A 55691-nucleotide genomic window follows, 5' to 3' on the forward strand; every position below is an offset into this window, starting at 1 on the left:
TGAGGTATCGCTTCATGACCGTGTCGGTGCGCGCACCGCTGGTCGGAATGCGGTTGTTGCGTGCGGCCGGATTGAACGGGTCGGCGGTCTGCAGAAGCATGTTGTGCTTCTGCGTGTCGCCGGTCGCCAGCGTCACCGTGTCGTAGCGGTTGAGATAGTCGGCGCAGCCCGAGAGCAGCCCGGCGATGGCAATCAGGGACAGGGTGCTACTTCTTGGCATAGATCATCTTGTCCTTGGATTTGACGTCCAGCATGTGGCCATAGGGGCCGGTCACGCCGCTGCCGAGTTCGTAGGCGCGCACCATATCCTTCGACACTTCGAGCTGGCCCATGAGGAAGAATTCCGGATCGTTGGTCGGTTTCGTCTTGTCGAGCGGCGTCGCCAACTGCTGGCCGGGCTTCACCGGGCGCACCAGCCGCGGTGTCACGATGATGACCAGGTCAGTCTCGTTCTTGATGTAGCTCGACGAGCGGAACAGCGCGCCGATGATCGGCACCTGGCCGATCCAGGGGACCTGGCTCTGGACCTTGCGGTTGCTCGATTGCAGCAGGCCGGCGATGGCGAAGCTCTGGCCGTCGCGCAGTTCGACCACGGTCGAGGCCTTGCGCGTGCTGAAGGCGGGAATGTCGAGGTCGTTGACGCGGATCGAGACGGTCGGGTCGACCTCGCTGACCTCCGGCGCAAGCCTGAGGTTGATCTTGCTGTCCTCGAGCACGATGGGGGTGAAGCGCAGCTTGACGCCGAATTCCTTGAACTCGACCGAGATCTTGTTGTCGTCCTGCTGTACCGGGATCGGCACCTCGCCGCCGGCAAGGAAGCTCGCCTCCTCGCCAGACAGGGCCGTCAGGTTCGGTTCCGCCAGGCGCCTGGCGAGCCGCTTGTCCTCCAGCGCGCGGATCATGACGTCGACGTTGACGCCGGCATCGATGACGCGCGCGATCAGCGAGGCGAAAGGGGCATTGCCGGTGGCGAAAAGGGCTGCGGCGGATGCCGGCCCCGAAGCAAAACCGTTTCCGGTGTCCGACCCGTCGCTTTTTGCCCGCAGCGATACGCCCAGCTCCCGCCCGGCGTTGCGCGACACCTCCAGCACGCGGACCTCCAGATTCACCTGCTGGCTGTCGTCGACCTGGATGGCGTTGATGATCGGCTCCGCACTGTATTGCTGGGCGACCTGCAGGATCTCCGCGAGCTGGGCGCCGTCCTTGACGCGGCCGCCGAGGCGCACCTTGCCGTTGACCGAGCCGATGGTCACGCGCGAGCGCGGCGCCACCTGGCGGACGGCGGCGGCCATGTCGTCGATGTCGACGCCGACCTCGACCTCGATGACGCCGAGCGAACGGCGGTCTTCCGAAAACAGGTTGATCGAGGTAGTGCCTGCGCCCTTGCCGATGACATAAAGCGTGCGGTCGGTCATCGGCTGGGCGTCGGCGATCTTGTTGTCGGCCACGACCATGTCGCCAAGATTCTGGTTCACCTGGATGGTCACCGACTGAGACATCGGCAGGAAGATGCGGTGAACGCGCGGGCTGGAAACGTCTATGTTCCGGTCGGCCGCGCCGGCCATGGCCGGGGTCAGAGCAGGTGGAGCGGCGATCGCCAGTGCCGCTGCAAGCAACGCCGCACAAAATCCTCGCATGTACTCCATCCCCTCTGGCTATGCGTCAGTCGATCAAGCTTACATCATTGCCGCGGCGAAATCTCTTCCCCTCAATTCGTCCGCGGCACGTCATAAGTCACGCGTTCGGTGCCTCTGAACACACCCACTGTCGCATAGGAGGGTGATTCGGGCTGCACGTATTTTACTACTTCCTTAACGAGCTCTTTCGCATCTGTGGAGGGCTTTGCCTTGCCGATTTCATCGAGGCGGCTGCCGACGTTCTCAACGGCCTTTTGCAATCCGTCGAGACGTTCGTCGCTGCGTTTGCGGTCGGCTTCGAGCGCGGCCTGGCGTTCGAGATCCGCCTGGCGGGCGGCGACATCCTGCGGCGTGTCGCCGGTGAGATCGGAAATGGTGATGCGAGCCGTGTCTTCGCCCTGGCTTGCCGCCACCTGGCGCAGCGCCAGCGACAGCTGCCCGGCGCCGGCGGCAAGGGTGAGTTTCTGCGCGTCCTTGGTGCTGACTTCGAGCGTAACCGCCTTGACCACGGTCGGGTTCTCCTTGGTCTCGTCGGCCACCTGGTCGACGGCGAGCACCTTGATGCTCTGCAAAAGCACGTCGACGAAGCTCTGGTCGCTGCCGTCGGCGTTGCGCACGTTGCGGGTCAGCAGCACGTCGACGCGGTCGCCCGGGAAGACGAAGCCGGCGACGCCCAGCACGTCGTTGACGCGGATGGAGACGGCCTTCATGCCGTCGGCAAGCACGGCCGACAGCGTCGCGCGCTGGCCCGGGCCGGTGATCTTGCTGGAAAGGATGGGTTCGTTGACGCCGATCGCCTGCAGCGCCTGGCGGCCGCCTTCCTTAGCGAGAACCTCTTCGGCGGTCTTGAAGGCACCGGCGGGGATCGACCCCGCTGGCCAGGGGATGCGGCGCATCTTGTCGGCGGTGATCTGGTCGCCGAACTTGAGCGCCACGGTGGCGACGACGATGGTCGATTCCGGACCTTCGCTGGCGCTGGCCATCTGGTTGCGCTGGTTGGCCAGCCACATGTTGGCGAGCACGACGGCGAGGACGCCGAAGATGCCGGCCAGAACAATCATGATGATCGAATTCGCACGCATGTTCGTCCCGCCCGTCAAATTCGATCAGGCGATGCTGCCCGATCGATGCCGTTTCGTCGAGGGAGCCTGGTCCGGGCCCCGACGGTCCGGACCAGGCTTCGTTTCGTCAGGAGCCGGTGCCTGCGCCTGCATTGCAGGTACCAAGCGGCGAGTTTTCCAAGGCGGTGCAGAGGCCGGTAAAGCGACCCGTGACCCAGCCGCCGATTGCCAGGATCGCCAGGATCGCGGCCGCGGCGATGATGCCGATCAGAATGGAATATTCGACCATGGCAGCGCCGTCTTCATCGTCGCGGAACTGCCGGGCCATCGTCATGAGCTTGTTCATGCCAATTTCTCCCCACTGGAGTTTCAACCCGACGAGACGAGCAAAGGATGAAATCCATACCCAAGCATCCCCCGTCACATACGATGCTAGGTGCCGCCGTTTCGGCAAGTCAAACCATTTTAACGTTTCCTTAACCCAGCAATACATGGAAGGCCGCAAAAGCGCCTCATTCCGGCACGCCTAACCTTATGAATCGATGATGTTTTGACCCATCCTTAACCATATAGGGGTATTGTCGGCGGGCGACCTGATCATATTAGGTGTGTTGCATAAACCGTTATATAGCCTTGTTTTGCAGGGGTTTATGCACATGGTGGCGGGATACGTGGACCTTTCGTATGCATTCGTATGGAATACTCATACAAAAGCATGTTGTTCTATGACAAGTAAATGGTTCGGCGTAATGCGGTTCTTAACTATAGACCAAGTAAAGCATGCCGTATCCGGCTGCTGCGCTTGCGCGGAGGTCGGTTAGCAAATAATTTACCACGAGCTAAAGGACACGGGCGGTGGGGAAATCGCAGGGTTCGGAAGCGAGACAGATGCCGGGTGGCGCTGCCCTTCACGGGGGACGCAGTCACCGTCGCATTCTCGCGATTGGCCTCCTCATCGGCCGCCGCGCAAGGCGGAGATTGGCTTGGACCGCGATCCACGCGGGTCGCAGGTGCCGGGCACAAGGAGTGAGGCGTAGTCATGCTCGGACGCTTTACCAGATCGAACGGCACGGCCGTTCCCCAGGTCGTGACACCTGTTCCTGAAATTGCAGCCAATTTCGTTCCGGCCCCTGAAGACGCGGACAGCGAGGCGGACCGCCTGCTGGCGCTCAAGGTCGATATCCACAGCCACCTGATCGAGCGGTTCAACCTGGCCGCGCTCGACACCGCCTCGAAGGACGAGATCCTCAACGAGATCCGGCCGATCGTGCGCGAGTTCGTGCGCAACCGGAACCTGCCCTTCAACGCCCGCGAACTCGACCAGCTGACGAGCGACACGGCCGACGAGATGCTGGGCCTCGGCCCGATCGAGCCGCTGCTCAAGGACGATTCCATCGCCGACATCCTGATCAACACGCACAGGCGCGTGTTCATCGAGCGCCGCGGCGTGCTCGAGGAGACGCCGATCCGCTTCCGCGACGAGGCGCATCTGTTGCGCGTCATCAACAAGATCGTGTCGGCGATCGGCCGCCGGGTCGACGAATCCTATCCGATGGTGGATGCCCGTCTCGAGGACGGGTCGCGCGTCAACGTGGCCGTGCGTCCGATCTCTGTCGACGGGCCGCTGGTGTCGATCCGCAAGTTCTCCAAGCATCCCTATTCTCTGGAGCGCCTGATCGAGTTCAACTCCATCCGTCCGCCGATGATCGACATGCTCAAGATCGCGGTGCGGTCGCGCAAATCGATCCTGGTCTCGGGCGGCACCGGCAGCGGCAAGACCACGCTGCTCAACGCGCTGTCGAGCTACATCTCGCACCGCGAGCGACTGATCACCATCGAGGACGCGGCCGAGTTGCAATTGCAGCAGCCGCATGTCGGCCGGCTGGAGACGCGGCCCCCCAACGTCGAGGGCAAGGGCGAGGTGCGCCAGCGCGAGCTGGTCAAGAACGCGCTGCGCATGCGCCCCGACCGCATCATCGTCGGCGAGGTTCGCGGCGAGGAAGCCTTCGACATGCTGCAGGCGATGAACACCGGCCACGAGGGATCGATGACCACGATCCACGCCAACACGCCGCGCGATGCGCTGTCGCGCCTCGAGCAGATGGTCGGCATGGCCGGCATGCCGATGACGGCAGAATCCATCCGCGCCCAGATCGCCTCGGCCATCGACATCATCGTCCAGACCCAGCGCCTGTCCGACGGCGGCAGGCGGGTGATCTCGATCTCGGAGCTGACCGGCATGGAAGGCAGCGTCATCCAGCTGCAGGAGATTTACCACTTCGTGCGCCGCGACGTGACCGAGGACGGCAAGATCGTCGGCGACTTCCGCGCCACCGGCATCCGGCCCCGGTTCGCCCAGGAGGCGGCGACGCTGGGCCACCACTTCGCCAAGGACGCCTTCAACCCGCAGGTGGCACTCTGATGCTGACCGGCCAGACGCTCCTCTATGTTATCTACGTGCTTGCGGCGGCGGCGGCCATCCTGGCGGTTGAAACCCTTTATCTTTCCTATGCCGGCCGGCGGGCCACCGCGGGCGCGATCAACCGCAGGCTGAAGCGCCTGGCGGAGGAGGGCGCGGCCGAACAGGCGCTGCAGGGCCTGCTGCGCGAGCGCGGCCTGACCGAAAGCGGCGATTTCAGCTACGGTATCGTCTGGCTCAACCGGCTCTACACGCAGTCCGGCATCACCGGCAATCCGCTGGCCTTCGCCGCCGTCTTCATGCTTGCCGGGCTGGCGCTGGCGCTGCTGGCCATGCTGCTCCTGGGCTTCTCGCCGGCCCTGGGAGCGATCGTCTTCGCCATGGTCGCTTTCGTGTTGCCGCTGCTCGTGCTGCGGCGGGCGCGCAACAAGCGTATCCAGAAATTCGCAAAGCAGCTGCCGGACGCGCTCGACATGATCGTGCGTTCGCTGCGCGCCGGCCATCCGACCACCGTCGCCATCGCCCTGGTCGCCCGCGAGATGCCGGACCCGATCGGCACGGAATTCGGTATCGTCGCCGACGAGATCACCTTCGGCCTGAGCCTCGAGCAGGCGGTCAAGAAGCTCGCCCAGCGCGTCGGCTTCGAGGGGCTCAACCTGTTGTCGGTATCGCTTTCGATCCAGGCCAAGACCGGCGGCAACCTGACCGAGATCCTCTCCAACCTGGGGCGCGTGTTGCGCGAGCGCCAGAAGTTGCGGCTCAAGATACGCGCGCTCTCGGCCGAGGGCCGGGTGTCGGCCTGGATCATCTCGCTGTTCCCGATCGTGATGTTCTTCATCCTCCAGCTGATCGCCCCTGCCTACTACGGCGGCGTCTGGGGCAGTCCGCTGATCATGCCCGTTTTCGTCGGATACGGCGTCTGGGGGCTGCTGGGCGCGTTCATCATGTACCGCATGGTCAATTTCGAGATCTGAGGAGGCCGGCATGGAACTCCTCTCCAGCTTCGGGAATTCGGGTCTTCTGCTCTCGACGGCGGTGTTCGCCGCGGCCGCGTCGCTGTTCCTGTTCGGCGCGCTGGTGATCCTGCCCGTCATCCAGACGCGCAGGATGGTCGCCCGCAGCCTGCTCGCCGACGGGATTCCCGACCGCCGATCCCTCGCGGCCCAGGAACAGGTGGCGCGTGCCGCAGCACAGCGCCCGGTCGATGCCTATTTCCGGGCGCTCGAAAAGGAGCGCGGCAAGCCCGATGCGCTCGAGCTGAGACTGTTCCGCGCCGGCTTCCACCAGAAGGGCGCGCCGCTGATCTACATGTTGAGCCGGATCGGGGCGGTGGTTTTGGGCTTTCTCGGCGCCTATCTGCTTTTGTCGCGGGTGCTGCCGCCGCAATTGCCCGGCTTCGTGGCCTTCGCGGGAGCGGCGCTGTTCGGGCTCGCCTGCCTCGTCGTCCCGAGCGTTGCGCTCGACCGCTTCGAGCGCGCCAGGCAGCGCCAGTACCGCATCGGCTTCCCCGACTTCATGGACATGATGATCACCTGCGCCGATGCCGGCATGAGTCTCGAGGCGGCGGTGGAGCGGGTGAGCAGCGAGCTCGCCGGCACGCACAAGTGGCTCGGAATCCAGCTGTCGATCATGAATCTGCAGCTCAGGGCCGGCAAGCCGCTGCGCGATGCGCTGCGCGATCTCGCCGACCGCATGGGCCTCGACGAGGCGCGGTCGCTCGCCGTGCTGTTCCGTCAGTCCGAGGAGCTCGGCACCAGTCTCACCGAGGCGCTGCGCGTGTACAGCGACGAGATGCGGACCCAGCGAATCCTGCGCGCCGAGGACCGGGCCAATTCGCTGCCGGTGAAAATGATGATACCGCTGGGCCTTTGCATCTTCCCGGTGGTATTGATGATCATCATGCTGCCGGTCATTATCCGCATGAGGGGCGTGTTCTTTTGACGGCACGTGCGGACAGGGGCAAGATTGCAGTTGGCGCCCGGCGCGCCGAGGGGACGAGACAAGCATGACAAGGCCTATCCTGATTGCCGCGACTGCCCTTTTCCTGGGGGCGGCGCTGGCCGGCTGCCAGACCGGCAGTGCGCTCGACGACGGCGTGGTGCGCACCAACGAACCGGTCTCGCCGGAATTCACCGCCTTCGGCGACGCCTTCCAAGGCCTCAAGACCGTCTCCGACGTCGAATACTACGCCTCCGACCAGGCCGTGACCGAGGCCAAGAACCAGTTCCGGCAGGAGAACTACGGCAATGCCGGCGCCTTGTTCTACAAGGCCGTGCAGCTTGCTCCGAATGACGGCGTCGCCTGGCTGGGGCTTGCCGCATCGACGGACCGCATCCGTCGTTTCGACCTGTCGGACCTCGCCTACAGGCAGGCGGTCAAGCATCTAGGCCCGACGGTCGAATACTACAACAATGTCGGCTACTCGTATCTGCTGCGGGGCAACCTGCAACAGGCGCGCAGCAACTTCCTCAAGGCCTATGAGATCGCGCCCAACGATCCGACGGTGGCAAACAACCTCAAGCTGCTTTCGTCGAGCGTCAAGAACATCGAGCGCTGAACATGCTGTCGGCCGCCGCGATGCTCATGAAGCTCCTGGCGGTCCCGCTGCTTTTCAGGATCGCCAAGCTCGACTTCACGACCCATCGCATCGCCAACAGCAACGTGCTCCTTTTGCTTTGCCTGGGGGCGGCATCGCTGTTCCTGGCGGGGCTCGGGCAGGGCTCGTGGTGGGACCTCGGCCTCAGCGCGGCGGCTGGGCTGGCGCTTTTCCTGGCGCTGTTTCCGTTCTGGCTGCTCAAGAAGGTGGGGGCGGGCGACGTCAAGCTGATGGCGGCAGCGCCGTTCGTTTCGGGCGGGGCGGACCTCATGGTCTTCGCCATCGCCTTGCTGGTCTTCGCGATCGTCACCGTGATGGTTGTCCGGAACCCGATGCTTTTGCCGTCGCCGGCGTTCCGCGTCTATGTCGAGCATCTCGACCGCAGGCGCGTGGTGCCGTTCGGCGTGCCGATCGCCGCGGCCCTGATCGTGACGATCGGGCTGCAACTGGCCGCACAGGTCTTGGCGGCCTGGAGCTCCTGATTGACAGACGAGGTAGCGTCCCGGATTTCGGCCAGCCGCGCTACAGCTGCGACTCGACCGGCAGCCAGCCGATGACTTTGGCGACAAGCCTGCGCCGCAGGCTTGCCTGCGGTTCGTGTTTCATCTCGCGCGGCCGGTTCGACGACATGTCGGTCCACCGGAGCGCGCCATTGGCGACCGTCACCCGAAAGCTGGCCCGTGGGGAGGTCTGCGTGGCGATGACCTGTTCCACCTCGCGGGCCAATTGCTCCTGGCGGAACAGCACGCCCATCTCGGTGTTGAGCGAGGCCGAGCGCGGGTCGAAGTTGAAAGAGCCGACGAACCCGGCCGATCCGTCCGCGACGAATGCCTTGGTATGGAGGCTCGCGCCCTTCGAACCGAACAGCGAGATGTCGGTGCGCTCGTCGTCTGGCTTGAGCTCGAAGATCTCGACGCCCTGGTCGATGAGGGTCTTGCGATAGCGCACATAGGCGCCGTGCACCGCGGCAACGTCGGTCGCGGCCAGGGAGTTTGTCAGCACCGTGACCGCGACGCCGTTTCGGGCCAGCGCCGCGAGCTGCCGCGTGCCGTCCTCGCCCGGTATGAAGTAGGGCGAGACGATCCTCAGTTCGCGCACGGCCGACCGCAACACCGGGCCGATCGACCGGATCAGCCATCCGTCTTCGCCGACGCCCATCGCCTTTTCCGGCGGGTCGGAAACCACCGCGACCTCGCCGCCCCAGCGCAGCCGACCCATGCCGGAGCCCGACCATTCGCTGCGCTCCTCGGCGATGCGGCGGAGATAGGGCTCCGCCCGGCCGGTGGTCGCTGCACGGTCGAGACGCTTCCTCAATGCCGGAAGGTCGGGCCTAGCGAAGCCGGCGAGCGGGCGGATCGGCAGCACTGCCTCGCTGTTCCAGTACCGGTCGAAGATGCTTTCGGCCTGGTCGACCGCAGGACCCGCGATCAGAAGGTCCATGTCGCGGAAATTGGCCTCTTCCGAGGCGTCGAAATAGGCGTCGCCTATGTTGCGGCCGCCGACGATGGCCAGCCTGCCGTCGGCGATCCAGGCCTTGTTGTGCATGCGGCGCGTGGTTCGCACCGCGCGCAGCGCCAGTTCCAGCCCGCGCTGCAGGCCGAACGAGCGCGCCCAGCTGGGGTTGAACAGCCGCAGGTGGATGTTGGGATGGCTGTCGAGGGCAAGGTAGTCGCGGTCGAATCCGCGCGTGTTGATGTCGTCGATGAGCAGCCTCACCCGGACGCCGCGGTCGGCGGCGGCGAGGATTTCGCGGGCGAGCAGGCGCCCGGTCAGGTCGCCCTTCCAATAGTAGTATTGCAGGTCGAGGCTGCGCGCCGCATGGCGTGCCAGATAGGCCCGCACGGCGAAGGCGTGAAGGTTGCTGGAGAGCAGCGCCAGGCCGGTTTGCCCGGGATGGCTGGCCAGAAGCGGCTCGGCCAGGACGTCGAACTCGGTTTCGCTCGGGGCCATCGGCAAGGCGAAGGTCGGCGCCCCCCGTGCCCGCTTGGCAAAGCGCCCATAGGCATAGACGGCCAGCAGGGAGGCGATGACCAGAACCCCCATCACGGCGATCACGATGGCCAGGAGCTTCATGCCGGCTCCCGCCTTGCGGTCCGTGCGGCCGTGTGCCTGCAAGATGTGTATGGTGGATGGCCACAGTGACGCACGTGGAAAATCTCGAACACTCGAACCATATAGGTTACACTTGACGACGACGCCTGCCTCAAGTGACCACGAATTCCCCAGAGATTCCAGACGAGTGATGGTTAGCAGACACGGCTTGGAGAGTCCCGCAAAGGCCAGTGGAGAACAGCTCATCGAAGCCCCTTCGCAGCGGGCGGCGGAGCAGCCCCACGAGAACGCCGGCTTCAGCGAGATCGTGATCGCCTCCTACAACGTTCATAAATGCGTCGGGCTGGACCGCCGCTTCGATCCCCGGCGGACGATGCAGGTGATCTCCGAGATCGATGCCGACGTCATCGCCCTGCAGGAGGCCGACCAGCGCTTCGGCGACCGCGCCGGCCTCCTGGACCTGGCCGAAGTGGAACGCGAGACCGGGCTGATGCCGGTTCCGCTGGCCGGGCGACGCAAGAGCCATGGCTGGCATGGCAACGTCGTGCTTTTCCGCAAGGGATCGGTAAGTTCGGCGCAGCAGCTCGTGCTGCCCGGTGCCGAGCCGCGCGGCGCGGTCATCGTCGATCTCGAACTCGACGCCGGTCCCCTGCGCGTTATCGCCGCGCATTTCGGCCTGCTGCGCCATTCGCGCAAGCTGCAGGCCGGCACGCTGCTGACGGCCGCCGAACTGCATAGCGACAAGCCCACGGTGCTGGTCGGCGACCTCAACGAGTGGCGGCTGGGCAAACGCTCGTCGCTGCGCAGCCTGGAGCCGGCCTTCGGCCCCACGCACGCCATCGTGCCGAGCTTCCCGTCGCGCTTCCCGGTGCTCGCGCTCGACCGGGTGATGGCGCGGCCGCACAACCTGCTCGTCGACATCGAGGCACATGACAGCGCGCTGGCGCGCGTCGCATCGGACCATCTGCCGATCAAGGCCGTGATACGCCTCAACGGCAAGCGCAACGGACTGGCCGAAGCCGCCTGAATCTGCCGCGACGTAAGGCGGTCGCGGCACAATGGCCCCTTTGCGCGCCGTGTCGGATGCCATATCACCTTCCAAAAAATGGAACCCGGCACAACGGCCGGCGATGGGAGAGGGCGAAACGACAAGCGCTGGAGAGGCGACATGGCACGGATCGGCTGCGAGAGCCTGCGTTCGAAGGTGATGACCGCCGAGGAGGCGGCGTCCCTGATCAGGCCGGATACCACCGTGGGCATGAGCGGCTTCACCGGCTCCGGCTATCCCAAGACCGTGCCCGTGGCGCTCGCCGCCCGCATCGAGGCCGAGCACGCCAGGGGCAATCCGTTCAGCCTGCGCGTCTGGACCGGCGCTTCGACCGGTCCTGAACTCGACGGGGCGCTGGCCAAGGCCAACGGCATCGAGTTCCGCCTTCCCTACAATTCCGACCCGATCGCCCGCGACAAGATCAATCGCGGCGAGATGGAATATTTCGACATGCATCTGAGCCAGGTGGCGCCGGTCGCCTGGCAGGGCTTTCTCGGCTCGCTCGATACGGCGGTCGTCGAAGTCTCGGCCATCCGGCCGGACGGCTCTTTGGTTCCCTCGTCATCTGTCGGCAACAACAAGACCTGGCTCGATCGGGCCGAGCAGGTGATCCTCGAGGTCAACCGCTGGCAGAATGCCGAGCTCGAGGGCATGCACGATATCTACTACGGCACGGCGCTGCCGCCGCATCGCGTGCCGATCCCGCTGGTCAAGGCCGACGACCGCATCGGCGAATCCTTCTTCCGCTGCGATCCCGCAAAGATCGTGGCCATCGTCGAGACCGACGCACCCGACCGCAACCTGCCGTTCTCCAAGCCCGACGACACGGCTCATGCCATTGCCGGCCATCTGCTCGAGTTCTTTGCCCATGAGGTGAAGAAGGGCCGGTTGCCCGCCTCGCTGCTGCCCATACAGTCGGGCGTCGGCAACATCGCCAATGCCGTGCTGACCGGCCTGGTCGACGGCCCGTTCGAGAACATGACGGCCTTCACCGAGGTCATCCAGGACGGCATGCTCGACCTGATCGACTCGGGCAAGCTGCGCATGGCCTCCGCCACCGCCTTCTCGCTGAGCCCGGAAGCTGCGGCCAACCTCAACGCCGACATGGGCCGCTATCGCGACAAGATGATTCTGCGCCCCCAGGAGATCAGCAATCACCCCGAACTGATCCGCCGGCTCGGCTGCATCGCCATGAACGGCCTGATCGAGGCCGACATCTACGGCAACGTCAACTCGACCCACATCATGGGGTCGCGCATCCAGAACGGCATCGGCGGTTCCGGCGACTTTGCCCGCAACGCCTATGTGTCGATCTTCATGACGCCTTCGACGGCCAAGGGCGGCAAGATCTCGGCCATCGTGCCGCAGGCGAGCCATGTCGATCACATCAACCAGGACGTCCAGGTGCTGGTCACCGAGCAGGGGCTTGCGGACCTGCGCGGCCTGTCGCCCAAGCAGCGCGCGCGGCTGATCATCGACAACTGCGCCCATCCGGATTATCGCCCGGCGCTGGCCGACTATTTCGAGCGGGCGTTGAAGCATTCCTATGGCCTGCAGTCGCCGTCGCTGCTCAACGAGGCGCTGTCCTGGCACCAGCGCTATGTCGAGACCGGCTCGATGCGCCCCTGATCACTGCCCGACGAAGAAGTCGCTGATGCGGGCCGCGGTCTGTTTCAGGATCGGCAGGATCTCCGCCTCCATTTCGGCCGGCGAGTGGCGCGTCGACTGCGTCGAGACGTTGATGGCCGCGACTACCGCGCCCGCGCGGTCGCGCAGAGGCACGGCGATCGACCGCAGGCCGATCTCCAGTTCCTCGTCGACCAGGGCGTAGCCGTTTTTCCGTACGGCGGTGATGATCTCGCTGAGCTTCGCGGCATCGGTGATGGTCTTCGGCGTGCGCTGTTCGAACGTCGCACGGCCGAGGAAGGCGTCGAGTTCCGGTCCGGAAAGCCCCGACAGCAGCACCCTGCCCATGGCGGTGCAGAAGGCGGGCAGGTGGGCACCGACCTGCAGGTCGACGGCGATGATGCGCGGGCCGGGGACGCGTGCGACATAGACCATGTCCTCGCCCGACAGGATCGCGGCCGAGCAGGATTCGTGCAGCTTGGCAGCCGTTTCCTTCATGAAGGGTTCGGCGAAGGTCCAGAGCGGCACGCCGTGCAGCCAGATGCGTGCCTGCGCCAAGAGCCGGGGCGACAGCGAGAAGTTGCGCCCCACCTGCACGGCATAGCCGGTTGCCGCCAGCGTCAGCAGGAAGCGGCGTGCGCCGGCGCGCGTCAGGCCGGCCTTCTCGGCTGTTTCGGTGAGCGTCAATCCGCGTGGATTGGCCGCCAGGATCTCCATCACGGACAGGCCGCGCTCGAGCGAGGTGACGTGGTCTCGCCCATTCTCATCGTCGCGCATGGCGGCATTCCTCGAAATCCGGCCGGGCAGAGCCAGGTTCTTGACTCTGCGGCAATCTTGCTCCAAGAATGTATCGCATAGAAAACAAATGTTCGCAATACGAACTTTTGACGATTGGGACGAAACGCGATGACCAAATTCCTCCCCCTGTCGAGGGCGGTCGCCGAAAACCTCGGCAACGGCGACACCGTGGCCTTCGAAGGCTTTACGCATCTCATTCCCACAGCCGCCGCGCACGAGGCGATCCGACAGGGCTTCAAGGATCTGACGCTGGTGCGCATGACGCCGGACCTGATCTACGACCAGATGATCGGCATGGGCATGGCGAAGAAGGCGATCTTCTCCTATGCCGGCAATCCCGGCGTCGGCCTGCTGCGCCGCCTGCGCGATGCGGTCGAGAACGGTTTTCCGCACGCGCTCGAGATCGAGGAGCACAGCCACGCCGCCATGGCCAACGCCTATGAGGCGGGGGCGGCTGGCCTGCCTTGCGCCATCTTCCGCGGCTATCGCGGCGCCGAGCTTGCCAAGGTCAACCCGAACATCAAGTCGGTGACCTGCCCGTTCACCGGCGAGGTGCTAGCGGCGGTGCCGGCGGTTCGCCCCGACGTCACCTTCATCCACGCCCAGAAGGCCAACAGGAAGGGCGACGTGCTGGTCGAGGGCATCATCGGCATCCAGAAGGAAGCGGCCCTTGCCGCCAGGCGCGCGGTGGTCACCGTCGAGGAGGTGGTCGACGATTTCGACGACCTGCACCCCAATCTGACGGTGCTGCCCAACTGGTCGGTGACGGCGATCTCGGTGGTGCCGGGCGGGGCGCACCCGTCCTACGCGCATGGCTACTATATCCGCGACAACGCCGCCTATCTCGAATGGGACGAGATCGCCGCCGACCGCGACCGCTTCGCCGCATGGATGCAGAAGAACGTCATCGAAAAGACCGCCGACGACTTCGCCGGGCGCGTCGAACACCTGAGGAACGCGGCATGAGCGAGCTCGGCTTCACCCCCAATGAAATGATGACGATCGCCGCCTCGCGCGCGCTCAAGAACGACGACGTCTGCTTCGTCGGCATCGGCGCGCCCTCGGCCGCCTGCAACGTTGCACGTCTCACCCACGCGCCGGACATCACGCTGATCTATGAATCGGGCACCATCGGCACGGCGCCCGACGTGCTGCCGCTGTCGATCGGCGACGGCGAGCTCTGCGACACAGCCGTCACCACTGTCTCGGTGCCCGAGATGTTCCGCTACTGGCTGCAGGGCGGACGCATCTCGATCGGCTTCCTCGGCGCTGCCCAGCTCGACAAGTTCGGCAACATCAACACCACCGTCATCGGCGACTACGCCCATCCCAAGACCCGCCTGCCGGGCGGCGGCGGCGCGCCCGAGATCGCGACCTCATCGAAGGAGATCTACATCACCATGGCGCAGTCGAAGCGCGGCATGGTCGAGAAGATCGATTTCTACACCTCCTTCGGCCACGGCGAGGGCGGCGACCACCGCCAGCGCCTCGGCATCGAAACCAAGGGGCCGACGCTGCTCATCACCGACCTGGCGATCTGGAAGCCGGATCCGGTGACCAAGGAGTTCACCGTGGTTTCGCTGCATCCCGGCGTCACCCGCGAGAGGGTCCAGGAGACCTGCGGCTGGACGGTGAGGTTCGCCGACGCCCTCGAGGAAACTCCAGCGCCAACGGAGTTGGAACTGACGACGTTGCGTGATCTAAAGGCGCGCACCGACGCCGCCCACAAGGGCGAGGCAGTTGCCGCCAAGAGAGGATCCAAGGATGGCTGAGGCTTTCATCTGCGACTACATCCGCACCCCCATCGGACGCTTCGGCGGCGTGCTCTCGTCGGTCCGGGCCGACGACCTTGGCGCGGTGCCGCTCAAGGCGCTCCTGGAACGCAATGCCTCGGTCGATTGGGCGGCCGTCGACGACGTCATCTTCGGCTGCGCCAACCAGGCCGGCGAGGACAACCGCAACGTCGCGCGCATGTCGCTGCTGCTGGCCAGCCTGCCGGTCGAGGTGCCGGGCACGACCATCAACCGGCTCTGCGGCTCGGGCATGGACGCGCTGATCTACGCCGCCCGTTCGATCAAGGCCGGCGAGGCCGAGCTGATGATCGCCGGCGGCGTCGAAAGCATGAGCCGCGCCCCCTTCGTCATGCCCAAGGCTGAGACCGCCTTCTCGCGCCATGCCGAGATCCACGACACGACGATCGGCTGGCGCTTCGTCAATCCTGTCATGAAGAAGCAGTACGGCGTCGATTCGATGCCAGAGACCGGCGAGAACGTCGCCGAGGACTTCTCCGTCAGCCGTGCCGACCAGGACGCCTTTGCCGTGCGCAGCCAGAACAAGGCGGTCGCGGCACAGGAGAACGGCCGGCTGGGCAAGGAGATCACCCCTGTGACGATCCCGCAGCGCAAGGGCGATCCGATCGTCGTCGCCAAGGACGAGCATCCGCGCGCCGGGACCACCATCGAGACGCTGGCCAAGCTGCCGACGCCGTTCCGCCAGGGCGGCACGGTGACGGCCGGCAACGCCTCCGGCGTCAACGACGGCGCGGCGGCGCTGATCGTCGCCTCCGAGGCGGCAGTGAAGAAGTACGGCCTGACCCCGATCGCCCGCGTCCTCGGCGGCGCCTCGGCGGGTGTCGCGCCGCGCATCATGGGCATCGGCCCGGCGCCGGCGACCAAGAAGCTGTGCGCGCGGCTCGGCATCCAGCCCTCCGCCTTCGACGTCATCGAACTCAACGAGGCATTCGCCTCCCAAGGCATCGCCGTGCTCCGTGAGCTCGGCATCGCCGAGGACGCCGAGCACGTGAACCCGAACGGCGGGGCCATCGCCCTTGGTCATCCGCTGGGCATGTCGGGCGCCCGCATCGCCGGCACGGCGGCGCTGGAGCTTAACCTGCGCGGCGGCAGGCTGGCGCTTGCCACCATGTGCATCGGCGTCGGGCAGGGCATCGCGGTCGCTCTCGAAAGGGCGTGACCGGCTCACCTTCAAGATGCGAACGCCCGGCACTGCCGGGCGTTTTCGTTTGGTGAGATCGGAACGCCTCAGCCGATCAGGCTGACCAGGAAGCGCAGGCTGATGAGCAGCAGGAAGACGCCGAAGGCGACCTCCAGCTTGCGCTTCGACAGGGCGTGCGCGAGCCTTGCGCCGAGCGGCGCGGTCAGCACGCTGGTGGGCACGAACAGGATCAGGCCGACGAGCGAGACATAGCCGAGCGCGAAAGGGAACTGCAGCGCCGCCACGTCGGGATACTCGGCGGCACGCGGCCAGCCGGCATAGATGTAGCCGATCGCGCCGGGGATCGAGATCAGTACGCCGAGGCCCGAGGACGTCGCCACCGCCTGGTGGATCGGGCGGCCGTAGAAGGTCATGAACAGGTTCGAAAGCTGGCCGCCGCCGATGCCCATCAGGCTCGACAGCACGCCGATGATCCAGCCATAGACGTCCATCACCAGCTTGCCCGGCATGTCGAGGCCGAGCCGCCAGGAGTCCTTGCCGAACAAGAGCCGGATCGCCGAAATGCCGGCAACCACCACGAACACCGCCTTGAACAGGTCGGCCGGCGCGAAGCGGGCGATCACGCTGCCCATGACGACGCCGACGATGACGGGAACCGCCCACTGCCTGAGGATGGTCATGTCGACCGCGCCCTTGGCGCGGTGCGCCGCGAACGAGCGGATCGAGGTCGGGATGATGATGGCGAGCGAGGTGCCGACGCAGAGCGGCATGCGCACCTCTTCGGGCACCCCGACGGCCTGGAACAGCTCGTAGAGCACGGGCACGATGACCGTGCCGCCGCCGACGCCGAAGACGCCCGCGAGCAGGCCGGTGATGGCGCCTGCTCCCAGTAGGGCGACGGCGAGCCAAATGATCTCGTAGGTGGTGATGCCCGACATTGGGGGAAGCTCTTCGTGGTGTGGCGGCAAGGGGCAGGGGCGCCGGCACGGTCGCCAAGACTTCCCGTCCCCCATGATAAGTCAGCGACATATGCCATGAACGGGGCGGCCAGTCTCCCCCGGATTGCAATGCCAAGTGCCGGCCGGCCAGCGGCACGTGGGCAAAGGATATTTCTTCGGAAAACCACTTGGTCGGGTGGTTGCCTGCCAAGTGTTATATCCGTATGAATATAACGAACTCGGCCGCCGCGGCCGAAGGACGGCGGAGGGATCATGATATTCACGCGCAGGGGACTTGGTTTGCGGCTCGCCGCGATGGCCGGCGGCCTGGCCGCGGCGCTGTCGTTCGGCCTGTCTTCGGCGCGCGCCGGCGGCGAGGTCGTCGTGTTCGCGGCGGCAAGCCTCAAGAACGCGCTCGACGCCGTCGACGCGGCCTGGAAAGCCGACAGCGGAAAGGCTGTGACCGTCTCCTATGCGGCAAGCCCGGCGCTCGCTAGGCAGATCGAGGAGGGCGCGCCGGCCGACGTGTTCATCTCCGCCGATCTCGACTGGATGAAGTATCTTGCCGACAAGAAGCTCATCAAGGAAGGCTCGGACGTCAAGCTGCTCGGCAACCGCATCGTGCTGATCGCGCCGAAGGACTCGCCTGCCGCCTTCGGCATCGCGCCCGATTTCGATCTCGCCAAGCTGCTCGGCGACGGCCGTCTCGCGATCGGCGACGTCAAGGCCGTGCCCGCCGGCAAATATGGCAAGGCCGCGCTGGAGAAGCTCGGCGTCTGGTCGTCGGTGGAGGGCAAGCTGGCCCAGGCCGAGAACGTGCGCGCTGCCCTCAAGCTGGTTTCGACCGGCGAGGCGCCGGCCGGCATCGTCTACCGGACTGACGCGGCGGCCGAGCCGGCCGTCAAGATCATCGCCACCTTCCCGGAAGAGACGCATCCTCCCATCGTCTACCCGGTAGGGCTGACGGCGGACTCGAAGAACCCGGACGCGGCTGCGTACGTGAAATTTCTTCAGTCCGCCAAGGCCAAGGAGCTTTTCGAAGCGCAGGGCTTCACCATGATCGCCCCGGTGGCGTCCAACTAGGGGGTGGTTTACCGCCGCTGGGTAAGCTTTCTCCAAAATGCAAAACATGCGTCCCGTCCCGGCCGGGTGGGGCAGACTTTCTCGAGGGAATGCGAACAGGCGATGCTGGACCTCACTCCCGACGAATGGAATGCGGTCCGCCTGTCGTTGAAGGTCGGGCTGTGGGCGATGGCCGGCAGCCTGCCTCTCGGCATCCTGATCGCGCTGATGCTGGCGCGCGGAAAATTCTGGGGCAAGTCGCTGCTCAACGGTGTCGTGCACCTGCCGCTCGTCCTGCCGCCGGTCGTGACCGGCTACCTGCTGCTCCTGAGCTTCGGCCGCCGCGGGCCGATCGGCGCCTTCCTGGCCGAGAACTTCGGCATCGTCTTTTCGTTCCGCTGGACGGGTGCCGCGCTTGCCTGCGCCGTCATGGGCTTTCCGCTCATGGTGCGCGCCATCCGCCTCTCGATCGAGGCCGTCGACCGCCGGCTGGAACGGGCCGCTGGCACGCTCGGCGCGAGCCCGGCCTGGGTGTTCGCGACCGTGACCCTGCCGCTGATCCTGCCGGGCATCGTCGCTGGCATGATCCTGTCGTTCGCCAAGGCGATGGGCGAGTTCGGCGCCACCATCACCTTCGTTTCCAACATTCCCGGCGAAACCCAGACCCTTCCTTCTGCGATCTACACCTTCACCCAGGTGCCTGGCGGCGATGCCAGTGCGTTGCGGCTGACGCTGATCTCCATCGCCATCTCGATGGCGGCGCTGGTGGTGTCGGAGATGTTCGCCCGCAAGGTCGGCCAGCGGATGGTCGTGGAATGACGCTCTTGGTCGACATCGGCCACCGCCTCGGCGCGCTGAAGCTCGAAGTCCGGTTCGAGAGTGCAGGGCATCTGACCGCGCTGTTCGGGCCGTCGGGCTCGGGCAAGACCTCGCTCGTCAACCTCGTCGCCGGCCTGATCCGCCCGGATACGGGCCGTATCGTCATCGACGGGCGGACGCTGGTCGACACCGCGGCGCGCATCTTCGTGCCCGCCCACCGGCGACGCGTAGGCTTCGTGTTCCAGGACGCCCGGCTGTTCCCTCACCTCACCGTGCGGTCGAACCTGCTCTACGGCCGCTGGTTCACGCCGCGCGCCGAGCGCTATGCCGAATTCGGCCGGGTCGTCGACATGCTCGGCATCGGCCATATCCTGGCGCGGCGCCCGGCGCTGCTCTCGGGGGGCGAAAAGCAGCGCGTCGCCATCGGCCGGGCTCTGCTTGCCAGTCCCAGGCTGCTCCTGATGGACGAGCCGCTGGCCTCGCTGGACGACGCCCTCAAGGCCGAGATCATGCCCTATCTCGAGCGGCTGCGCGACGAGACGAAGATCCCGATCGTCTATGTCAGCCACTCGGTCGCCGAGGTGGCGCGGCTCGCCACCGACATCGTGGTGATGGCGAACGGCAAGGTCGCCGCCGCCGGCCCGACCGCCGAGATCATGCAGCGGCTCGACCTTTTGCCGCCGGAGGAGGTGGGCGAGGGCGGCGCCGTCCTCGATATGAGGGTGCTGGGCCACGACGAGGCATTCGGCATGACGGTGCTCGGCGCTGCGGCGGGGCAGATGCGCGTGCCGCGGCTCCCGCTGGGCGAGGGCGCGGCGGTGCGCGTCCGCGTCAGGGCGCGCGACGTGATGATCGCCACCGAACGGCCGCACGGGCTGAGCGCGCTCAACGTCCTGCCGGGACGGATCGTCGAGATCGGCGCGGTCGACGGCGCCCAGGTCGACCTTCGCCTCGACTGCGGCGGCGATATCTTGGTTTCGCGCATCACCCGCCAGTCGCTGGAAACGCTCGGGCTGACGCTCGGCCGCGACGTCTTTGCGGTGATCAAGACGGTGGCCTTCGATCGCGCCAATCTTTCTCGGGCGACCGGGGCTGTGCCAACCAGCGACTGACCGGAGTAGGCGATGCCGTCCCTGACCTTGCGCCTCTATCTCGACCCCAAGGGCCGTCTCGGCCCCGGCAAGGTCGAGCTTCTCGAACGGATCGCCGCGACCGGCTCGATCTCGGCGGCGGCGCGCGCCATGGAGATGTCCTACAAGCGCGCCTGGGACCTGGTCGAGGAACTCAAGGACATGTTCGGCAAGCCGGTCGTGGAGGCTAAGACCGGCGGCAAGCATGGCGGCGGTGCCGAACTGACGCCGCTTGGCGCGGAGGTCGTCCGCCAGTTCCGCGACATGGAGCGCGCGGTCAACGAGGCCGCAGCACCCCACATCAGGGCGCTGCAGGCCGAAGCCGACAAACGGTAGCTATTTTCCGAGTTCGATCGAGCGCAGCCGGGCGGCCTCGACGGCCTCGGTGAGCAGGTTCTTGAGCCTGTCCTCGCCCATCAGCACGGCGAGTGCCGCCGCTGTCGTGCCGTTCGGGCTGGTCACCTGCCTGCGCAGCACGGCCGGGTCCTCCCGGCTTTCGGCGGCGAGGCTCGCCGCGCCGTAGACGGTCTGCATGGCGAGAAGCCGGGCAGTGTCCCCGGGGAGGCCAGCATTCTCGGCTGCCGCCGTCAGGCATTCGATGAAGTGGAAGATATAGGCCGGCCCCGAACCCGAAACGGCCGTCACGGCGTCCATCAGGCCCTCGTCGGCGATCGTCGTCACCTCGCCGCTGGCCGACAACAGGTCGCCGACGAAGTCTTTCGCCTGGTCGCTCACGTGATCGTTGGCATAGACCACCATCATGCCCTTGCCGATCGAGGCCGGCGTGTTGGGCATGCAGCGGACGATCGGGGTGCGCGCGCCCAGGATGTCGACGAAGGTGCTGACCGGCGTTCCGGCGGCGACGCTCACGAAGGTGGTGCGGCCATTGCCGAAGCGTCGGTAGTCGGAGGTGACTTCGCGGATGACCTGCGGCTTGACCGCGATGACGACGATCTCGGGCGCGGCATCGGCCGGTATGCCGCCTACCTCGGAGGCAACGCGGCTGCCGAGTTCCGCGGCACGGGCCCTGAGTTCCGCGTTGGGTTCGACCACGAAGGTCTCGCCTGGCGCCAGCTTGCCGGAACTCAGCCAGCCCTTGAGCATGGCGTAGCCCATGTTGCCGCAGCCGGCGAGGATCAGTCTGGTGCTCATTCAATGCCCTCCGAACAACCTGACATAGACCGACTCTCCACCTGGAGGAAGCCCGAAATGCCCGCTCAACGTGCATCGTCCAGCCGTTTGGTGAAGGCGTTGGTGAACGTGACGTCGCCACGCGGCCCGGCCTCGGCCAGCACGACGTCGAGGAAAGCACCCGTCGCGCGCGCCAGGGCGAAGCCGCCCATGAAGGCCGCCTTGGGCTTGAACAGGTCGAGGCCGTCGCGCGCGTAGACCATGGGCGTCTCGTGCTGGTGGCCATGGAAGACGCCGATCACGTTGTAGCCCCTGAGCGCCGCCAGCATGGCACGCCGGTCTTCGTCGCTCCACCAGTGCGGCTTGCCGGCGCCGGTGACGTCGAACGTTCTTGCCGACGGGTCCCATCGCTCGATCGAGAACGTATCCCAGCCATAGTGCTGGAACAGGATCACCGGCCGGCCGTCGCCGGCGTAGGTCCGCAGGTCCTTCCCGAGCCAGCCAAGCGCGTCGACCGCACCCTTGGACGCGTCGCCGGCGAAGCGATGCAACTGGACCAGGTGCAATCCGCCCCAGTCCCACGAATAGCAGTCCGACAGCGCATCGTAGCTGGTGGCGGGCACCGGCGGTTTGAAGAACACGCTTGGCCGATGGTTGATCTCGACATAGTCGCGCATCTCGCGCCGGTACCAGTCGACATTGGGCGAGGGGCCGTCCTGGTCGAGATCATGGTTGCCCAGCCCGACATAGACGGGGACATGCACGCGGTCCAGGCCGGCGCCCTCCTGGTAGCGGTGGCTGAACTGCAGGAGTTGCGTGCCTTCCCGGGGCTCCGTCACCTGCCCGCCGCCGTCGTCGGTCATGTCGCCGCCGATGACCAGGCCGAGCGGGCGCCCGATGCGCTGGCCGGCACTTGCCAGACCTGTCGGCGCGCCGCCTATCTGGACGGGCCATTTGTGTTCCTCGATGGCGTTGAGCGCCGCGATATGGCGGCGCAGGCTCTCGTCCGTCTTGCCTTCCTGCAGGCAGTGGGGGCTGAGGCCGCTTGCCATGCGGCACGCATGGATGTCGGCGGCAAAGAGGAACGTCGCGTCGGTCTTCGGCCAGTTGGCATTGGCTGCCCGCGTTCCCGTCAGGGAAAGCAGGCCAACGCCCATGGTCTGCGCCAGAAATCGACGTCTCGAGATCGGTCGGCTCATGCCCGCACAATGTTCCCCGCCGATGCTGCGATCAAGCTTTCCATCACGGCGAGCATGACTATGGCTGGCGCGTGATTTGCTTGAATGAACATCGGCAGCCGATCGATTAACCTTTTGTTTCCCATGTCTGTTTAGCGTGGGTTAACGCCCCGGCACCCGATCCGGGCCCATCGTGTTGGAAGCAGCCCCTATGGCGGACATCGGAGACACTGACGATCGGCAGCCCTTGCGGCGCGCACGCGACGCGTCCGGCAAGCCTCGTGGCGGCTCGCTGCTGTCGGTCACGCCGTCGGAACCGGATGACGGACAGGACCAGGCCGTCCGCCATCGCTTCGCGCGGTTTCGTCGCGAAGCCGAGCGCGCGGCCGAAGCCGACATCGCGTCGTCGGAATCGGCTCCGGGTCACGAGCTGACCGACCGCGTGCCGGATGCCGCTGCCGATTGGCAAGCGAAGGATTCCGCCGCTGCCGGCGACGGCTGGCGCAGCCGGCTGGCGCGTAGCGTCGCGCCGGTGGCCGAACAGATCGCCGCCATCCAGAACATGCCGCCTCCCCCGGATGCTCCTTCGCTCGAGGAACAGCAGATGCGGGACGCCGACCCGCGCGAGCCGATGATCGAGCCGATGGCGATCGTGCGCGGGATCGGCCGGTCCAAGCTCCTGATCGGCACGACCACCCTGATCGGCGCACTCGCCGGCGTCGCCATCGCGCTTTCGACGCCGAAGATGTACCAGGCGTGGGCGGAGATGATCGTCGATCCGCGCAATCTCAAATTGACCGAGCGGGAGCTGACCGACAGCGGATTGCCATGGGACGCTACGCTGACGCTGGTCGAGAACCAGGTGCGCGTGCTGACGTCGGGCTCGGTTCTGACCAAGGTCGTCGACCGGCTCGACCTCGCCAACGATCCCGAGTTCAACGGCAAGGGGATCGGCGGGGGCGGCCTCCGGTCGCTCTTGGGTGAGGTCCTGCCCAGCGGCGAGGCGCCGGCTGCGCCGAACGGAGCGGACCGTGCCCACGTGCTGGCGGTCAACAACCTTTTCGAAACGCTGACCATCGAGCGCGGCAACAAGAGTTTCGTCGTTTCGATCGGCGCCAAGACCCAAAGCGCCGAGAAATCCGCGCTCATCGCCAACACGATGACCGAAGTGTTCATGCAGACCAACGCCGAGATGCAGGCGGGGACGGCCGGCCGGGCGGCCGAGGAGCTCAACGCCCGGCTGGAGGAACTGCGCAAGGCCGTCGAGGCGGCAGAGCGCAAGGTCGAGGCTTTCAAGGCCGAAAACGACATCATCGATGCGCAGGGCCGCCTGATCACCGACGACGAGATCCAGCGCGTCAACGACCAGCTCACCGCAGCCCGGGCGCGCACGCTCGAACTGAATGCGCGCGCGGCTTCCACGCGCAACGTCAATGTCGAGTCGGCGCTGAGCGGCTCTCTGCCGGAGGCAGTGGCCTCGCCGGCGATCACCGAATTGCGGGCGCAATATGCGACGCTCACGCAGGAAGCCGACAGGCTGTCGGTGAAGCTGGGGCCCCGCCATCCCGAGCGGCTCGCGGCGGAGGCCCAACTGACCGGCGCGCGCGAACGCATCGCCGCCGAGTTGCGTCGGATCGCCGCCTCGATCCAAGTTGAACTCCGGCGCGCCGTCCAGACGGAACAGGAACTCGCCGCGCGGCTGGCCCAGCTCAAGGTGCGCCAGGGCGAGGTCAGCAACGAACTCGTCACGTTGCGCGAGCTCGACCGCGACGTGGCGGCCAAGCGCGCCGTGTATGAATCCTTCCTGCTGCGCGCCCGCGAGACGGGTGAACAGAAGGACATCAACCCGGCCAACATCACGGTCATTTCCCGCGCCAATCCCCCGCTCGAATCGACGGGGCCGCGGCGCGCGGTCATCGCCGTGGCCGGATCGCTGCTGGGGCTTCTCGCCGGCATCGGCCTGGGCGGCCTGCGCGGCGCGCTCGACGGCCTGCGCGAGACCGCCGATCGTCGCCGTGCCCGCGTGCGGCGACGGGCCGAGGGTCCGTCACAGGAACGCGCTCCCGAGATGGGTGGCGATGTTCGCGCCGTTGCCGCATCCGCTGAAGCGGCCGTAACGTCCGAGAGCCATGCCGCGGAAAGCGAGTGGTCCCGGCCCCGGTCAGCCGAGGCGGACGATAACGATCCGTTGGCATCGTTGCACTCGGGCCGCGGCCAGGCTGCGCCGCGGGCGGAGACGGCCGCCGTACACCGCGAAAGCGACCGGCCGGGGTATCAGCCGGCCGAGCCGACGGAGTCGCCGTCGCCCGAGCATGCATCGCGAAGCCAGATCGATGAAATCAGCGAGAGCTTGCGCGAACTGCGCAAGGAGTTGAATCTGCTGCGGGAGCGGCGGGCGCGTCGCTATTTCTGAAATAGACTTCGGTTTCGAGTTTACGGCACCGGACGCCGCATTGGCGGTGTTGCAGGTCGAAAATATGGTGACAATGCCGCCGCGAGACTGAAGGCATACGGAGAAGGCCCATGGCAGAGATCATAGACGGCAAGAGTGTAGCGGCCGAGGTGGTCGCGGGCGTCAAGAAGTCCGTTGCCGAACTCGCCGCCAGGGGCATCCAGCCGGGGCTCGCCGTGGTGATCGTCGGCGAGGATCCCGCCAGCCGGGTCTATGTGGCCAACAAGTCGCGCACGGCCAAGGAATGCGGTTTCCTTTCCGTCCAGCATACGCTGGCCGCCGAAACCTCGGAGGCCGAGCTGGTCGCCCTGGTCGAACGGCTCAATGCCGATCCGGCCATCCATGGCATATTGGTGCAGCTGCCGCTGCCCGCCCACATCGACGCCGGCAGGATCATCCAGACGATCGCGCCGGACAAGGACGTCGACGGCTTCCATTTCATCAATGTCGGCAAGCTCGCCACCGGCGAGATCGAGACGGCGCTCGTACCCTGCACGCCCTTCGGCTCGATGCTGCTCATCGAGCGCCGCCACGGCAAGGATCTCTCCGGCCTCAACGCCGTGGTCGTCGGCCGCTCCAACATCGTCGGCAAGCCGATGGCCAATCTCCTGCTTGCCGCCAACGCCACCGTCACCATTGCGCACAGCCGTACCAAGGACCTGCCGGCGCTCTGCCGGACGGCCGATATCCTGGTTGGCGCGGTGGGAAGACCTGAAATGATCAAGGGAGACTGGGTGAAGCCTGGCGCGACCGTCATCGATGTCGGCATCAACCGCGTTCCCGCACCCGAGAAGGGCGAGGGCAAGTCGAAGCTGGTGGGCGATGTCGCCTATGCCGAGGCCGAGCGGGTGGCTGGCGCCATTACCCCGGTTCCGGGCGGTGTCGGCCCGATGACCATCGCCATGCTGATGGCCAACACGCTGGTGTCGGCATCCCGGCATGCGGGCGTGGGCCGTCAGGACTTCTGAGCAGGGACCGCACCTTCCAGCCGGGCGCTGCCTTCTTTTCGACGCATCCTGTAGATTTGGCCGCCATGTCGAATGCCGATCCCGAACGTCGCCAGTTCGCCTTTCTCCTGGTCGACAAATTTTCGATGTTCTCGCTGGTCGCGGCCATCGACACCTGCCGCTCGGCCAACCGCCTGATCGGCCGCGATATCTACAGCTGGACCACGGTCTCGGCGGATGGAGAGGCTGTCATGGCCTCCAACGGCCTGCCGCTCAAGGTCGACTACAGCGTCGCCGACATACCCCCGGTCGACATCCTCTTCGTCTGCGTCGGCGTGGTCACCGAGTTCCCCGGCAAGAGCAAGGTGCTCGGCGCACTGCGTTCGTGGGGGCGGCGGGGCGGCGGGCTCGGCGCTCTTTCGGTCGGCTCCCAGATCCTGGCCGAGGCGGGCCAGCTCGACGGCTACCGCTGCACCATCCACTGGGAAAACCGCGCCGGGTTCATGGAGAAGTTCCCGGACATCGAATGCACCAACAACGTCTTCGAGATCGACCGCAAGCGCTACACCTGCGCCGGCGTGACGACCTCGATCGACCTGATGCTGGAGATTATCCGGCGCGACTTCGGCTCCAATCTCGCCAACGAGGTCGCCAACCAGTTCCAGCACGAGCGCATCCGCAACGCCGGCGACCGCCAGCGCGTCGGCCCCGAACGCGACTTGACCGGCAAGTCGGACAAGCTCAAGCGCATCGTCGAGTTGATGGCCGACCACCTCGACGAGCCGCTGTCGGCGGTCCAACTCGCCAAGACGGCCGGGCTGTCGGTCCGCCAGGTGGAGCGGCTGTTCCTGCGCCACCTCAACGTCACGCCCGGCCGCTACTACATGCGGCTGAGGCTGGAGCGCGCCCGCGAACTGCTGCGCCAGACCAACATGCCGATCCTCGACGTGGCAATCGCCACGGGCTTCACCTCGCATTCCTATTTCGCCCAGAGCTACCGCCTCCAGTTCGGCCGCCCGCCAAGCGAAGAGCGGCGGACGACCTACTAGGCTGCAGGGTTGTCAGGGCTTGCCGCCTTGTTTAGCTTCCGCTGAACGGAACATCTGAACCGGCGAGGGGGCAGCATGAAGACGTTCTCACGAGGTATCCTGACGGCCATGTTCATGCTGTCGGGCGCGGTAGCCGTGCATGCCGCCGAGCGCGCCATCATCGTGCTCGACGCTTCAGGATCCATGTGGGGCCAGATCGACGGCAAGCCGAAGCTCGAGATCGCCCGCCAGGCGCTGCGCTCGGTGCTGAAGACGGTTCCCGCCGACACCGAACTCGGGCTTATGGCCTATGGCCACCGCGAAAAGGGCAGCTGCACCGACATCGAACTGGTGGTGCCGCCGGCGGCCGGTTCTGCAGATGCCATCACCGCCGCTGCCGACGGCCTGAAGTTCCTGGGCAAGACGCCACTGACGGCTGCCGTCAAGCAGGCGGCCGAGGACCTCAAATACACCGAGGACAAGGCGACCGTCATCCTCATCACCGACGGGCTCGAGACCTGCAATGCCGATGCCTGCGCGCTGGGCAAGGAACTGGAGCAGGGTGGCGTCGACTTCACCGCCCATGTCGTCGGTTTCGGCCTGACGGCGGAAGAGGGCAGGCAGGTGGCGTGCCTGGCGCAAAACACCGGTGGCAAATATATCCAGGCTTCCGATGCCAAGGGGCTTGAGGAGGCGCTCACCCAGACCGTGGCAGCGCCGGCACCGACCCCTGCGCCTGCCCCAACCCCCGCACCCGAACCGGCGAAGCCCGAATTCAACTTCGTTCCGGAGCTCACGCTTGCCGAGGGCGGCGCGCCGCTCAAGGACGCCGGCAACGCGTGGGAAATCTACAAGGCCAATGCCGACGGTTCAAAGGGCGAGCGGATCACCACCGAATACAGCAATTACAAGGGCTCGCTCGAAGAGGGCGACTACGTCATCCGCGCCACGCTCGGCGAAGCGGGCGTCGAGCAGCCGCTCAAGGTCGAGGCAGGCCAGGTCTACAAGCCGACCTTCGTTCTCGATGCCGGCACGCTGGTCATCCGCCCGCGCCCGAGCGAGGGCGGTGACATCAACGCCAGTGCGGCCGTCGTCTTCGACTTCCCCGGCGCCGACAACCCGGCGACCTATTATGGCGAGACCAAGGTGGTTCTGCCCGCCGGCGAGCAGAAGGTGAGGGTCACGATCGGACAAGGTGAGGCCAACGAGACGATCCAACTGGCGGCCGGCCAGACCGTGGAGAAGGACATCGTCGCCGGCGTTGGCCGCGTCGTCGTCAACGCGCTTTACGCCCAGGGCGGCGACAAGGTCGATGCCGGCGGCCTCGACGTGAAGATCTACAAGGCCAAGAAGAAGATAGATGGCACGCGTGAGCAGGTGACCTATGGCTACGGCCCGGACAACAAGTTCGACTTGCCTGCCGGCGACTATGTCGCGGTGGTGCGCATGGACCAGGCCGAAGTGGAACAGCCGTTCAACACGCGTGTCGGCGAAGCGGGTGACGTGACGGCCGTGCTCGACGCTGGGGTGCTGGCGATCGACGCTCCCGGCGCCAGGCAAATCCGCGTCTATTCGGCCAAGAAGGACATCCAGGGCAATCGCAAGGACTTCGGCTACACGTACGACCAGAAGCACCAGACTACCTTGCCGACGGGCGAATATGTCGTCGAGATCGACCTTGGCGACAGCGGCAAGAAGGAAGCCAATACCGCCGTCAAGGCGGGCGAGCGCACCGAACTCACCGTCCAGTAGGATTGTCTCGCCCCAGCTTTGCGGCTATGAAGGCGGCGCAACTCGAAATGGAAAGGAGGGCTGCGTGATCGAGCATTTCTATCTCCACCGCCAGCGCGGCCCAGTCTACGCCCTGCAAATGCGTTTGCAGGGCTGACCACAGACGAGACGCCAGCTTTACTGAGGCTGTTCTCTTTCCGGTCTGCCCTTTGTGGTGATGCAGCGCTGAGCCTTCGCTCGCGCCTGCATCGTGAGATTCCCACCGGACCCGGTGTTCCCCATTGTGCATCCCGTTCGGGCGGATGCGGGCGACGGTCCGGACAGACCAGAGAACGAATATGGCCTTGATCAATCTGCGATCGCTCGGCGTCACCATCGGTGCGCCGCTCTTTTCCAACCTCAACCTGTCGATCGAACCGGGCGACCGCCTGGGCATCGTCGCGGCCAACGGCCGTGGCAAGTCGACCTTGCTGCGCGCCATCACCGGCAGCTTCGAGCCGACCACGGGCGACATCACTCGCTCGCGTGGCCTGCGCGTCGGCTATGTCGAGCAGGACGTGCCAGCGAAACTATTGGACGCCACCTTCTACGACGCCGTGCTCGACGCCCTGCCGGCCGAACAGGCCGACAGCGAGAGCTGGCGTGTCGACGTGGCGCTCGGTGACCTCGACGTGCCGGAGGAACTGCGACAAAGGCCATTGTCGAAGCTGAGCGGCGGCTGGCAGCGGCTTGCGCTTTTGGCGCGCGTCTGGGTGACCGAACCCGACATGCTCTTGCTCGACGAGCCGACCAACCATCTCGACCTTGCCCGCATCGGGCAGCTGGAAGAGTGGCTCAACGCCCTGACGCGCCACGTGCCGGTGGTCATCTGCAGTCACGACCGTGCCTTCCTCGATGCGGTGACCAATCGGACGCTGTTCCTCCGTCCTGAGAACTCGCAAGCCTTTTCGCTGCCCTATTCCGCGGCGCGCGAAGCGCTCGACGAGATCGACGCCTCCGAGGCGCGCCGCTTCGAGAAGGACATGAAGACGGCCCAGCAGCTGCGCCGCCAGGCGGCCAAGCTCAACAACATCGGCATCAATTCGGGCAGCGACCTTCTCGTCGTCAAGACCAAGCAGTTGAAGGAGCGGGCCGAGCGTATCGAGGAGACGGCGCGTCCCGCCCATCTGGAGCGCTCGGCCGGCACCATCAGGCTCGCCAACCGCGGCACACACGCCAAGGTGCTGGTGACGCTCGACGACGCGCCGGTGACGACGCCCGACGGCACGCTGCTGTTCAGGACCGGCAAGCTGTGGATCCGCCAGGGCGACCGCGTCGTCCTGCTCGGGCGCAACGGCACGGGCAAGACGCGGCTGGTCAACATGCTCCGGCGTGCCATCGCCCAGCCCGACGTGGCCGTCGACGGCATCAAGGCGACGCCGTCGCTCGTGCTGGGCTATGGCGACCAGGGCCTGTCCGACCTCGCCGACAAGGACATGCCGCTCTCCGTGCTGACGCGCCGCTTCGCCCTTGGCGAGCAGCGCGCCCGCACCTTGCTCGCCGGCGCCGGCATGAATGTCGACATGCAGTCGAACCCGATCGGCCGCCTGTCGGGCGGACAGAAGGCGCGGCTCGGCATGCTGGTGCTGCGGCTTACCAATCCCAACTTCTACCTGCTCGACGAGCCGACCAACCATCTGGACATCGACGGGCAGGAAACGCTGGAAGACGAGCTTCTGAAGCACGAGGCAAGCTGCCTGCTGGTGTCGCACGACCGCAGCTTCGTCCGAGCGGTAGGCAACCGCTTCTGGCAGATAGAGAAGCGGCGATTGGTCGAGGTGGAGAGCCCGGAGGCGTTCTTCGCTGGTGTGGCGGTGGAAAGGTGAAGGACTATCCCGCCCGGCTCTTGAGCAGGGTCACGGGCCGGCCTTCGGCGCCGAGCAGGCGCGCCGCCTTCTTGTCGAACGTCGCGAACTGCTCCGCGCCGGCCCGGTAGCCTTCGTAGGCCATGGCAGCATCGGCAAAGTCGCCGCCTGCCCGCAAATGGGCAAGGCCGGCGGCCACTGCAGCAATGTCGGTGGAAACGCGCCGAGAGTTCAGCATGTCTTCGATCCCGCGGGCTATTGCAATTCGCTCGACGCCGACACTGCCGAGCACCCAGACAAGTTCGCATAGGGTGATCAGGGGAACGACGATCAGGTCGGCATCGGCAAGCAGCGCCTGGGCGACCTTGGTCTGGCCGGGATCGTCAGCCAGCATCGCACGAGCGAGAACATTGGTGTCGACGGCGATCTTCACCGCTTGCCGGCCCAGCTGTCCGCGATGACCTTGTTCATCTCCTCGATGGAGACTGGTGCGCGATCGGGGTCGTGAAAGATGCCGAAGATGGTTTCGATTCCGTGTTGCTCGTGCGGTGCGGCCTTGAGCACGACATTTCCATCGGGCGCAAGATCCAGAAGGATCTTGTCGCCCGGTTTGACTCCGAGGTGCCGGAGCACCTCCTTCTTGACCGTGATCTGGCCTTTCGACGTGACTGTCAGCGTCTGCATGGCATTGCTCCTGCCATGAAAAAGTAAGGTAGAATTGCCTTACTTTCAAGCTGGCGTCACGCCGTGCCGAAGGCGCTCGCACCGTGGTCGCCGCGGCCGACCATCTGGCGGAAGCCGGCGAACAACTCGCGGCCCATGCCGTGCTCGTTCTCCGAGAGGTCGCAGACGGGTTTCGGACGCGCGGCGAGTTCGGCTGCCGGCACCAGCACTTCCAGCGTGCCGGCCTCGGCGTCGAGCCGGACGATGTCGCCGTCGTGGACGCGGCCGATCGGGCCGCCTTCCAGCGCTTCTGGCGTGACGTGGATCGCTGCCGGGACCTTGCCCGAGGCGCCCGACATGCGGCCGTCGGTGACGAGCGCCACCTTGTGGCCGCGGTCCTGCAGGATGCCGAGCACCGTGGTCAGCTTGTGCAGTTCCGGCATGCCGTTGGACTTGGGACCCTGGAAGCGGATGACGGCGACGAAGTCGCAGTCGAGCAGGCCCGCCTTGAAGGCGTCATTGAGGCCCTGCTGGCTGTCGAACACCAGCGCCGGCGCTTCGATGATGCGCCGCTCGGGCTTCACCGCCGATGTCTTGATGATGGCGTGGCCGAGATTGCCGCCGAGCACCTTGAGGCCGCCGGTCGGCTGGAACGCCTTGGCGGCCGGTGCCAGCACCTTCTCGTCGCCGCTGACCTCGGGGGCTGCCTCGCGCACCACCGTGCCGTCGGCGCCGAGCTTGGCTTCGACGGTATAGGGGCGCAGGCCTTCGCCCCACACCGTCTGCACGTCCTCGTGCAGCAGGCCGGCGTCGAGCAGTTCGCGGATCAGGAAGCCCATGCCGCCGGCCGCCTGGAAGTGGTTCACGTCGGAAAGCCCGTTCGGATAGACGCGGGCGAGCAGGGGCACCGCGTCCGACAGGTCGGAAATGTCCTGCCAGGTCAGGCGGATGCCGGCGGCGGCAGCCATGGCGATCAGGTGGATGGTGTGGTTGGTCGACCCACCCGTCGCATGCAGGCCGACCACGCCGTTGACCACCGAGCGCTCGTCGATCATGCGGCCGACCGGCATGTAGGCGTTGCCGAGATGGGTGATCGCCAGCGCCCGCCTGGTCGCCTCGCGGGTCAGCGCGTCGCGCAGCGGCGTGCCCGGATTGACGAAGGAGGCGCCCGGCGTGTGCAGGCCCATGATCTCCATCAGCATCTGGTTCGAGTTGGCCGTGCCGTAGAAGGTGCAGGTGCCGGGGCCGTGATAGGACTTGGACTCGGCCTGCAGAAGCTCGGCGCGGCCGACCTTGCCTTCGGCATAGAGCTGGCGGACTTTGGCCTTCTCGTCATTGGGCAGGCCCGAGGTCATCGGTCCTGCCGGCACGAACACCGCCGGCAGGTGGCCGAAGCTCAGGGCCGCGATCACCAGGCCCGGCACGATCTTGTCGCAGACGCCGAGATAGACGGCGGCGTCAAACATGTTGTGGCTGAGCCCGATGGCGGCAGCCATGGCGATCACGTCACGCGAGAACAGCGACAGCTCCATGCCTGGCTGCCCCTGGGTGACGCCGTCGCACATGGCTGGCACGCCGCCCGCCACCTGGGCAATGCCGCCGGCTTCGCGCGCCGCTTCCTTGATCAGCTGCGGGTAGGTCTCGAACGGCTGATGCGCCGACAGCATGTCGTTGTAGGAGGTGATGATGCCGAGATTGGCGACCTTGTCGCCGCCGAGCGCGACCTTCTCCGAGGGGCTGCAGACGGCAAAGCCGTGGGCGAGGTTGCCACAGGAGAGCACACCGCGGTTGGCGGTCTTGCCGGCGGCTGCGTCGACGCGGCCGAGATAGATTTCGCGGCTGACCTTGGAGCGCTCGCGAATGCGCTCGGTGATGGCTTGGATGTCTTTCCTGGCGGTCATGGCCTGTCCTTTCAACTCGGTGCCCGAATTGGGAGGAGCTTCGGGCTGGCGCATGGACCGGAAGACGGCGCAGCCGATTGCGCCGGACCATGCTCGATTTCGGCATTCAGGGCGCCGCAGATCCCCTGGGGGATGCGCGGCGCTGCAAGCGCCCGGTCAGGGCGCCCAGTAGATGTCAGCGGCGCGCGGCGACCGGTCGACCACCGTACGGATCGGCAGCGCCTTCTCGGCAGCAAGTGCCGCCTCGATGACGCTGCGTTTTTCAGCGCCTTCGATATGAACGACCACCAGCCCGGCGTTGACCAGCGCCGGCAGCGTCAGCGTCAGCCGTGCCTCGCCGGCATTTTCGGAGTGTACCGGCATTACAAGACGGCTTGATGCCGGGTCGAGCAGGGTGTCCAAGCCTTGCGCATCGGGGAAAAACGAAGCCGTGTGGCCATCGCCGCCCATGCCGAGGATCGCTGCGTCGAGTGGCCAGGGGAGGGAGCGAAGGTTGGCGTCGGCAAGGTCCGCGCCCTGTTCGACCGACGAAGCTTCGTGAAACAGCGGCGCAAACCGTGCGGCGGTCGCCTCGTTCTGCAGCAGGCTGGACTTGGCCAGCGCTGCGTTGGAACGCGGCGAGCTCTCCGGCACGAAACGCTCGTCGACCAGCGTCACCGCGACCTTGTTCCAGTCCAGCTTCTCTTTCGACAGCGCGGCGAAGAAGCGGCCCGGCGTGGTGCCGCCCGACACGGCGAGAAAGGCCGCGCCGCGGCGGGCGATGGCCGCCCTCAGCGTGTCTGCGACCCTGGCGGCAAGGCCTGCCGCCAGCTCGTCGCGTGTCCCGAACTCGTTCCAGCGAGGGGCTGACATGGCGTCAGTTGCTCTCGTGCCAGGTGCGGCCGTCGCGCTCGATCAGCGCGATCGATGCCGACGGGCCCCAGGTGCCGGCCGTGTAGCCCTGCGCTTCCTGGCGGCTCGCCTCCCAGGCGTGCTGGATCGGGTCGATCCACTTCCACGCAGCCTCGACCTCGTCGCGGCGCATGAACAGCGTCTGGTTGCCGCGCACCACGTCCATGATCAGGCGCTCGTAAGCGTCCGGCGCGCGACCGTCGAAGGACTGGGCGAAGCTCATGTCGAGCGGAATCTGGCGCAGGCGCATGCCGCCCGGACCCGGATCCTTGATCATGATGTATTGCTTCACGCCCTCGTCGGGCTGCAGGCGGATGACCAGCTGGTTGTTGAAGATCGGCCCGGCGCTTTCGCCGAAGATCGAGTGCGGGATCGGCTTGAACTCGATGACGATCTCGGAAACCCTCGAGGCGAGCCGCTTGCCGGTGCGCAGGTAGAAGGGCACGCCGGCCCAGCGCCAGTTGGCGATCTCGGCCTTGATGGCGACGAAGGTTTCTGTCGTGCTCTCGGCGCCGAGTTCCTCGATGTAGCCCTTGACCGGGCCGCCGGCGGACGCGCCGGCGCGATACTGGCCGCGAACCGTCTGCTTGGGCGCCTCGTTGCCGTTGACCCGCTTCAGCGCGTTCAGCACCTTGAGCTTTTCGTCGCGCACCGCGTTGGCCTCCATCGAGGCCGGCGCCTCCATGGCAACGAGGCAGAGCAGCTGCAGCATGTGGTTCTGCACCATGTCGCGCAGTGCGCCCGCCTTGTCGTAGTAGGTGACGCGATCCTCGAGGCCGACGGTCTCGGCCACAGTGATCTGCACATGGTCGATGTTGGCCGAGTTCCACAGCGGCTCGTAGAGCGCATTGGCGAAGCGCAGCGCCATCAGGTTCTGCACCGTCTCCTTGCCGAGATAGTGGTCGATGCGGAAGATCTGGTGTTCGCCGAAGTCGTCGCCGATCGTGTCGTTCAGCGCCCTGGCAGATTCCAGGTCACGGCCGATCGGCTTCTCGACGACGATGCGCGAATCCGGCGTGATCAGCTTCTGCTGCTTGAGATTGTCCGAGATGTCGCCGAACAGGATCGGCGAAACTGCGAGATAGAAGACCCGGATGCGCTTGCTGTCGGACAGCGACTTCTTGAGGTCCTCGAAGCCCTCGCCCGACTTGGCATCCACCGTGACGTAGCTCAGGCGATCGAGGAAGGTCTTGAGTTCCTTCTCCTCGATATATTCCGGCTTGACGTGATCGGAGATCGCCTTCCTGGCGAAGGCGCGGAATTCCTTGTCGTCCATCTTGGTGCGCGAGGCGCCGATGATGCGCGTCGGCTCCGAGAACTGGTGGTCGCGCTGCCGGTGATAGAGAGCAGGCAAAAGCTTGCGTTCCGACAAATCGCCGGTGCCCCCGAAAATGATGAAGTCGAAGGGTTCGACGGGGATGATCTGGCTGGTCATAGGCTTTCCGATTTCCTGACGGTCGTCGCGTCGCCGCCTGATATAATCTAATCGATTTAAAAGCGCCAGCCCAAAAGCCGGCGCCACGGTGTCACAGTTTCGTTTCCGCTCGGCGTCGCGCTGCCGAGCATAAGCCCTCGGCACTGCAAAATCCAAAGCCGGAAGCTCTGGCCCGATCCTTTGGACGTAGCTGCGCTGCGGCAGGCATTGCCGCCCGCATCATCGGCGGCTAGACCGGAGGCGAATGAAAGATGGGATCGAAGGACCATGCGTCTCAAGGGCAAGGTTGCAATCATCACCGGCGCTGCGGCCGGTTTCGGCGAGGGCATGGCCAAGCGTTTTGCCGAGGAGGGGGCCCGGATCGTCGTGGCCGACCTCAATACCAAGGAGGCCGAGCGCGTCGCGGCCGAGATCGGTGACGCCGCGATCGCGGTGACGACCGACGTGTCGCTGAAGTCGGAATTCGACGAACTGGTCTATGCCGCCATGAGCGCCTTCGGCCGCATCGACATCATGGTCAACAATGCCGGCTACACCCATCGCAACGGCGACATGCTCGAGGTCGAGGAGGATGTCTTCGACCTCATCACCGCGGTCAACATGAAGGCGATCTACCATGCTGCGCGTGCGGTCGTGCCGATCATGGAACGCCAGGGCGGCGGCGCGATCCTCAACACGGCCTCGACCGCGGGCCTCAGGCCGCGCCCGGGCCTGACCTGGTACAACGCCTCCAAGGGCTGGGCGATCACCGCCACCAAGTCCATGGCTATCGAGCTCGCGCCGAAGAACATTCGCGTCAACTGCCTCTGCCCGGTCGCCGGCGAAACCGGCATGCTGGAGAAGTTCATGGGCAAGGATACGCCCGCAATCCGCGAGAAATTCCGCTCTTCGATCCCCCTCGGCCGGTTCTCGACGCCGCTCGACATCGCCAACGCCGCCCTTTACCTCGTTTCGGACGAGGCATCGCTGGTCACCGGCGTGGCGCTGGAAGTCGACGGCGGCCGCTGCATCTGAGGCGAAGTTCCGCACCGTAACCGCCGAATCGAGCCGAATGGCGGCCTCCGCGCTTGACCGCGGAGGCGCAAACCCTATTCCAATGGCGCAAAACCGATAGGGAACGCCATGCACAGGGTTGCGATCAGCGGTACCGGCATCTTCACGCCGCAGGAGATCATCACCAACGCCGAATTGGTGGCCTCCTACAACGAGTATGCCCACCGCCAGAACAGTCTGCACGCCGACGCCATCGAGGCCGGCGAGCGCGAGCCGATGGCGATGTCGTCGGAGGAGTTCATCGTCAAGGCGTCGGGAATCGAGCGCCGCCACGTCATTTCCAAGTTCGGCATCCTCGATCCGGGCATCATGCACCCGGTGCTGCCCGCGCGCACCGAGGACGAGCTGTCGCTGATGGCCGAAATCTCGGTCAAGGCGGCCGACGAGGCGATGAAGAAGGCCGGCCTCACCGCCCAAGACATCGACGCCGTCATCTGCGCTGCCTCCAACCATGAGCGTGCCTATCCGGCCATCGCCATCGAGGTGCAGCAGGCGCTCGGCATCAAGGGCTTCGCCTTCGACATGAACGTCGCCTGCTCGTCGGCGACCTTCGGCATCCAGCTGGCATCAGACATGATCCGCACCGGCTCGGCCCGGGCGATCCTCATGGTCAATCCGGAGATCACGTCGGGCCACCAGGAGTGGCGCGACCGCGATTGCCATTTCATCTTCGGCGATGTCTGTACCGCCGTCGTCCTCCAGCGCGCCGACGAGGTGAAGTCGGACAATGCCTACGAGGTGCTGGCGACGCGCTGCCTGACCGAGTTCTCCAACAACATCCGCAACAACAACGGCTTCCTGCGCCGCACCCGCGAGGGCCAAATGGCCGACCGCCGCGACATGCAGTTCCATCAGGAGGGCCGCAAGGTCTTCAAGCAGGTGGTGCCGATGGTGGCCGAGCTGATGCTTGCCCATCTCGCCGAGCAGGGCATCGAGCCGCAAAACCTGTCGCGGCTCTGGCTGCACCAGGCCAACAAGGGTATGAACGACCTGATCGGTTCTAGGGTGCTCGGCCGCGAGCCGACCCGCGCCGAGCAGCCCAACGTTTTGCAGGACTACGCCAACACCTCGTCGGCCGGCTCGATCATCGCGTTTTCCAAGTTCTCCGAGGACCTGCCTGCGGGCAGCCTCGGCGTCATCTGCTCCTTCGGAGCCGGCTATTCCGCCGGCAGCGTCATCGTCAGGAAGTTGTAGCCCCGCCCAGCCTGTCGACGACACGGGCGGCATCGGCCGCGTCGACATCCTATCGGGGGATTGGATTGGCACCCGTACGCATCCAGTCGCCGCCGGTAAGGTCTGAGGCGAAGGCCGCGTCGTAGCCTTCGCCGTGACCCGGCCTAGATGCGATCCCTTAGCGCAAACCAGTTGAGCGCCAGGAACAGGAGCGGCGCGCGCAAGCGGCGTCCGCCGGGGAACGGCGGGATCTTCAGGTCCTCGATCAGCTTCAGCCGGTCGCGGTTGCCCGACACGGTCTCCGCATAGAGCTTGCCGAAGAAGTTGGACAGCATCACCCCGTGGCCGGAATAGCCTCCGACGGAGATGACGTTCGGCATCACCTCGCGCACGAAGGGCTTGCGCGGCACCGTGATGCCGACATAGCCGCCCCAGCCATGGGTGATCTCGACGTCCTTCAGCTCCGGGTAGATATCGGCGATCTGCTTGCGGATGTGGATATGGATGTCCTTGGGATCGTTGACCGCGTAGATCTCGCGGCCGCCGAACAGCAGGCGGCCGTCCTTCGACTTGCGGAAATAGCGCACCACGAAGCGGGAATCGTCGACCGACTCGCCGCCGGGGATGACCTTGCTGTCGGCGCCCAGCGGCACGGTCGCGCCGATGAACGAGCCGATCGGCATGATGTGCGAGGCGCTGATCGGCTCCAGCTTGCCGCCATATGCGTTGGTCGCGATCAGGCACTTCTGGGCGGTGATCGTGCCGCGCGGCGTGGTCACCCGGACCTTGCCGCCTTGCGAGGTGATGCCGGTGGCGGGCGTCATCTCGAAGATCCGTGCGCCTGAGGCCGCCGCCACCCGCGCTGTTCCGATCACCAGCTTGAGCGGATGGATGTGGCCGGTGCCGCTGTCGCGCGTGCCGCCGTAGTAATGCGTCGAGCCCAGCCGTTCGGCCGTTTCCTTGGCGTCCATGAACTTGACGTGCGGATAATCGAACCGGCTCGCCATGATCTCGGCGTGCGCCTTGTAGTCGTCGACATAGCGCGGCTTGTGCGCCACCGACATCTGGCCCGGCATGTAGTCGATGTCGATGCCGTTGGCGGCCGAGAAGTCGAGCAGATGCGCCTTGGCTTCCTCGGCGAGGTCGAACAGCGCCTTCGCCCGGGTGAAGCCGTATTCGCTTTCGAGTTCCTCGGCCCAGGCGCGCTGGCCGGTGCCCATCTGGCCGCCGTTGCGGCCCGAGGCGCCGTCGCCGAAGCGATGCGCCTCGATCAGCACGACATTGGTGCCGGCCTTGGCGAGATGCACGGCCGCCGAAAGTCCGGTGAAGCCGCCGCCGACGATGACGACGTCGGCCTGCCGGTCGCCGTCGAGCGCCGGATATTCGGGCCGCGGACCGGCGGTGTCTTCATACCAGGAGAAGCCGGGGGAAATAGGGGATTGGTAGGGCATGATGCGGAGAGGGCTCCGGGATTGCAGGGAGCGAGTAGCGAGTAGTGAGTAGTGAATAGGGAGCAGTGAGTAGTGGGTGAAAAAGGCAAACCCCTTTCTCTATTCACTAATCACTATTCCCTACTCACTCACTCTCACACATTGAGAAGCAAATACTCCCGCTCCCACGGGCTGATCACTTCCATGAAGGTCTCGAACTCGGCGCGCTTGATCGCCGCGAAGGTCGAGGCGAAGGAGTTGCCGAGCATCGCCGCAAGCTCGTCGTCGCTCTCGAACAGGTCGACGGCCTCGAGCAGGCCGCGCGGCAGGTCGATCTCGTCCTCGTTGGCGGTGGTCAGCACCGGCGGTTCGCAGGGCAGCTTGTTGTTCATGCCGATCAGGCCGCAGGCGAGCGAGGCGGCGAGCGCCAGATAGGGATTGGCGTCCGACGACGGGATGCGGTTTTCGACGCGCCGCGCCGCCGGGTCCGAGCGCGGCACGCGGAAGGCGGTGGTGCGGTTGTCGTAGCCCCACTTGTTGTTGACCGGGGCGGAGGCCGCCTGCGTCAGCCGGCGGTAGGAATTGACGTAGGGCGCCAGCATCACCAGTGCGTTCGGCACATGCTTCTGCATGCCGCCGATGAAATGGGTGAAGGCCTCGGTCTCCGAACCGTCCTCGTTGGTGAAGATGTTCCTGCCGGTCTTCTTGTCGATGATCGACTGGTGGATGTGCATCGCCGAGCCCGGCTGGCCCTGGATGGGCTTGGCCATGAAGGTGGCGTAGGTGTCGTGCTTCAGCGCCGCCTCGCGGATCGTGCGCTTGAACATGAACACCTGGTCGGCGAGCTCGATCGGGTCGCCATGGCGCAGGTTGATCTCGAGCTGGCCGGCACCCTCTTCGTGGATCAGCGTGTCGATCTCCAGGCCCTGCGCCTCGGAGAAGTGGTAGATGTCGTCGATCAGTTCGTCGAACTCGTTGACGCCGGCGATCGAATAGCCGGCGCCGCCGCCGATGGGGCGGCCCGAGCGGCCGACCGGCGGGGTCAGCGGATAGTCGGGGTCGGGATTCTTGCGGACGAGATAGAACTCGATCTCGGGCGCGACGACCGGCTTGAGGCCGAGCTTGTCATAGGCGGCCATCACGCGTTTCAGCACGTTACGCGGGGTGAACTCGACGTTGCGTCCGTCCTGATGCACGAGGTCGCAGATCACCTGCGCGGTCGGGTCGTCCTCCCACGGTACCACCGACAGCGTCGACAGATCTGGCACCAGCTTCAGGTCGCCATCGTCCTCGGGATATTGGAATCCGTTGCCGTTCTCCGGATAGTCGCCCGAAATCGTCATCATGAACGGTGCGGACGGCAGCGCAAGCGAGGTGTTGGAGGTGAACTTGCTCGACGGCATCATCTTGCCGCGGGCGACGCCGGCCTGGTCGGGCGTGATGCATTCTATGTCTTCGATGCCGCGCCACTCGAGCCACTCGGAAGCTTCCTTCCAGTTCTTCACGCCTCGCTTGTTCTTCACGAATGCGGGCGTGCGGGCTCGTCCCCCCCGGTTGGACGGACGGACTTCCTTCTTTGCAGGCGGCATCAATCACCAGATTGTCGTTGCAGATGGCGGAGTATAGCCGGGGCCCGTGAAATAAGAAAAGGGGGGCAAATGACCGATTCCGCGATGAGTTTGCCCACCATCTGCTGGTTTTGGGTCGGATATCGGCCTAGATAGCCGCCATGATTTCAGCTTCCCCAACCCTCACCACCATCGGTTTCGACGCCGACGATACCCTGTGGCAGAACGAGCAGTTCTTCCGCATGACCGAAAGGCACTTCGCCGAACTCCTGGCCGAACATGGCGAGGCCGACCATCTCATGGCGCGGCTGCTCGAAGCCGAAAAGCGCAATCTCGGCACCTATGGTTTCGGCATCAAGGGCTTCACCCTGTCGATGATCGAGACCGCCATCGACGTCACCGAGGGCCGTGTGCCGGCCGAGGTCATAGGCAAGATCCTGGCCGCTGGCCGCGAGATGCTGAGCCACCCGATCGAGACGTTGCCGCACGTCCACGAAACGCTTGCCGGGCTGGCCGGGCGCTACCGCCTGGTGCTCATCACCAAGGGCGACCTGTTCGACCAGGAGCGCAAGCTGGCACAATCGGGCCTCGGCGATTTCTTCGACGCCGTCGAGATCGTCAGCGACAAGTCGCGGCCGACCTACGAGCGCATCTTCGCGCGCCACGGCGAGGGCGCGGACCGGGCGATGATGATCGGCAACTCGCTGAAGTCGGACGTCGTCCCGGCCATCGAGGCCGGCAGCTGGGGCGTCTACGTGCCGCACGACCTGACCTGGGTCTACGAACATGTCGACGAGCCGGCGGGCGCGGAGCGTTTCCGCAAGCTGCGGCATCTCGGCGAACTCGAGGATCTGCTTCGAAGCCTGGGCTGACTTCAGACGCGGCCGAGAAGCCTTTCGACCACAGGCTGCAACCGCTCGGGCGTGATCGGCTTGGCGACGACGATGTCGACGGCAGTTGAAAGCGACAGGCTTTCCGGCGTACCGGCCTTGGTCGAGAGCAGAATGACCGCCGGCAGGTTGGTGCCGGATGCCAGGCGCAGCGACACGATCGACGGCAGCAGCGCATCGCAGTCCCTGTTGTCGCTGCCCCCGTCGAGGATGATCGTGCCGGGCGCCAGGCTGCGCAGCGCGAGCGCCGCCGTGTCTGGCCCTTCCGTCACCGGCCTTAGGCCCGACCGTTCGACGATCTTTGCGACGACGACGCGATTGATCTGCGATCGGCCGACGACGAGCACCTGGTTGAGGTCGGCCGTCGCCGATCCTTGCGTCGCGGGGCTGCGCGAATTCGCATCCGGGTGCGGTCCCGGACCGATGTCTCTTCTTTTCATTAGAGCATTTCACGCTTTGACGGAAGCGTATCCGGCGTTTGCGAAGTAGTTCTCGCATTCGCCGGGTTCGATGGTCGCAACGAGGTGGCCGATGTGTCGCCACGTGTCTTCGACGGTGCGCTTCTGGGCTTGACGCATCCAGTGTTTGATCTTGGCGAAGGCCTGCTCGATCGGGTTGAGGTCGGGTGAATAGGGCGGCAGGTACCAAAGCCTGGCGCCAGCGGCCTTGATCATCTGCCTGATGGCGACCGACTTGTGACTTCCCAGATTGTCCATGATGACGATATCGCCGGGTTTCAGCACGCCCACGAGTTGCTGCTCGACATAGGCGCGGAAGCACTGGCCGTTGATTGGTCCGTCAAAGACGCAAGGTGCCGCAAGCCGGTCCCAACGCAATGCCCCCAGGAAGGTCAGGGTTCGCCAGTGGCCGTGCGGGGCCAAGCCGCGCAGGCGCTTGCCCCTTGGCCCCCAGCCACGAAGCGGGGCCATATTGGTCTTGATCCAGGTCTCATCGATGAAGACCAGGCACCGCGGATCCAGGCGGCCCTGCCAGGACCGCCATCGCCGACGCCTGCGAGCAATATCGGCTCGGCCCTGCTCAAGCGCGAACAGTGTTTTTTTTGAAGCTCAGGCCCTCGCGCCGCAAGAACATCCAGACCGCATTGTGCGAGACCATCACCCCGCGTGCGGCCAACTCGTCCTTCAGCCGATGCAGCGTCAGCTCAGAGGTCTGGTTGATCCGCTCCACGATGAAGGCCCGATGCGGCTCCAAAATCCGCTTGCGGTGTCCGCCCATCTTGCCCGGCGCAACCGACCCGGTGGCACGGTAACGCTGCGACCACTTCACAACAGAGGAAACGGCAACGCCGAAGCGCGACGCCACCGCACGGCAGTTCTCGCCCGCGCAGACCGCCTCGACAACACGCTCACGAAGATCGTTCGAAAGGGCTCGCGTCATCAGATGCTGGCCTCCATCCAGCCAGCATCTTGAATCACAAACGACAATCTTTGGGAATCCTACGATTCTCTCAAAAATTGAAACGCTCTAGCGCGACCGACAGCTTGGGGGGGCGTTGATTCAATGGCTGGTTGCGTCCGCCGAGTAACGCCCGGATGTATGAGAAGTGTCAAGTGCCTCGCGCACTACGATATGAGACTTTAGTTCTATAACCGCGGGTTGAAGCCGCTCTTCCCATTGGTCCAAATGCAAAAATCCCGTCCACGGCGAACCGCGGACGGGATCCTTGGGGGCATGCTTGGTGGGTCAGCCGTGCGGCTGCTGGGTGACGATGACGGGGATCAGCAGATCACCCCAGTTGCCGTTACCCCCATGGTGACGGGCCGAGCGGACCAGTTCCACCGACACGCCTGCCTCGACCGCCTTCATGACCGACTGGTTCAGTCGGTGCAGGTCGTTGGCGACGATGCGGATCACGGCCTGCTGGTCGGCGCTCATGGTGGTCGCCTGTTCTTCGGCTCGTTCCTTGACACGGGTGCGCGGTGCCATTGCGGTTCTCCTCGGAGTGTTGCCTTTTGCCCCTCGGGGCATTCTTTGCTGGCTTCCGGAGGCTACTGCGCCTCCGGCATTGTCGCTAGGGCCTCGGCCTATTCGGCGGCCGGGCGGAACTGTTCGGTTTCGGTCGACTCGTGCATCGCGGTCGTCGACGACTTACCGCCGGTGATCGCCATGGACACGGCGTCGAAGTAGCCGGTGCCGACCTCGCGCTGGTGCTTGGTCGCGGTGTAGCCGTTGGCTTCCGCCGCGAATTCAGCTTCCTGCAGCTCCGAATAGGCCGCCATCTGGCGATCCTTGTAGCCGCGGGCCAGCTCGAACATGCCGAAGTTCAGCTGGTGGAAGCCGGCCAGCGTGATGAACTGGAACTTGTAGCCCATCGCGCCCAGCTCGCGCTGGAACTTGGCGATCGTGGCATCGTCGAGATTCTTCTTCCAGTTGAACGACGGCGAGCAGTTGTAGGCGAGCTTCTTGCCCGGGTGTGCCTTCTGCACGGCTTCCGCGAACTTCCTGGCCTGCGCGAGGTCCGGCTTGCCGGTCTCCATCCAGATCAGGTCGCAGTGCGGCGCATAGGCGATGGCGCGGGCGATGCACGGCTCGATGCCGTTCTTCACCTGGTAGAAGCCCTCGACCGTGCGGCCGGCATCATAGTCCACGAACGGCTTGTCGCGCTCGTCGATGTCGGAGGTGAGCAGCTTCGCGGCTTCCGCGTCGGTACGGGCGACGATCAGCGTTGGCACGCCCATCACGTCGGCGGCGAGGCGCGCGGCGTTGAGGTTGCGGATGTGTGCCGCGGTCGGGATCAGGACCTTGCCGCCGAGATGGCCGCACTTCTTTTCCGAAGCCAGCTGGTCCTCGAAGTGGACGCCGGCAGCACCTGCCTCGATGAAGGCCTTCATGATCTCGAAGGCGTTCAGCGGGCCGCCGAAGCCGGCCTCGGCGTCGGCCACGATCGGCGCGAACCAGGTGTCGACCGACAGGCCCTTGCCTTCCGAGGTCTCGATCTGGTCGGCGCGCTGCAGCGTGCGGTTGATGCGCTTGGCGAGCTCGGGCGCGGCGTTTGCTGGGTAGAGCGACTGGTCCGGATACATTGCCGAGGCGGTGTTGGCGTCGGCCGCGACCTGCCAGCCGGAGAGGTAGATCGCCTTCAGCCCGGCGCGGACCATCTGCATGGCCTGGTTGCCCGACAGCGCGCCGAGCGCGTTGACGAAATCTTCCTCGTGGATCAGCTTCCACAGGCGGTTGGCGCCCATTTCGGCGAGGCTGTGCTTGATCTGGACGGAGCCGCGCAGCCGCTTCACGTCCTCCGGCGAGTAGGGGCGCTCGATGCCGTCGAAGCGACCCTCGGGGGCCGAGGGGACGAGGTTGTAAAAATCGGTCATTGTCGACTCCGTCTGGTAAAACTGGGTTCCTCTAGAACCGCCGCCTCATGGGAGCTTGTTGGCGGTTTCTATGTGACTTGTTTTACATTGCGGCGCCAAAGCAGCCAGAAAAATCAACAAAATGCAGCTCGCTTAAGGGAAAACCTGTGTTGCGTTTGACAATGCGGCGCTGTAAAATTGTAAATAATGTAAATGCATGGGTAGGGCAAAGCCCCTACTTTCGTTGTAAAATTGGTGTAAAAGCCGATGGCCGAGCAAAAAATCTTCGCCGGACCGCGCATCCGGCGCATCCGCAATCAGAAGGGGCTCACCCAGACGGCGATGGCCGAGGGCCTTGGCATCTCGCCCTCCTATCTCAACCTCATCGAGCGCAACCAGCGGCCGCTCACGGTGCAGCTCATCCTCAAGCTGGCCTCGGTCTACAAGGTCGATCCCGACGAGTTGCAGGGCGAGGCGAAAGGCTCGATCGCGGCCCTGCGCGAGGTCTTCGCCGATCCGTTGCTGGCCGGCGAGCTGCCGGGCGACCAGGAACTCATCGAGATCGCAGAGGCCGCGCCGAACGCGGCGGCGGCGGTGATCAAGCTGTTCCGCGCCTATCGCGAACAGGCCGAGCGGCTGACCGACCTCACCGAGCTGCTGGCACGCGAAGGCCATACGACGGCGCTGTCCGGCGCGCGCCTGCCGATCGACGAGGTGCACGAGGTGTTCGAGCGCCGGCCGAACCACTTCGCTGCGCTGGAAGGCGAGGCCGAGGCCTTCACCTCGCTGCTCGATCCCGGCGACGACCTGTTGGGGGCGCTGAAGGCATGGCTCAAGCGCGAGCACGGCATCGTCGTCAAGGTGCTGCCGGTAGCCACCATGCCCAACTGGCGCCGCCGCTACGACCGCCACTCGCAGCGCCTGTTCCTCTCCGAGCGCCTGTCGCCCTTCGACCAACTGCGCGAGGTGGCGATGGAGGCGAGCCTGATCCGGATGCAGGTGGCGGTCGCAGCCGAGATGCAGGCGCTCAAGCTGTCTTCGGACGAAGCCAAGCGACTGGCCCGCTTCGAGCTCGGCCGCTATGCCGCGCATGCTCTGATGATGCCCTATCAGGCGTTCCACTCGGCGGCGCAACGCGCCCGCTACGACGTCGACGTACTGCGCTCGCGTTTCGGCGTGTCGTTCGAGCAGGCGGCCAACCGGCTGACCATGCTGCAGCGGACCGGCGCCTCGGCCGTGCCCTTCTTCATGCTCGAGGTCGACAATGCCGGCAACCGCTTCCGCAAGGCGGGCGCGCAGGGCTTTCCGCAGAGCCGCTTCGGCGGCGGCTGCCCGAAGCTGCCGGTGCATGCCGCCTTCACCCAGCCCGGCCAGATCTTCGTCGAGGCTGTGGAGATGCCCGACGGCGCCGAATTCCTCTGCGTCGCCCGCACCCTCGAGGGTCCTCAGGGCGCTTTCAGCGAACGACCACGCCGCACCGCAATCCTGCTCGGCTGCGACATCGCCTTCCGCGACGAGATCGTCTATGGCGCGGCGCTGCCGGCCGCACTCGGCGGCAAGCCGGGCGCGGTCGCGGCGACGCCGGTTGGCCCCGCCTGCCGGCTGTGCGAGCGCTCGGGCTGCCTGTCGCGCGCCGAACCGCCGGTCACCCGGCCGCTCGGTCTCGACGAGATGGTGACGGGCCTTTCGGCCTTCGATTTCCAGTGACGGACGAGTTGCGGAGATTCCGACGCGAATGAGCCCAGTTCAGAAGAAGAGAACATGGCTTTGGGTTCTCGCTGGTCTTTTTGTTTGCGGCCTCTTTGCATTCATGGCGTTCGGCATGGTGGCGATTGCAGGCCAGCCAATTTGGAACCCGCTCGTCAAAATGCAGGCTGACCAAATGGCAAAGGCAGTTCCGGAAAAACTAGGCCCTGTGCAGGCGGAGTTGATTGGTACTATCCCGGGGCCAATCGGCGCTTTGCTGGAGGCTCTGTTGTTGATCCGAGTCGAAAGCTGCGGAGGAGGGGTATTCAGGATCAGCAGCGTGGTCGCCCAGCAGATCGAGCGTGAAGGCCTTTCGTTCTTTGCCGGGGTGGAGCAAGGGCGGGCCGGTGAAAGTGGTCCCGGCAACGGAGTTCGCTATCAGCCTTGGCAGCAGACGCCGATCCCGGAAAGCTGGAACGTTGAAGGCGTCTATGCCAGAGGGTTTCAATGCATGAATCCGACCCAGGACATGTATGACCTGCTGAGAGGCGCGACCTCAGTTCCAGGCAGCTACTTTAGCTCCGCAGGCAGCGCAGAAATTCTCGTTGTTCCCAAGTCGCAGATGGTAGTCGTCACCTTCAGCGATTGAACCGTGACGGGCCTTTCAGCCTTCGATTTCCAATAGCAATCAAGCGATCAGGCGGGCGATTGCCGCCTGCGCTTCCTTGTCGATGCCGGTCTTGGCGATGGCCCGGGCGGCGGTGGAATCGAGCGGCCTGCCATAGAGGAAGCCCTGTGCCTCGTCGCAGCGGCGGTCCTTCAGGAACGCGGCCTGGAAATCCGTCTCCACGCCTTCCGCCAGCACCGGGATCGACAGCTTGTGGCCGAGCTCGATCACCGTCTCGATGACGCTGGTCGCCTGGGCCTGCCGGCCGAGTGCCTTGAGGAAGGTGCGGTCGACCTTGATCTTGTCGAACGGGAAGGAGAACAGCGTCGACAGCGACGAGTAGCCGGTGCCGAAGTCGTCCATGGCGACGCGCACGCCCATCGTCTTGATCTGGCGCAGGATCAGCAGCGCCTGGCCGGGGTTCTCGATCAGCGCCGTCTCGGTAACCTCGATTTCGAGTCTCGAGGGGGCGAGGCCCGTCTCGTCGAGGATCTCCTTCAGCCGGTCACCGAAATTGGGGCGCGTCAGCTGCACCGGCGAGACGTTGACGGCCACGCCCAGCGGCTCCGGCCACTGCGTCGCCTCGCGGCACGCCTCCCGCAAGACCCAGTCGCCGATGCCGACGATGATGCCGGTCTGCTCCGCCACCGGAATGAAGTCCGACGGCGAGACCTCGCCAAGCTGCGGGCTGTCCCAGCGCAGCAGCGCCTCGAAGCCGAGGAGGTCGCGCTTCTTCATCGAGATCTGTGGCTGGAACACCAGGCGCAGAGCACCGTCGGCCACGGCACTGCGCAGGCCGATGGCGATCAGGCCGCGCCGCCTGCCGTCTTCATCGGCGTCGGCGTCATACCAGCACCAGGCGCCGCTCTGGCTCTTCTTCGAGCGGTACATGGCGAGGTCGGCGCGCATGGTGAGCTCGTCGATGCTGACGCCGTCCTTGGGATACACGGCGATGCCGATGCTGGCGCTCGCCTGGAAGGTGGCGTTGCCGAGTTCGTTCGGGCGCGAGAAGGCGTCTGCCATGCGGGCGGCGAACTCCTCGATCTCGTTTTCCCGCGTGAATGGCTTTACGGCGAGGAACTCGTCGCCGCCGATGCGTGCGAAGAATTCATCGCGGGCCAGTGCGGCGCGAACGCGTCCCGTTGTCTGCGTCAGTACCGCGTCGCCGGCCGCGTGGCCGTAGACGTCGTTGATTTCCTTGAACCGGTTGAGATCGACGGCGATGATGGCGAGCGACATGCCTGCCGCGTCCTTGAGCCGGCGCGGCAGTTCGTCCCGCACGGCGGCTCGGTTCGGCAGCCCGGTCAGCGGGTCGTGCAGCGCCAGATGGCGGTAGTGCTCCACGGCTTCCTTCTCGCCCTGTTCCTCGGCCATGTGGGTGGCCAGGCCCAGGAGCATGACAAGCACCGTCATGGCCATGACCAGGGTCACCATCACGGGTACGGAGAGAATCTGCGTCGGCACCGCCACCCGCGGGTCCGGCGTGATCTGCACCGCGCCCATCGCGGTGAAATGCATGAAGCCGATGCCGAGTATCAGCGCGACAATGCCGAGCACCACTCCGCGGCGCCCCTTGCCGTCGGCGACGCGGTTGGTGGCCAGCATGCCAAATGCCGCACCGCCGACGATGGCGGTAATGACGAAGGCAGGATCGTAGTCGATGCGGCCGGCAACGACGAAGCCGGCCATGCCGAGGAAATGCATCACGGCAATGCCGCAGCCCAGGACGAAGCCGCCGAACTCCACCATCGGTCCGGTTTGCCGCCTTGCGGCAAGGAACAGGCCCGAGATCGAAGTGGCGATGGCGACGGCGAGCGACACCAGCGTGTAGATTGGCTCGAAACCGTGGCCGACCTTGGGCATGAAGCCGAGCATCGCCAGGAAATGCGTCGTCCAGATCGTCATGCCGCCGGCGAGGCCGGCCATCAGGATGAGCACGGCATGCTTGGCCCGCACGGCCCGGCGCCCGCGCGCAAACAGCCGGATGGTAACGATGGAACCGATGGTGCACATGAAGAGTGCCGCGGCCACGAAGCGGTAGTCATGCGCGTAGACGATGCAATTGATGACGGTCAGCATGCGAGATTCCCGAGACTGCCCGCAGTGCTTAGACGCGAATTCTTGCCGATCTGTTGCCGGCCGGCCGGGCATGGGCGAATCGGGTGCAGTCGGGGACGGGGCAAGACAGTTCGACGACCCTGCATGAGCGTCCGAAAGCGCAGCCCGGCCGTCATGATCACGGGGCTACTTTCGAGTGTCCTAATGAGCTGGAAGCACTGGACCTCGCGAAATCGAACGTGCCTGACTAATGGGTGACGATGCGCGGTCGAACCGCGGAGGCCTCGAACTACGGCGACACCTCAAATGGGCGAACAGGCGTCAGCATCTGGATTGGGACCGGCCGGCGGCGCCGTCGCCACCGGCCGCGAGCAGCGCGTCGGCATGCTTCTGGTGTTCCTCTCGGCGCTGATGTGGAGTCTTGGGGGCGCCATCGCCCGCTTCATCGATGCGCCGGACAGTTGGACGGTGGTGTTCTGGCGCTCGTTCTGGGCGGCGGCATTCCTGCTGGCCTTCATGGCCTGGCGCGACGGCGGACGTGGCACGCTCAGGCTGTTCCGCGACATGGGGCTGCCGGGCCTGCTCGTTGCCTCCTGCTTTGGCATCGCCTCGACCTGTTTCGTCGTGGCACTCGCCTATACGACGGTCGCCAACATCGTGCTGATGCAGGCCGGCGTGCCGCTGCTCGCGGCGCTGTTCGCCTGGGTGCTGTTCGGCGAGCGCGTGTCGGCGGCCACCTGGGTCGCGATCGCGGCGGTCATCGGCGGCGTGGCCATCATGGTCTCGGAATCGCTCGGCGGCGCCGTGTCGCCGGTCGGCGACGGGTTGGCCCTGCTGATCGCGGTGGCCTTTTCCATCGCCACCGTCATCACCCGCCGTTTCGCCCATGTCCGAATGACGCCGGCCACCTGCCTCGGCACCATCTTCGCGGCCAGCTTCGCCGCTTCGCAGGCATCGACGCTCGCCGTGTCGCCGCGCGACATGGGCTTTCTGTTCACCTTCGGCGCTGCCAATCTTGGCCTGGGGCTTGCCCTTTTCGCCACCGGTGCGCGTCTGGTGCCCGCGGCCATCGTGGCGCTGCTCGGAACCTTCGAGACGCTGCTGAGCCCGATCTGGGTCTGGCTCATCCATGCCGAGGTGCCGTCGTCGCGCACCATCGCCGGCGGTGCCGTCATCTTCGCGGCGCTGATCGTCCATCTCGCGCTCGAATTCAAGCGCCAGGCCAGCGCGCAGAAACCCGGCGTCACGGGCGTGCCGACCCCCAATTGAGCGGCCGGTTGTTGGGCATTGACAATACACCTGTCGGGCGGGCAGGCTGCGGCCGAGGGTAACAACAAGACAGGCGTATCTTGCCAGGTCTCACTGCCGGGGCTTCGGTGTCCGGAGACGTAAATCGCCGGTATGTTAGCGCGACGCCGCCTATCGGCGGGGGCGCCACCCTCATCACCCGAATCTGCCCAGGGAGCAGGGCGCAGCCGCAAGGTCGCGCCCAAGGAAGGAGACTATCATGAACCGCAGATCGCTTTGGCTGACCGCCGCGTCAGCCATGATTGCCATTGCCGCAACCGCTGCCGACGCCCAGGAGCGTGTCGTCAACGTCTACAACTGGTCGGACTACATCGATTCCTCGATCATCGACGAGTTCACCAAGGAAACCGGCATCAAGGTCGTCTACGACGTTTTCGATTCCAACGAGATTCTCGAAACCAAGCTGCTTGCCGGCGGCAGCGGCTATGACGTGGTGGTGCCGACCGCCAACTTCCTCGCTCGCCAGATCGAGGCCGGCGTGTTCCAGAAGCTCGACAAGTCGAAGCTGCCGAACCTCTCCAACATGTGGGACGTCGTCAGCGAGCGCACCGCAAAGTACGACCCCGGCAACGAGTACTCCATCAACTACATGTGGGGCACCGTCGGCATCGGCTACAACGAGAAGAAGGTGAAGGAAGCCCTCGGCATCGACAAGATCGACAGCTGGGATGTCGTCTACAATCCCGACACCATCGCCAAGCTGAAGGATTGCGGCGTCTACATGCTCGATTCGCCGACCGACATCATTCCGACGACCCTGCGCTATCTCGGCATCGATACCGATAGCCGTACGCCCGAGGATCTCGCCAAGGCCGAAGAGGCACTGCTCAAGATCCGGCCGTCGATCCGCAAGTTCCATTCGTCCGAATACATCAACGCGCTCGCCAACGGCGACATCTGCCTGGCCGTCGGCTGGTCGGGCGACGTCTTCCAGGCACGCGACCGTGCCGCCGAGGCCGACCAGGGCGTGGTCGTCGACTATGTCGTGCCGAAGGAAGGTGCGGAGATGTGGTTCGACCAGATGGCCATCCCGGCGGATGCCAAGAACGTTGCCGAGGCGCACGAGTTCCTGAACTACATCATGCGTCCGGAAGTCGCCGCCAAGGCCTCCAACTACATCTACTACGCCAATGGCAACAAGGCGTCGCAGCAGTTCATCGAGAAGGACATCATCGGAGATCCGGCCATCTACCCGGACGATGCCACCCTCCAGAAGCTGTTCACCGTGTCGCCCTACGATCCCAAGAGCCAGCGCCTGGTGACGCGCAGCTGGACCAAGGTCGTCACGGGTCAGTAACGGTCGCACGCTATCCCGGCGCCCTGGGCGCCGGGATATTCCGGCGCGTGCAGGGGGACGGAGAGGGACATGAAATCGCTCGGCAATATCCGCAGGGAGTTTGCGCCCTGGAACCAGCCCGACGCCAGGCCGTACATCCAGTTCAAGAACGTCACCAAGCGGTTCGGCGACTTCACCGCCGTCAACAACCTGTCGCTGTCGATCTACGAGCGCGAGTTCTTCGCGCTCCTGGGCGCTTCCGGCTGCGGCAAGTCCACGCTTCTGCGCATGCTCGCCGGCTTCGAGCAGCTGACGGAGGGGCAGATCCTGCTTGACGGGCAGGACCTCAGGGGCATTCCGCCCCACAAGCGGCCGGTCAACATGATGTTCCAGTCCTACGCGCTGTTCCCGCACATGACGGTCGAGCAGAACATCGCCTTCGGTCTGAAGCAGGACGGCATGCCGAAGCCTGAAATCGAAAAGCGCGTCGGCGAGATGCTGAAGCTGGTCAAGCTCGGCCAGTTCGCCAAGCGCAAGCCGCACCAGCTTTCCGGCGGCCAGCGCCAGCGCGTGGCGCTCGCCCGTGCGGTTGCCAAGCGGCCCAAGGTTCTGCTGCTCGACGAACCGCTCGGCGCGCTCGACAAGAAGCTGCGCGAGGAAACCCAGTTCGAGCTCATGGACCTGCAGCAGACGCTGGGGCTGACCTTCGTCATCGTCACGCACGATCAGGAAGAGGCCATGACCATGGCCGACCGCATCGCCATCCTCGACAAGGGCGAGGTGATGCAGGTGGCGACGCCGGCCGAGGTCTACGAGGCGCCGACCTCGCGCTTCGTCGCCGACTTCGTCGGCAACATCAACATGTTCGACGGCAAGGTGACGGACCGCAACGGCGGCGGCGCCACCATCGCGGGAACGGGCGGGGTGACGATCAAGGCCGCCAATGCCGGCGAGACGCCGGTGGGCTCCGAGATCGCTTTTGCCATCCGCCCCGAGAAGATCAAGGTTTCGTCCCGGAAGCCGGAGGGCGGCGACAACGTGCTCGAGGGCGAAATCTACGACATCGCCTATCTCGGCGACATGACCATCTTCCACGTCAAGCTCGGCAACGGCCAGGTGGTCAAGGCGAGTTCGATGAACGCGACCCGCGCCACAGAAGATCCGCTGAGCTGGGACGACAGGGCCTGGATCAGCTTCCGGCCCGATGCCGGTGTCCTGCTGACGCGATAGGAGCGGCGATGAAGAGCCTCACCTCAGCCGTCACCAGCCGCCTGGTCATTCTCGTCCCCTATGTCTGGCTGCTGTTCTTCTTCCTCGTTCCGTTCTTCATCGTCTTCAAGATCTCGCTGTCGACGACGGCGATCGCGATGCCGCCCTACACGCCGGTGCTCGACATCTCCGAAGGCTTCTCGGGGCTCATGGCGCAGTTCGGCGAGTTCAGCTTCGACAACTATCTCTGGCTGACCGAGGACCCGCTCTATTACACCGCCTACATCTCCAGCGCCGTCATCGCAGGGATTTCGACCTTGCTGGCCCTGCTTGTCGGCTATCCCATCGCCTACGGCATGGCGCGTGCGCCCACGGCCATCCGCCCGACGCTTCTGATGCTGGTGATCCTGCCGTTCTGGACCAGCTTCCTGATCCGCGTCTATGCCTGGATCGGCATCCTCAAGCCCGAAGGCCTGCTCAACCAGTTCCTGCTCGCCACCGGCATCATCGACCAGCCGCTGGTGATCCTGAACACCCACGCGGCCATCTTCATCGGCATCGTCTATTCCTACCTGCCGTTCATGATCCTTCCGCTCTATTCGGCGCTGGAGAAGATGGACTATTCGCTCATCGAGGCCGCCCAGGACCTCGGCTGCCCGCCGATGACCGCCTTCTGGAAGATCACCTTCCCGCTGTCGCTGCCGGGCGTCATCGCCGGCTGCCTTTTGGTCTTCATCCCGGCGGTCGGCGAGTTCGTCATCCCCGACCTGCTCGGCGGCTCGCAGACGCTGATGATCGGCAAGACGCTCTGGAACGAGTTCTTCGCAAACCGCGACTGGCCGGTGTCATCGGCCGTGGCGGTGATCCTGCTCTTGATCCTGGTCATACCGATCATGTTCTTCCAGCAGGCGCAGGCGCGCGCCCAGGAGCAGGGGCGCTGACATGAACTCGACCTGGAGCCGCTTCAACATCAGCGCGATCGTCCTGGGGTTCGCGTTCCTCTACTTGCCGATCCTGCTGCTGGTCATCTTCTCGTTCAACGAATCGAAGCTCGTCACCGTCTGGGGCGGGTTCTCGACCAAGTGGTACGGCGAACTGTTCCGTAACAAGGGCCTGATGGACGCGGCCTGGGTGACGGTTCGCGTCGGCCTCATCTCCGCGACCGTGGCGACCGTGCTCGGCACGCTCGCCGCCATCACGCTGACGCGCTACACGCGCTTCAGGGGCCGGGTGCTGTTCTCCGGCATGGTGTTTGCGCCGCTGGTCATGCCGGAAGTCATCACCGGCCTGTCGCTGCTGTTGCTTTTCGTCGCCGTCGGCCTCGACAGGGGCTTCGTGACGCTGACGCTCGCGCACATCACCTTCACCATGTGCTTCGTGGCCGTGGTGGTGCAGTCGCGGCTGGTCACCTTCGACCGGTCGCTGGAGGAGGCGGCGATGGATCTCGGCGCCCCGCCGGTCAAGACCTTCTTCCAGATCACGCTGCCGGTCATCCTGCCGGCGATCATCTCGGGCTGGATGCTGGCCTTCACGCTGTCGATCGACGACCTGGTGATTTCGAGCTTCACCTCGGGGCCGGGGGCAACCACGCTGCCGATGAAGATCTACAGCCAGGTGCGTCTCGGCGTCACGCCGGAGATCAACGCCGCCAGCACCATCCTGATCGGCGTCGTCGCGGTGGGCGTGATCGCCGCCTCGCTGGTCAACAAGCAGCGCGAGGCCCAACGGCAGCGCGACGAGCGGATGGCCCAGCGCCACTGAGCGCGGCGCGGGGCGGGATCAGCCACTGTCAACAATATTGTGGTTGTTCGTCAAATCCCGTCAACCATTGCGCATGAAGGTTACTGGATGTGGAAGGATTGCCGTGGTAGCGTCGCCGCGATGAACTTAAGGAGTTGAGTTTATGGCGAATTTGATCGTTACCGCGGCCGCGCTGACCCTTGCTGGCCTGGCCGTTGCAGCCTGTAACACGCCCCAGGAGCGTGCGGTGGGCGGCGGCGCAATCGGTGCGGCGGGCGGTGCCCTGGTCGGCCAGGCCATCGGCGGCAACACCGGTTCCACGGTGGCGGGCGCGGTGATCGGTGGCCTCGCCGGCGCCATGATCGGCGCGGGCACTGCTCCCGGCGAATGCCGCTATCACCGCTACGACAGCCGCGGCCGGCCGATGTACGACCGCGACGGCAGGCCGGTGACCTATCTGGCCCCCTGCCAGTAACGGCATGGAATCACGGGCGGTGCCGGGCCGCCCTCGCTTCGAACGGCGCGCCTCCTCGCGGTGGTGCGCCGTTTTTGCTTGTGGGGCCCTGACGTGAGTTCACCGTCGCAGATAGCCCCGATTGGCGACCGCTCCACCATTCAGGTGGGTTCAGGGATTGGCCAGGTCGGATTTCATCTTGACGGTCATCTGAATCTGGCCGCTGACTGTGATCATCAAGTCCCGGTCGCCGCGGTTGTTGGCATTGACACTGCTGTTGACGCCCGAGATTTCGCAGCTCTCGGCAAAAGCTTCGGTGACCAGGCCGCAACTGCCTTTGACCATTTGATAGAAGCTCTGAAGCACGGCAGTCTGCTGCTGTTCCAGGCCGATGGACTTGTCCATTGGCCGCATGATCGTGACGCTCGTAGATACAGATATGTAACCGCTGGCGGATTGGCCGCCTCTAAATGGCATATTTTGTGACGATGCTGGCGATACGGCTAGCATAGACAATGTTGTTGCA

The 55691-nt window shown here is 65.4% G+C and carries 52 protein-coding genes (1 of these 52 cut by a window edge); 30 read left to right on the forward strand and 22 right to left on the reverse strand.

Translation table 11 applies throughout. The features are described from left to right. From AmiPiv_RS05735 to AmiPiv_RS05750, 4 genes are all read right to left on the reverse strand, one after another. Positions 1 to 220, reverse strand: the 5' portion of a protein-coding gene (locus tag AmiPiv_RS05735) for a hypothetical protein (RefSeq protein WP_340036352.1). 65 nt of this gene lie to the left of the window's left edge; 220 of the gene's 285 nt are visible here — the first part of the coding sequence; it begins with the start codon at positions 218 to 220; the stop codon falls past the left edge of the window. Next, entirely contained in the window at positions 207 to 1637 is a 1431-nt protein-coding gene (locus tag AmiPiv_RS05740) for a type II and III secretion system protein family protein (protein WP_340036353.1), read from the reverse strand. Before AmiPiv_RS05740 ends, AmiPiv_RS05735 begins: the two co-directional genes overlap by 14 nt. Before the next feature lie 71 nt (positions 1638 to 1708). Continuing rightward, positions 1709 to 2719, reverse strand: coding sequence for a Flp pilus assembly protein CpaB (gene cpaB / locus AmiPiv_RS05745; RefSeq protein WP_340036354.1), 1011 nt, complete (start codon positions 2717 to 2719; stop codon positions 1709 to 1711). Positions 2720 to 2825: 106 nt separating this feature from the next. After that, positions 2826 to 3044: a Flp family type IVb pilin gene (locus AmiPiv_RS05750; RefSeq protein ID WP_340036355.1), complete on the reverse strand. Its 219-nt coding sequence runs from the start codon at positions 3042 to 3044 to the stop codon at positions 2826 to 2828. Between the two features lie 693 nt (positions 3045 to 3737). Here AmiPiv_RS05750 and AmiPiv_RS05755 point away from each other — a divergent pair. The 5 genes from AmiPiv_RS05755 (at position 3738) to AmiPiv_RS05775 (ending at position 8195) form a co-directional block, all read left to right on the forward strand. Beyond that, positions 3738 to 5120 (forward strand): CpaF family protein, encoded by a 1383-nt coding sequence (locus AmiPiv_RS05755; RefSeq protein ID WP_340036356.1) that lies wholly within the window; start codon positions 3738 to 3740, stop codon positions 5118 to 5120. Then, positions 5120 to 6091 (forward strand): type II secretion system F family protein, encoded by a 972-nt coding sequence (locus AmiPiv_RS05760; RefSeq protein WP_340036357.1) that lies wholly within the window; start codon positions 5120 to 5122, stop codon positions 6089 to 6091. Before AmiPiv_RS05755 ends, AmiPiv_RS05760 begins: the two co-directional genes overlap by 1 nt. A 10-nt stretch (positions 6092 to 6101) precedes the next feature. Beyond that, entirely contained in the window at positions 6102 to 7058 is a 957-nt protein-coding gene (locus AmiPiv_RS05765) for a type II secretion system F family protein (protein ID WP_340036358.1), read from the forward strand. 64 nt (positions 7059 to 7122) lie between these two features. Then, a complete protein-coding gene (locus AmiPiv_RS05770; RefSeq protein ID WP_340036359.1) occupies positions 7123 to 7674 on the forward strand; it encodes a tetratricopeptide repeat protein in 552 nt (183 codons plus the stop codon). A 2-nt stretch (positions 7675 to 7676) separates the two neighbouring features. Continuing rightward, positions 7677 to 8195: a prepilin peptidase gene (locus AmiPiv_RS05775; protein WP_340036360.1), complete on the forward strand. Its 519-nt coding sequence runs from the start codon at positions 7677 to 7679 to the stop codon at positions 8193 to 8195. A gap of 40 nt (positions 8196 to 8235) precedes the next feature. Here the strand turns inward: AmiPiv_RS05775 and AmiPiv_RS05780 are convergent, their stop codons facing one another. After that, positions 8236 to 9786 carry a phospholipase D family protein gene (locus AmiPiv_RS05780; protein WP_340036361.1) on the reverse strand — a complete coding sequence of 517 codons (1551 nt, stop codon included), beginning with the start codon at positions 9784 to 9786 and terminating at the stop codon, positions 8236 to 8238. A 169-nt stretch (positions 9787 to 9955) separates the two neighbouring features. Between AmiPiv_RS05780 and AmiPiv_RS05785 the strand changes: the two genes are divergently transcribed. Together AmiPiv_RS05785 and AmiPiv_RS05790 are read left to right on the forward strand one after the other, a co-directional pair. Then, on the forward strand, positions 9956 to 10792 hold the full coding sequence (locus AmiPiv_RS05785; RefSeq protein ID WP_445206901.1) for an endonuclease/exonuclease/phosphatase family protein: 837 nt from the start codon (positions 9956 to 9958) through the stop codon (positions 10790 to 10792). A 141-nt stretch (positions 10793 to 10933) separates the two neighbouring features. After that, positions 10934 to 12442: an acetyl-CoA hydrolase/transferase family protein gene (locus AmiPiv_RS05790; RefSeq protein WP_340036362.1), complete on the forward strand. Its 1509-nt coding sequence runs from the start codon at positions 10934 to 10936 to the stop codon at positions 12440 to 12442. Here the strand turns inward: AmiPiv_RS05790 and AmiPiv_RS05795 are convergent, their stop codons facing one another. Continuing rightward, entirely contained in the window at positions 12443 to 13216 is a 774-nt protein-coding gene (locus AmiPiv_RS05795; RefSeq protein WP_340036363.1) for an IclR family transcriptional regulator domain-containing protein, read from the reverse strand. A gap of 129 nt (positions 13217 to 13345) precedes the next feature. Between AmiPiv_RS05795 and AmiPiv_RS05800 the strand changes: the two genes are divergently transcribed. The 3 genes from AmiPiv_RS05800 to pcaF are packed head-to-tail and all read left to right on the forward strand — an operon-like array spanning position 13346 to position 16207. Continuing rightward, positions 13346 to 14203 (forward strand): CoA transferase subunit A, encoded by an 858-nt coding sequence (locus AmiPiv_RS05800; protein WP_340036365.1) that lies wholly within the window; start codon positions 13346 to 13348, stop codon positions 14201 to 14203. Further along, positions 14200 to 15009 carry a CoA-transferase subunit beta gene (locus AmiPiv_RS05805; RefSeq protein ID WP_340036367.1) on the forward strand — a complete coding sequence of 270 codons (810 nt, stop codon included), beginning with the start codon at positions 14200 to 14202 and terminating at the stop codon, positions 15007 to 15009. Before AmiPiv_RS05800 ends, AmiPiv_RS05805 begins: the two co-directional genes overlap by 4 nt. Beyond that, on the forward strand, positions 15002 to 16207 hold the full coding sequence (gene pcaF / locus AmiPiv_RS05810; protein ID WP_340036368.1) for a 3-oxoadipyl-CoA thiolase: 1206 nt from the start codon (positions 15002 to 15004) through the stop codon (positions 16205 to 16207). The genes AmiPiv_RS05805 and pcaF overlap by 8 nt, the downstream gene beginning before the upstream one ends. Before the next feature lie 68 nt (positions 16208 to 16275). Here the strand turns inward: pcaF and AmiPiv_RS05815 are convergent, their stop codons facing one another. Then, positions 16276 to 17127: a sulfite exporter TauE/SafE family protein gene (locus tag AmiPiv_RS05815; RefSeq protein ID WP_340036369.1), complete on the reverse strand. Its 852-nt coding sequence runs from the start codon at positions 17125 to 17127 to the stop codon at positions 16276 to 16278. Positions 17128 to 17400: 273 nt separating this feature from the next. Here AmiPiv_RS05815 and modA point away from each other — a divergent pair, with 273 nt between their 5' ends. From modA to AmiPiv_RS05835, 4 genes are all read left to right on the forward strand, one after another. Next, positions 17401 to 18210: a molybdate ABC transporter substrate-binding protein gene (gene modA / locus AmiPiv_RS05820; protein WP_340036370.1), complete on the forward strand. Its 810-nt coding sequence runs from the start codon at positions 17401 to 17403 to the stop codon at positions 18208 to 18210. A 102-nt stretch (positions 18211 to 18312) separates the two neighbouring features. Then, a complete protein-coding gene (gene modB / locus AmiPiv_RS05825; protein ID WP_340036371.1) occupies positions 18313 to 19008 on the forward strand; it encodes a molybdate ABC transporter permease subunit in 696 nt (231 codons plus the stop codon). Further along, entirely contained in the window at positions 19005 to 20120 is a 1116-nt protein-coding gene (gene modC, locus AmiPiv_RS05830; RefSeq protein WP_340036372.1) for a molybdenum ABC transporter ATP-binding protein, read from the forward strand. Before modB ends, modC begins: the two co-directional genes overlap by 4 nt. Positions 20121 to 20132: 12 nt before the next feature. After that, a complete protein-coding gene (locus AmiPiv_RS05835; RefSeq protein ID WP_340036373.1) occupies positions 20133 to 20474 on the forward strand; it encodes a winged helix-turn-helix domain-containing protein in 342 nt (113 codons plus the stop codon). Here the strand turns inward: AmiPiv_RS05835 and proC are convergent, their stop codons facing one another. Together proC and AmiPiv_RS05845 are read right to left on the reverse strand one after the other, a co-directional pair. Further along, complete coding sequence (gene proC, locus AmiPiv_RS05840; protein ID WP_340036374.1) at positions 20475 to 21290, reverse strand: pyrroline-5-carboxylate reductase; 816 nt, start codon at positions 21288 to 21290, stop codon at positions 20475 to 20477. A 65-nt stretch (positions 21291 to 21355) separates the two neighbouring features. Beyond that, a complete protein-coding gene (locus AmiPiv_RS05845) occupies positions 21356 to 22468 on the reverse strand; it encodes a metallophosphoesterase (RefSeq protein ID WP_340036375.1) in 1113 nt (370 codons plus the stop codon). Between the two features lie 190 nt (positions 22469 to 22658). Here AmiPiv_RS05845 and AmiPiv_RS05850 point away from each other — a divergent pair, with 190 nt between their 5' ends. From AmiPiv_RS05850 to AmiPiv_RS05870, 5 genes are all read left to right on the forward strand, one after another. Next, positions 22659 to 24860: a GumC family protein gene (locus AmiPiv_RS05850; protein ID WP_340036376.1), complete on the forward strand. Its 2202-nt coding sequence runs from the start codon at positions 22659 to 22661 to the stop codon at positions 24858 to 24860. Positions 24861 to 24970: 110 nt separating this feature from the next. Next, the gene (gene folD, locus AmiPiv_RS05855; protein WP_340036377.1) at positions 24971 to 25867 is read left to right on the forward strand and encodes a bifunctional methylenetetrahydrofolate dehydrogenase/methenyltetrahydrofolate cyclohydrolase FolD; all 897 of its coding nucleotides are present in this window, start codon (positions 24971 to 24973) and stop codon (positions 25865 to 25867) included. Positions 25868 to 25932: 65 nt separating this feature from the next. Next, positions 25933 to 26895: a GlxA family transcriptional regulator gene (locus AmiPiv_RS05860; protein ID WP_340036378.1), complete on the forward strand. Its 963-nt coding sequence runs from the start codon at positions 25933 to 25935 to the stop codon at positions 26893 to 26895. 75 nt (positions 26896 to 26970) lie between these two features. Next, positions 26971 to 28626, forward strand: coding sequence for a vWA domain-containing protein (locus AmiPiv_RS05865; protein WP_340036379.1), 1656 nt, complete (start codon positions 26971 to 26973; stop codon positions 28624 to 28626). 317 nt (positions 28627 to 28943) lie between these two features. After that, positions 28944 to 30470 (forward strand): ABC-F family ATP-binding cassette domain-containing protein, encoded by a 1527-nt coding sequence (locus tag AmiPiv_RS05870; protein WP_340036380.1) that lies wholly within the window; start codon positions 28944 to 28946, stop codon positions 30468 to 30470. Between the two features lie 4 nt (positions 30471 to 30474). Here the strand turns inward: AmiPiv_RS05870 and AmiPiv_RS05875 are convergent, their stop codons facing one another. From AmiPiv_RS05875 to zwf, 5 genes are all read right to left on the reverse strand, one after another. Next, positions 30475 to 30882: a type II toxin-antitoxin system VapC family toxin gene (locus AmiPiv_RS05875; protein WP_340036381.1), complete on the reverse strand. Its 408-nt coding sequence runs from the start codon at positions 30880 to 30882 to the stop codon at positions 30475 to 30477. Beyond that, positions 30879 to 31133 carry an AbrB/MazE/SpoVT family DNA-binding domain-containing protein gene (locus tag AmiPiv_RS05880; protein ID WP_340036382.1) on the reverse strand — a complete coding sequence of 85 codons (255 nt, stop codon included), beginning with the start codon at positions 31131 to 31133 and terminating at the stop codon, positions 30879 to 30881. The genes AmiPiv_RS05875 and AmiPiv_RS05880 overlap by 4 nt, the downstream gene beginning before the upstream one ends. A 56-nt stretch (positions 31134 to 31189) precedes the next feature. Next, positions 31190 to 33013: a phosphogluconate dehydratase gene (gene edd / locus AmiPiv_RS05885; RefSeq protein WP_340036383.1), complete on the reverse strand. Its 1824-nt coding sequence runs from the start codon at positions 33011 to 33013 to the stop codon at positions 31190 to 31192. A 156-nt stretch (positions 33014 to 33169) separates the two neighbouring features. Beyond that, positions 33170 to 33865, reverse strand: a complete 696-nt coding sequence (gene pgl / locus AmiPiv_RS05890) for a 6-phosphogluconolactonase (RefSeq protein ID WP_340036384.1) — start codon at positions 33863 to 33865, stop codon at positions 33170 to 33172. 4 nt (positions 33866 to 33869) lie between these two features. Next, on the reverse strand, positions 33870 to 35339 hold the full coding sequence (gene zwf, locus AmiPiv_RS05895; RefSeq protein ID WP_340036385.1) for a glucose-6-phosphate dehydrogenase: 1470 nt from the start codon (positions 35337 to 35339) through the stop codon (positions 33870 to 33872). A 267-nt stretch (positions 35340 to 35606) separates the two neighbouring features. On the opposite strand from zwf, the gene AmiPiv_RS05900 reads away from it, so the two are divergent. Both AmiPiv_RS05900 and AmiPiv_RS05905 read left to right on the forward strand, forming a co-directional pair. Next, the gene (locus AmiPiv_RS05900; protein WP_340036386.1) at positions 35607 to 36353 is read left to right on the forward strand and encodes an SDR family oxidoreductase; all 747 of its coding nucleotides are present in this window, start codon (positions 35607 to 35609) and stop codon (positions 36351 to 36353) included. A 108-nt stretch (positions 36354 to 36461) separates the two neighbouring features. Then, positions 36462 to 37586: a beta-ketoacyl-ACP synthase III gene (locus tag AmiPiv_RS05905; RefSeq protein WP_340036387.1), complete on the forward strand. Its 1125-nt coding sequence runs from the start codon at positions 36462 to 36464 to the stop codon at positions 37584 to 37586. Positions 37587 to 37729: 143 nt separating this feature from the next. Here AmiPiv_RS05905 and AmiPiv_RS05910 read toward each other — a convergent pair whose 3' ends face one another. Continuing rightward, the gene (locus AmiPiv_RS05910; RefSeq protein ID WP_340036389.1) at positions 37730 to 39016 is read right to left on the reverse strand and encodes an NAD(P)/FAD-dependent oxidoreductase; all 1287 of its coding nucleotides are present in this window, start codon (positions 39014 to 39016) and stop codon (positions 37730 to 37732) included. Between the two features lie 134 nt (positions 39017 to 39150). Next, positions 39151 to 40584, reverse strand: a complete 1434-nt coding sequence (locus AmiPiv_RS05915) for a glutamine synthetase family protein (RefSeq protein ID WP_340036390.1) — start codon at positions 40582 to 40584, stop codon at positions 39151 to 39153. A 140-nt stretch (positions 40585 to 40724) separates the two neighbouring features. On the opposite strand from AmiPiv_RS05915, the gene AmiPiv_RS05920 reads away from it, so the two are divergent. Beyond that, entirely contained in the window at positions 40725 to 41435 is a 711-nt protein-coding gene (locus tag AmiPiv_RS05920) for an HAD family hydrolase (RefSeq protein WP_340036391.1), read from the forward strand. Between the two features lie 2 nt (positions 41436 to 41437). On the opposite strand, the gene AmiPiv_RS05925 is transcribed toward AmiPiv_RS05920, so the two are convergent. From AmiPiv_RS05925 to aceA, 4 genes are all read right to left on the reverse strand, one after another. Beyond that, complete coding sequence (locus tag AmiPiv_RS05925) at positions 41438 to 41893, reverse strand: response regulator (RefSeq protein ID WP_340036392.1); 456 nt, start codon at positions 41891 to 41893, stop codon at positions 41438 to 41440. Between the two features lie 9 nt (positions 41894 to 41902). Further along, positions 41903 to 42851 (reverse strand): IS630 family transposase gene (locus AmiPiv_RS05930; RefSeq protein ID WP_340036393.1). Its coding sequence is split into 2 segments (ribosomal slippage): positions 41903 to 42514 and positions 42516 to 42851, totalling 948 coding nucleotides; the frame shifts between segments, so codons are not numbered across the junction. Between the two features lie 306 nt (positions 42852 to 43157). After that, positions 43158 to 43400 (reverse strand): SMc00767 family acetate metabolism repressor, encoded by a 243-nt coding sequence (locus AmiPiv_RS05935; RefSeq protein ID WP_018426579.1) that lies wholly within the window; start codon positions 43398 to 43400, stop codon positions 43158 to 43160. A 98-nt stretch (positions 43401 to 43498) separates the two neighbouring features. Further along, positions 43499 to 44788, reverse strand: a complete 1290-nt coding sequence (gene aceA, locus AmiPiv_RS05940; RefSeq protein WP_340036394.1) for an isocitrate lyase — start codon at positions 44786 to 44788, stop codon at positions 43499 to 43501. A 246-nt stretch (positions 44789 to 45034) separates the two neighbouring features. Between aceA and AmiPiv_RS05945 the strand changes: the two genes are divergently transcribed. Both AmiPiv_RS05945 and AmiPiv_RS05950 read left to right on the forward strand, forming a co-directional pair. Beyond that, positions 45035 to 46474, forward strand: a complete 1440-nt coding sequence (locus AmiPiv_RS05945) for a helix-turn-helix domain-containing protein (protein WP_340036395.1) — start codon at positions 45035 to 45037, stop codon at positions 46472 to 46474. 28 nt (positions 46475 to 46502) lie between these two features. Further along, entirely contained in the window at positions 46503 to 47102 is a 600-nt protein-coding gene (locus AmiPiv_RS05950; RefSeq protein WP_340036396.1) for a hypothetical protein, read from the forward strand. 39 nt (positions 47103 to 47141) lie between these two features. Here the strand turns inward: AmiPiv_RS05950 and AmiPiv_RS05955 are convergent, their stop codons facing one another. Next, positions 47142 to 49199 (reverse strand): putative bifunctional diguanylate cyclase/phosphodiesterase, encoded by a 2058-nt coding sequence (locus AmiPiv_RS05955; RefSeq protein ID WP_340036397.1) that lies wholly within the window; start codon positions 49197 to 49199, stop codon positions 47142 to 47144. A gap of 285 nt (positions 49200 to 49484) precedes the next feature. On the opposite strand from AmiPiv_RS05955, the gene AmiPiv_RS05960 reads away from it, so the two are divergent. From AmiPiv_RS05960 to AmiPiv_RS05985, 6 genes are all read left to right on the forward strand, one after another. Next, positions 49485 to 50447 carry a DMT family transporter gene (locus AmiPiv_RS05960; RefSeq protein WP_340036398.1) on the forward strand — a complete coding sequence of 321 codons (963 nt, stop codon included), beginning with the start codon at positions 49485 to 49487 and terminating at the stop codon, positions 50445 to 50447. 277 nt (positions 50448 to 50724) lie between these two features. Beyond that, positions 50725 to 51783, forward strand: a complete 1059-nt coding sequence (locus AmiPiv_RS05965; protein WP_445206907.1) for a polyamine ABC transporter substrate-binding protein — start codon at positions 50725 to 50727, stop codon at positions 51781 to 51783. A gap of 69 nt (positions 51784 to 51852) precedes the next feature. After that, complete coding sequence (locus tag AmiPiv_RS05970) at positions 51853 to 52992, forward strand: ABC transporter ATP-binding protein (RefSeq protein WP_340036400.1); 1140 nt, start codon at positions 51853 to 51855, stop codon at positions 52990 to 52992. An 8-nt stretch (positions 52993 to 53000) separates the two neighbouring features. Next, positions 53001 to 53912: an ABC transporter permease subunit gene (locus AmiPiv_RS05975; RefSeq protein ID WP_340036401.1), complete on the forward strand. Its 912-nt coding sequence runs from the start codon at positions 53001 to 53003 to the stop codon at positions 53910 to 53912. Between the two features lies 1 nt (position 53913). Next, the gene (locus AmiPiv_RS05980) at positions 53914 to 54732 is read left to right on the forward strand and encodes an ABC transporter permease (protein ID WP_340036402.1); all 819 of its coding nucleotides are present in this window, start codon (positions 53914 to 53916) and stop codon (positions 54730 to 54732) included. A gap of 142 nt (positions 54733 to 54874) precedes the next feature. After that, complete coding sequence (locus AmiPiv_RS05985) at positions 54875 to 55186, forward strand: hypothetical protein (protein WP_340036403.1); 312 nt, start codon at positions 54875 to 54877, stop codon at positions 55184 to 55186. 150 nt (positions 55187 to 55336) lie between these two features. Here AmiPiv_RS05985 and AmiPiv_RS05990 read toward each other — a convergent pair whose 3' ends face one another. After that, positions 55337 to 55570 carry a hypothetical protein gene (locus AmiPiv_RS05990; protein WP_340036404.1) on the reverse strand — a complete coding sequence of 78 codons (234 nt, stop codon included), beginning with the start codon at positions 55568 to 55570 and terminating at the stop codon, positions 55337 to 55339. Positions 55571 to 55691: the final 121 nt, after the last annotated feature.

This window comes from Aminobacter sp. Piv2-1, assembly GCF_037625995.1.
GTDB lineage: Bacteria > Pseudomonadota > Alphaproteobacteria > Rhizobiales > Rhizobiaceae > Aminobacter.

Excerpts from the sequence above, each read along its gene's own strand:
- AmiPiv_RS05740 (WP_340036353.1), bottom strand. The coding sequence starts at position 1,637 with ATGCGAGGATTTTGTGCGGCGTTGCTTGCAGCGGCACTGGCGATCGCC.
- cpaB (WP_340036354.1), bottom strand. The coding sequence starts at position 2,719 with ATGCGTGCGAATTCGATCATCATGATTGTTCTGGCCGGCATCTTCGGC.
- AmiPiv_RS05750 (WP_340036355.1), bottom strand. The coding sequence starts at position 3,044 with ATGAACAAGCTCATGACGATGGCCCGGCAGTTCCGCGACGATGAAGAC.
- AmiPiv_RS05755 (WP_340036356.1), top strand. The coding sequence starts at position 3,738 with ATGCTCGGACGCTTTACCAGATCGAACGGCACGGCCGTTCCCCAGGTC.
- AmiPiv_RS05760 (WP_340036357.1), top strand. The coding sequence starts at position 5,120 with ATGCTGACCGGCCAGACGCTCCTCTATGTTATCTACGTGCTTGCGGCG.
- AmiPiv_RS05765 (WP_340036358.1), top strand. The coding sequence starts at position 6,102 with ATGGAACTCCTCTCCAGCTTCGGGAATTCGGGTCTTCTGCTCTCGACG.
- AmiPiv_RS05770 (WP_340036359.1), top strand. The coding sequence starts at position 7,123 with ATGACAAGGCCTATCCTGATTGCCGCGACTGCCCTTTTCCTGGGGGCG.
- AmiPiv_RS05775 (WP_340036360.1), top strand. The coding sequence starts at position 7,677 with ATGCTGTCGGCCGCCGCGATGCTCATGAAGCTCCTGGCGGTCCCGCTG.
- AmiPiv_RS05780 (WP_340036361.1), bottom strand. The coding sequence starts at position 9,786 with ATGAAGCTCCTGGCCATCGTGATCGCCGTGATGGGGGTTCTGGTCATC.
- AmiPiv_RS05785 (WP_445206901.1), top strand. The coding sequence starts at position 9,956 with ATGGTTAGCAGACACGGCTTGGAGAGTCCCGCAAAGGCCAGTGGAGAA.
- AmiPiv_RS05790 (WP_340036362.1), top strand. The coding sequence starts at position 10,934 with ATGGCACGGATCGGCTGCGAGAGCCTGCGTTCGAAGGTGATGACCGCC.
- AmiPiv_RS05795 (WP_340036363.1), bottom strand. The coding sequence starts at position 13,216 with ATGCGCGACGATGAGAATGGGCGAGACCACGTCACCTCGCTCGAGCGC.
- AmiPiv_RS05800 (WP_340036365.1), top strand. The coding sequence starts at position 13,346 with ATGACCAAATTCCTCCCCCTGTCGAGGGCGGTCGCCGAAAACCTCGGC.
- AmiPiv_RS05805 (WP_340036367.1), top strand. The coding sequence starts at position 14,200 with ATGAGCGAGCTCGGCTTCACCCCCAATGAAATGATGACGATCGCCGCC.
- pcaF (WP_340036368.1), top strand. The coding sequence starts at position 15,002 with ATGGCTGAGGCTTTCATCTGCGACTACATCCGCACCCCCATCGGACGC.
- AmiPiv_RS05815 (WP_340036369.1), bottom strand. The coding sequence starts at position 17,127 with ATGTCGGGCATCACCACCTACGAGATCATTTGGCTCGCCGTCGCCCTA.
- modA (WP_340036370.1), top strand. The coding sequence starts at position 17,401 with ATGATATTCACGCGCAGGGGACTTGGTTTGCGGCTCGCCGCGATGGCC.
- modB (WP_340036371.1), top strand. The coding sequence starts at position 18,313 with ATGCTGGACCTCACTCCCGACGAATGGAATGCGGTCCGCCTGTCGTTG.
- modC (WP_340036372.1), top strand. The coding sequence starts at position 19,005 with ATGACGCTCTTGGTCGACATCGGCCACCGCCTCGGCGCGCTGAAGCTC.
- AmiPiv_RS05835 (WP_340036373.1), top strand. The coding sequence starts at position 20,133 with ATGCCGTCCCTGACCTTGCGCCTCTATCTCGACCCCAAGGGCCGTCTC.
- proC (WP_340036374.1), bottom strand. The coding sequence starts at position 21,290 with ATGAGCACCAGACTGATCCTCGCCGGCTGCGGCAACATGGGCTACGCC.
- AmiPiv_RS05845 (WP_340036375.1), bottom strand. The coding sequence starts at position 22,468 with ATGAGCCGACCGATCTCGAGACGTCGATTTCTGGCGCAGACCATGGGC.
- AmiPiv_RS05850 (WP_340036376.1), top strand. The coding sequence starts at position 22,659 with ATGGCGGACATCGGAGACACTGACGATCGGCAGCCCTTGCGGCGCGCA.
- folD (WP_340036377.1), top strand. The coding sequence starts at position 24,971 with ATGGCAGAGATCATAGACGGCAAGAGTGTAGCGGCCGAGGTGGTCGCG.
- AmiPiv_RS05860 (WP_340036378.1), top strand. The coding sequence starts at position 25,933 with ATGTCGAATGCCGATCCCGAACGTCGCCAGTTCGCCTTTCTCCTGGTC.
- AmiPiv_RS05865 (WP_340036379.1), top strand. The coding sequence starts at position 26,971 with ATGAAGACGTTCTCACGAGGTATCCTGACGGCCATGTTCATGCTGTCG.
- AmiPiv_RS05870 (WP_340036380.1), top strand. The coding sequence starts at position 28,944 with ATGGCCTTGATCAATCTGCGATCGCTCGGCGTCACCATCGGTGCGCCG.
- AmiPiv_RS05880 (WP_340036382.1), bottom strand. The coding sequence starts at position 31,133 with ATGCAGACGCTGACAGTCACGTCGAAAGGCCAGATCACGGTCAAGAAG.
- edd (WP_340036383.1), bottom strand. The coding sequence starts at position 33,013 with ATGACCGCCAGGAAAGACATCCAAGCCATCACCGAGCGCATTCGCGAG.
- pgl (WP_340036384.1), bottom strand. The coding sequence starts at position 33,865 with ATGTCAGCCCCTCGCTGGAACGAGTTCGGGACACGCGACGAGCTGGCG.
- zwf (WP_340036385.1), bottom strand. The coding sequence starts at position 35,339 with ATGACCAGCCAGATCATCCCCGTCGAACCCTTCGACTTCATCATTTTC.
- AmiPiv_RS05900 (WP_340036386.1), top strand. The coding sequence starts at position 35,607 with ATGCGTCTCAAGGGCAAGGTTGCAATCATCACCGGCGCTGCGGCCGGT.
- AmiPiv_RS05905 (WP_340036387.1), top strand. The coding sequence starts at position 36,462 with ATGCACAGGGTTGCGATCAGCGGTACCGGCATCTTCACGCCGCAGGAG.
- AmiPiv_RS05910 (WP_340036389.1), bottom strand. The coding sequence starts at position 39,016 with ATGCCCTACCAATCCCCTATTTCCCCCGGCTTCTCCTGGTATGAAGAC.
- AmiPiv_RS05915 (WP_340036390.1), bottom strand. The coding sequence starts at position 40,584 with ATGCCGCCTGCAAAGAAGGAAGTCCGTCCGTCCAACCGGGGGGGACGA.
- AmiPiv_RS05920 (WP_340036391.1), top strand. The coding sequence starts at position 40,725 with ATGATTTCAGCTTCCCCAACCCTCACCACCATCGGTTTCGACGCCGAC.
- AmiPiv_RS05925 (WP_340036392.1), bottom strand. The coding sequence starts at position 41,893 with ATGAAAAGAAGAGACATCGGTCCGGGACCGCACCCGGATGCGAATTCG.
- AmiPiv_RS05935 (WP_018426579.1), bottom strand. The coding sequence starts at position 43,400 with ATGGCACCGCGCACCCGTGTCAAGGAACGAGCCGAAGAACAGGCGACC.
- aceA (WP_340036394.1), bottom strand. The coding sequence starts at position 44,788 with ATGACCGATTTTTACAACCTCGTCCCCTCGGCCCCCGAGGGTCGCTTC.
- AmiPiv_RS05945 (WP_340036395.1), top strand. The coding sequence starts at position 45,035 with ATGGCCGAGCAAAAAATCTTCGCCGGACCGCGCATCCGGCGCATCCGC.
- AmiPiv_RS05950 (WP_340036396.1), top strand. The coding sequence starts at position 46,503 with ATGAGCCCAGTTCAGAAGAAGAGAACATGGCTTTGGGTTCTCGCTGGT.
- AmiPiv_RS05955 (WP_340036397.1), bottom strand. The coding sequence starts at position 49,199 with ATGCTGACCGTCATCAATTGCATCGTCTACGCGCATGACTACCGCTTC.
- AmiPiv_RS05960 (WP_340036398.1), top strand. The coding sequence starts at position 49,485 with ATGGGCGAACAGGCGTCAGCATCTGGATTGGGACCGGCCGGCGGCGCC.
- AmiPiv_RS05965 (WP_445206907.1), top strand. The coding sequence starts at position 50,725 with ATGATTGCCATTGCCGCAACCGCTGCCGACGCCCAGGAGCGTGTCGTC.
- AmiPiv_RS05970 (WP_340036400.1), top strand. The coding sequence starts at position 51,853 with ATGAAATCGCTCGGCAATATCCGCAGGGAGTTTGCGCCCTGGAACCAG.
- AmiPiv_RS05975 (WP_340036401.1), top strand. The coding sequence starts at position 53,001 with ATGAAGAGCCTCACCTCAGCCGTCACCAGCCGCCTGGTCATTCTCGTC.
- AmiPiv_RS05980 (WP_340036402.1), top strand. The coding sequence starts at position 53,914 with ATGAACTCGACCTGGAGCCGCTTCAACATCAGCGCGATCGTCCTGGGG.
- AmiPiv_RS05985 (WP_340036403.1), top strand. The coding sequence starts at position 54,875 with ATGGCGAATTTGATCGTTACCGCGGCCGCGCTGACCCTTGCTGGCCTG.
- AmiPiv_RS05990 (WP_340036404.1), bottom strand. The coding sequence starts at position 55,570 with ATGGACAAGTCCATCGGCCTGGAACAGCAGCAGACTGCCGTGCTTCAG.